Origin of the sequence: Mesorhizobium sp. B2-2-4, from assembly GCF_006442375.1 — a bacterium.
GTDB lineage: Bacteria > Pseudomonadota > Alphaproteobacteria > Rhizobiales > Rhizobiaceae > Mesorhizobium.
This window is the reverse complement of record NZ_VFWB01000005.1, coordinates 227,345-282,186: the sequence shown is the minus strand read 5'-3', so window position 1 is coordinate 282,186 and position 54,842 is coordinate 227,345. Positions and strand designations below refer to the sequence as shown.

Annotated in this window: 58 protein-coding genes (2 of these 58 running past the window's edge); 29 read left to right on the top strand and 29 right to left on the bottom strand. The window is 65.2% G+C overall.

Going from position 1 to position 54,842, the window contains the following annotated elements; genetic code table 11:
- Positions 1–112 carry the 3' end of an NAD(P)/FAD-dependent oxidoreductase gene (locus FJ959_RS14845; RefSeq protein WP_140516145.1) on the top strand. Its footprint begins 1,154 nt before the window's first position, so the window shows 112 of its 1,266 coding nt (coding positions 1,155–1,266); its start codon lies off the left edge, out of view; it ends in the stop codon at positions 110–112.
- 107 nt (positions 113–219) lie between these two features.
- Positions 220–1,407 (top strand): ATP-grasp domain-containing protein, encoded by a 1,188-nt coding sequence (locus FJ959_RS14840; protein WP_140516147.1) that lies wholly within the window; start codon positions 220–222, stop codon positions 1,405–1,407.
- Positions 1,408–1,419: 12 nt separating this feature from the next.
- Here FJ959_RS14840 and FJ959_RS14835 read toward each other — a convergent pair whose 3' ends face one another.
- The 4 genes from FJ959_RS14835 to FJ959_RS14820 all read right to left on the bottom strand — a co-directional run bounded on the left by FJ959_RS14835 (position 1,420) and on the right by FJ959_RS14820 (position 6,420).
- A complete protein-coding gene (locus FJ959_RS14835; protein ID WP_140630571.1) occupies positions 1,420–2,238 on the bottom strand; it encodes a class I SAM-dependent methyltransferase in 819 nt (272 codons plus the stop codon).
- A 22-nt stretch (positions 2,239–2,260) separates the two neighbouring features.
- Positions 2,261–3,472 (bottom strand): GNAT family N-acetyltransferase, encoded by a 1,212-nt coding sequence (locus FJ959_RS14830; RefSeq protein ID WP_140630568.1) that lies wholly within the window; start codon positions 3,470–3,472, stop codon positions 2,261–2,263.
- A 480-nt stretch (positions 3,473–3,952) separates the two neighbouring features.
- Complete coding sequence (locus FJ959_RS14825; RefSeq protein ID WP_181168374.1) at positions 3,953–5,254, bottom strand: hypothetical protein; 1,302 nt, start codon at positions 5,252–5,254, stop codon at positions 3,953–3,955.
- Positions 5,251–6,420 carry a glycosyltransferase gene (locus tag FJ959_RS14820; RefSeq protein WP_140516153.1) on the bottom strand — a complete coding sequence of 390 codons (1,170 nt, stop codon included), beginning with the start codon at positions 6,418–6,420 and terminating at the stop codon, positions 5,251–5,253. The genes FJ959_RS14825 and FJ959_RS14820 overlap by 4 nt, the downstream gene beginning before the upstream one ends.
- A 293-nt stretch (positions 6,421–6,713) precedes the next feature.
- On the opposite strand from FJ959_RS14820, the gene FJ959_RS14815 reads away from it, so the two are divergent.
- Both FJ959_RS14815 and FJ959_RS14810 read left to right on the top strand, forming a co-directional pair.
- Complete coding sequence (locus FJ959_RS14815; protein ID WP_140516155.1) at positions 6,714–7,874, top strand: DUF1972 domain-containing protein; 1,161 nt, start codon at positions 6,714–6,716, stop codon at positions 7,872–7,874.
- Complete coding sequence (locus FJ959_RS14810) at positions 7,871–9,130, top strand: cellulase family glycosylhydrolase (RefSeq protein ID WP_140516157.1); 1,260 nt, start codon at positions 7,871–7,873, stop codon at positions 9,128–9,130. Before FJ959_RS14815 ends, FJ959_RS14810 begins: the two co-directional genes overlap by 4 nt.
- 33 nt (positions 9,131–9,163) lie before the next feature.
- Here the strand turns inward: FJ959_RS14810 and FJ959_RS14805 are convergent, their stop codons facing one another.
- Positions 9,164–10,033, bottom strand: coding sequence for an NmrA/HSCARG family protein (locus FJ959_RS14805; protein WP_140499077.1), 870 nt, complete (start codon positions 10,031–10,033; stop codon positions 9,164–9,166).
- Between the two features lie 103 nt (positions 10,034–10,136).
- On the opposite strand from FJ959_RS14805, the gene FJ959_RS14800 reads away from it, so the two are divergent.
- The gene (locus tag FJ959_RS14800) at positions 10,137–11,027 is read left to right on the top strand and encodes a LysR family transcriptional regulator (protein ID WP_140630565.1); all 891 of its coding nucleotides are present in this window, start codon (positions 10,137–10,139) and stop codon (positions 11,025–11,027) included.
- A gap of 111 nt (positions 11,028–11,138) precedes the next feature.
- Here the strand turns inward: FJ959_RS14800 and FJ959_RS14795 are convergent, their stop codons facing one another.
- Together FJ959_RS14795 and FJ959_RS14790 are read right to left on the bottom strand one after the other, a co-directional pair.
- Positions 11,139–12,509: a VpsF family polysaccharide biosynthesis protein gene (locus tag FJ959_RS14795; RefSeq protein WP_210239461.1), complete on the bottom strand. Its 1,371-nt coding sequence runs from the start codon at positions 12,507–12,509 to the stop codon at positions 11,139–11,141.
- A gap of 1 nt (position 12,510) precedes the next feature.
- Positions 12,511–14,643 (bottom strand): exopolysaccharide transport family protein, encoded by a 2,133-nt coding sequence (locus FJ959_RS14790; RefSeq protein WP_140630562.1) that lies wholly within the window; start codon positions 14,641–14,643, stop codon positions 12,511–12,513.
- A 259-nt stretch (positions 14,644–14,902) separates the two neighbouring features.
- Here FJ959_RS14790 and FJ959_RS14785 point away from each other — a divergent pair, with 259 nt between their 5' ends.
- From FJ959_RS14785 to FJ959_RS14775, 3 genes are all read left to right on the top strand, one after another.
- The gene (locus tag FJ959_RS14785) at positions 14,903–16,408 is read left to right on the top strand and encodes a formyl transferase (RefSeq protein ID WP_140630560.1); all 1,506 of its coding nucleotides are present in this window, start codon (positions 14,903–14,905) and stop codon (positions 16,406–16,408) included.
- A 320-nt stretch (positions 16,409–16,728) separates the two neighbouring features.
- Positions 16,729–17,760 carry a hydroxyacid dehydrogenase gene (locus tag FJ959_RS14780; protein WP_140630557.1) on the top strand — a complete coding sequence of 344 codons (1,032 nt, stop codon included), beginning with the start codon at positions 16,729–16,731 and terminating at the stop codon, positions 17,758–17,760.
- 232 nt (positions 17,761–17,992) lie between these two features.
- On the top strand, positions 17,993–18,649 hold the full coding sequence (locus FJ959_RS14775) for a GntR family transcriptional regulator (RefSeq protein WP_140499090.1): 657 nt from the start codon (positions 17,993–17,995) through the stop codon (positions 18,647–18,649).
- Between the two features lie 57 nt (positions 18,650–18,706).
- Here the strand turns inward: FJ959_RS14775 and FJ959_RS14770 are convergent, their stop codons facing one another.
- On the bottom strand, positions 18,707–19,708 hold the full coding sequence (locus FJ959_RS14770; protein WP_140521587.1) for an NADP-dependent oxidoreductase: 1,002 nt from the start codon (positions 19,706–19,708) through the stop codon (positions 18,707–18,709).
- Between the two features lie 96 nt (positions 19,709–19,804).
- The gene (locus FJ959_RS14765) at positions 19,805–20,620 is read right to left on the bottom strand and encodes an oxidoreductase (RefSeq protein ID WP_140516171.1); all 816 of its coding nucleotides are present in this window, start codon (positions 20,618–20,620) and stop codon (positions 19,805–19,807) included.
- Between the two features lie 104 nt (positions 20,621–20,724).
- On the opposite strand from FJ959_RS14765, the gene FJ959_RS14760 reads away from it, so the two are divergent.
- Positions 20,725–21,294, top strand: coding sequence for a TetR/AcrR family transcriptional regulator (locus FJ959_RS14760; RefSeq protein ID WP_140559838.1), 570 nt, complete (start codon positions 20,725–20,727; stop codon positions 21,292–21,294).
- A 220-nt stretch (positions 21,295–21,514) separates the two neighbouring features.
- Complete coding sequence (locus FJ959_RS14755; protein ID WP_140499097.1) at positions 21,515–21,820, top strand: hypothetical protein; 306 nt, start codon at positions 21,515–21,517, stop codon at positions 21,818–21,820.
- Between the two features lie 64 nt (positions 21,821–21,884).
- On the opposite strand, the gene ugpC is transcribed toward FJ959_RS14755, so the two are convergent.
- From ugpC to FJ959_RS14725, 6 genes are all read right to left on the bottom strand, one after another.
- On the bottom strand, positions 21,885–22,949 hold the full coding sequence (gene ugpC, locus FJ959_RS14750) for a sn-glycerol-3-phosphate ABC transporter ATP-binding protein UgpC (protein ID WP_140630554.1): 1,065 nt from the start codon (positions 22,947–22,949) through the stop codon (positions 21,885–21,887).
- A gap of 34 nt (positions 22,950–22,983) precedes the next feature.
- Complete coding sequence (locus FJ959_RS14745; RefSeq protein ID WP_140499101.1) at positions 22,984–23,805, bottom strand: carbohydrate ABC transporter permease; 822 nt, start codon at positions 23,803–23,805, stop codon at positions 22,984–22,986.
- On the bottom strand, positions 23,806–24,807 hold the full coding sequence (locus FJ959_RS14740; protein ID WP_224519032.1) for a sugar ABC transporter permease: 1,002 nt from the start codon (positions 24,805–24,807) through the stop codon (positions 23,806–23,808).
- The gene (locus FJ959_RS14735; protein ID WP_140630552.1) at positions 24,807–26,144 is read right to left on the bottom strand and encodes a sugar ABC transporter substrate-binding protein; all 1,338 of its coding nucleotides are present in this window, start codon (positions 26,142–26,144) and stop codon (positions 24,807–24,809) included. Before FJ959_RS14735 ends, FJ959_RS14740 begins: the two co-directional genes overlap by 1 nt.
- A gap of 63 nt (positions 26,145–26,207) precedes the next feature.
- Complete coding sequence (locus FJ959_RS14730) at positions 26,208–26,867, bottom strand: GntR family transcriptional regulator (protein WP_140499104.1); 660 nt, start codon at positions 26,865–26,867, stop codon at positions 26,208–26,210.
- Positions 26,868–26,886: 19 nt separating this feature from the next.
- Positions 26,887–27,771, bottom strand: coding sequence for a dihydrodipicolinate synthase family protein (locus FJ959_RS14725; RefSeq protein WP_140630549.1), 885 nt, complete (start codon positions 27,769–27,771; stop codon positions 26,887–26,889).
- Between the two features lie 263 nt (positions 27,772–28,034).
- Here FJ959_RS14725 and FJ959_RS14720 point away from each other — a divergent pair, with 263 nt between their 5' ends.
- Together FJ959_RS14720 and FJ959_RS14715 are read left to right on the top strand one after the other, a co-directional pair.
- The gene (locus FJ959_RS14720; RefSeq protein ID WP_140630546.1) at positions 28,035–29,996 is read left to right on the top strand and encodes an acyltransferase family protein; all 1,962 of its coding nucleotides are present in this window, start codon (positions 28,035–28,037) and stop codon (positions 29,994–29,996) included.
- A 149-nt stretch (positions 29,997–30,145) separates the two neighbouring features.
- Positions 30,146–30,451: a hypothetical protein gene (locus FJ959_RS14715; protein WP_140499110.1), complete on the top strand. Its 306-nt coding sequence runs from the start codon at positions 30,146–30,148 to the stop codon at positions 30,449–30,451.
- A gap of 107 nt (positions 30,452–30,558) precedes the next feature.
- Here FJ959_RS14715 and FJ959_RS14710 read toward each other — a convergent pair whose 3' ends face one another.
- Complete coding sequence (locus FJ959_RS14710) at positions 30,559–31,155, bottom strand: DUF6456 domain-containing protein (RefSeq protein WP_140521422.1); 597 nt, start codon at positions 31,153–31,155, stop codon at positions 30,559–30,561.
- A 134-nt stretch (positions 31,156–31,289) separates the two neighbouring features.
- Here FJ959_RS14710 and FJ959_RS14705 point away from each other — a divergent pair, with 134 nt between their 5' ends.
- Both FJ959_RS14705 and FJ959_RS14700 read left to right on the top strand, forming a co-directional pair.
- Positions 31,290–31,571, top strand: coding sequence for a DUF982 domain-containing protein (locus tag FJ959_RS14705; protein ID WP_140499114.1), 282 nt, complete (start codon positions 31,290–31,292; stop codon positions 31,569–31,571).
- A gap of 99 nt (positions 31,572–31,670) precedes the next feature.
- Complete coding sequence (locus FJ959_RS14700; RefSeq protein WP_181165274.1) at positions 31,671–31,973, top strand: DUF982 domain-containing protein; 303 nt, start codon at positions 31,671–31,673, stop codon at positions 31,971–31,973.
- A gap of 241 nt (positions 31,974–32,214) precedes the next feature.
- Here FJ959_RS14700 and FJ959_RS14695 read toward each other — a convergent pair whose 3' ends face one another.
- Positions 32,215–32,799 carry a GcrA cell cycle regulator gene (locus FJ959_RS14695; RefSeq protein ID WP_140499116.1) on the bottom strand — a complete coding sequence of 195 codons (585 nt, stop codon included), beginning with the start codon at positions 32,797–32,799 and terminating at the stop codon, positions 32,215–32,217.
- Between the two features lie 128 nt (positions 32,800–32,927).
- Complete coding sequence (locus tag FJ959_RS32300; RefSeq protein ID WP_224618688.1) at positions 32,928–33,074, bottom strand: hypothetical protein; 147 nt, start codon at positions 33,072–33,074, stop codon at positions 32,928–32,930.
- A 299-nt stretch (positions 33,075–33,373) separates the two neighbouring features.
- Between FJ959_RS32300 and FJ959_RS14685 the strand changes: the two genes are divergently transcribed.
- The gene (locus FJ959_RS14685; RefSeq protein ID WP_140499435.1) at positions 33,374–34,078 is read left to right on the top strand and encodes a helix-turn-helix transcriptional regulator; all 705 of its coding nucleotides are present in this window, start codon (positions 33,374–33,376) and stop codon (positions 34,076–34,078) included.
- A 63-nt stretch (positions 34,079–34,141) separates the two neighbouring features.
- Here the strand turns inward: FJ959_RS14685 and FJ959_RS14680 are convergent, their stop codons facing one another.
- Positions 34,142–34,444 (bottom strand): hypothetical protein, encoded by a 303-nt coding sequence (locus FJ959_RS14680; RefSeq protein WP_140499120.1) that lies wholly within the window; start codon positions 34,442–34,444, stop codon positions 34,142–34,144.
- A 444-nt stretch (positions 34,445–34,888) separates the two neighbouring features.
- On the opposite strand from FJ959_RS14680, the gene FJ959_RS14675 reads away from it, so the two are divergent.
- The 3 genes from FJ959_RS14675 to FJ959_RS14665 are packed head-to-tail and all read left to right on the top strand — an operon-like array spanning position 34,889 to position 36,638.
- Positions 34,889–35,449: a hypothetical protein gene (locus FJ959_RS14675; RefSeq protein ID WP_224519033.1), complete on the top strand. Its 561-nt coding sequence runs from the start codon at positions 34,889–34,891 to the stop codon at positions 35,447–35,449.
- Positions 35,446–36,066 (top strand): hypothetical protein, encoded by a 621-nt coding sequence (locus tag FJ959_RS14670; RefSeq protein ID WP_140556356.1) that lies wholly within the window; start codon positions 35,446–35,448, stop codon positions 36,064–36,066. Before FJ959_RS14675 ends, FJ959_RS14670 begins: the two co-directional genes overlap by 4 nt.
- Positions 36,063–36,638 (top strand): hypothetical protein, encoded by a 576-nt coding sequence (locus FJ959_RS14665; protein ID WP_140516193.1) that lies wholly within the window; start codon positions 36,063–36,065, stop codon positions 36,636–36,638. The genes FJ959_RS14670 and FJ959_RS14665 overlap by 4 nt, the downstream gene beginning before the upstream one ends.
- Positions 36,639–36,660: 22 nt before the next feature.
- On the opposite strand, the gene FJ959_RS14660 is transcribed toward FJ959_RS14665, so the two are convergent.
- From FJ959_RS14660 to FJ959_RS14640, 5 genes are all read right to left on the bottom strand, one after another.
- Positions 36,661–37,743 carry an ionic transporter gene (locus tag FJ959_RS14660; protein WP_246680802.1) on the bottom strand — a complete coding sequence of 361 codons (1,083 nt, stop codon included), beginning with the start codon at positions 37,741–37,743 and terminating at the stop codon, positions 36,661–36,663.
- 160 nt (positions 37,744–37,903) lie between these two features.
- Positions 37,904–39,199: a hypothetical protein gene (locus FJ959_RS14655; protein ID WP_140565418.1), complete on the bottom strand. Its 1,296-nt coding sequence runs from the start codon at positions 39,197–39,199 to the stop codon at positions 37,904–37,906.
- 132 nt (positions 39,200–39,331) lie between these two features.
- Positions 39,332–40,348, bottom strand: coding sequence for an ABC transporter permease (locus FJ959_RS14650; RefSeq protein ID WP_140516199.1), 1,017 nt, complete (start codon positions 40,346–40,348; stop codon positions 39,332–39,334).
- Positions 40,345–41,910, bottom strand: coding sequence for a sugar ABC transporter ATP-binding protein (locus tag FJ959_RS14645; protein ID WP_140630543.1), 1,566 nt, complete (start codon positions 41,908–41,910; stop codon positions 40,345–40,347). Before FJ959_RS14645 ends, FJ959_RS14650 begins: the two co-directional genes overlap by 4 nt.
- 233 nt (positions 41,911–42,143) lie before the next feature.
- Entirely contained in the window at positions 42,144–43,091 is a 948-nt protein-coding gene (locus FJ959_RS14640; RefSeq protein WP_140499137.1) for a substrate-binding domain-containing protein, read from the bottom strand.
- A gap of 318 nt (positions 43,092–43,409) precedes the next feature.
- Between FJ959_RS14640 and FJ959_RS14635 the strand changes: the two genes are divergently transcribed.
- On the top strand, positions 43,410–44,102 hold the full coding sequence (locus FJ959_RS14635; protein WP_140630540.1) for a RibD family protein: 693 nt from the start codon (positions 43,410–43,412) through the stop codon (positions 44,100–44,102).
- Between the two features lie 18 nt (positions 44,103–44,120).
- Here FJ959_RS14635 and FJ959_RS14630 read toward each other — a convergent pair whose 3' ends face one another.
- Positions 44,121–45,011, bottom strand: a complete 891-nt coding sequence (locus tag FJ959_RS14630; RefSeq protein ID WP_140630537.1) for an SDR family oxidoreductase — start codon at positions 45,009–45,011, stop codon at positions 44,121–44,123.
- 90 nt (positions 45,012–45,101) lie between these two features.
- On the opposite strand from FJ959_RS14630, the gene FJ959_RS14625 reads away from it, so the two are divergent.
- A complete protein-coding gene (locus FJ959_RS14625) occupies positions 45,102–45,953 on the top strand; it encodes a helix-turn-helix transcriptional regulator (RefSeq protein WP_181171913.1) in 852 nt (283 codons plus the stop codon).
- An 84-nt stretch (positions 45,954–46,037) separates the two neighbouring features.
- Here FJ959_RS14625 and FJ959_RS14620 read toward each other — a convergent pair whose 3' ends face one another.
- Complete coding sequence (locus FJ959_RS14620) at positions 46,038–46,937, bottom strand: LysR family transcriptional regulator (RefSeq protein ID WP_140630532.1); 900 nt, start codon at positions 46,935–46,937, stop codon at positions 46,038–46,040.
- Positions 46,938–47,032: 95 nt separating this feature from the next.
- Between FJ959_RS14620 and FJ959_RS14615 the strand changes: the two genes are divergently transcribed.
- The 3 genes from FJ959_RS14615 (at position 47,033) to FJ959_RS14605 (ending at position 49,319) form a co-directional block, all read left to right on the top strand.
- Positions 47,033–47,917, top strand: a complete 885-nt coding sequence (locus tag FJ959_RS14615) for an aldo/keto reductase family oxidoreductase (protein WP_140516213.1) — start codon at positions 47,033–47,035, stop codon at positions 47,915–47,917.
- Positions 47,918–48,042: 125 nt separating this feature from the next.
- Positions 48,043–48,774 (top strand): pseudouridine synthase, encoded by a 732-nt coding sequence (locus FJ959_RS14610; RefSeq protein WP_140516215.1) that lies wholly within the window; start codon positions 48,043–48,045, stop codon positions 48,772–48,774.
- Positions 48,775–48,917: 143 nt separating this feature from the next.
- On the top strand, positions 48,918–49,319 hold the full coding sequence (locus FJ959_RS14605; RefSeq protein WP_140516217.1) for a VOC family protein: 402 nt from the start codon (positions 48,918–48,920) through the stop codon (positions 49,317–49,319).
- Positions 49,320–49,325: 6 nt separating this feature from the next.
- On the opposite strand, the gene FJ959_RS14600 is transcribed toward FJ959_RS14605, so the two are convergent.
- Entirely contained in the window at positions 49,326–49,907 is a 582-nt protein-coding gene (locus tag FJ959_RS14600) for a histidine phosphatase family protein (protein WP_140516219.1), read from the bottom strand.
- A 207-nt stretch (positions 49,908–50,114) separates the two neighbouring features.
- On the opposite strand from FJ959_RS14600, the gene FJ959_RS14595 reads away from it, so the two are divergent.
- Complete coding sequence (locus FJ959_RS14595) at positions 50,115–50,564, top strand: universal stress protein (protein WP_140556341.1); 450 nt, start codon at positions 50,115–50,117, stop codon at positions 50,562–50,564.
- Positions 50,565–50,600: 36 nt separating this feature from the next.
- Here FJ959_RS14595 and FJ959_RS14590 read toward each other — a convergent pair whose 3' ends face one another.
- Positions 50,601–51,359 (bottom strand): sulfite exporter TauE/SafE family protein, encoded by a 759-nt coding sequence (locus FJ959_RS14590; RefSeq protein WP_140630529.1) that lies wholly within the window; start codon positions 51,357–51,359, stop codon positions 50,601–50,603.
- Positions 51,352–51,561 carry a hypothetical protein gene (locus FJ959_RS14585; protein WP_140499156.1) on the bottom strand — a complete coding sequence of 70 codons (210 nt, stop codon included), beginning with the start codon at positions 51,559–51,561 and terminating at the stop codon, positions 51,352–51,354. Before FJ959_RS14585 ends, FJ959_RS14590 begins: the two co-directional genes overlap by 8 nt.
- Before the next feature lie 171 nt (positions 51,562–51,732).
- On the opposite strand from FJ959_RS14585, the gene FJ959_RS14580 reads away from it, so the two are divergent.
- The 5 genes from FJ959_RS14580 to FJ959_RS14565 all read left to right on the top strand — a co-directional run.
- Entirely contained in the window at positions 51,733–52,605 is an 873-nt protein-coding gene (locus FJ959_RS14580) for a LysR substrate-binding domain-containing protein (protein ID WP_140630526.1), read from the top strand.
- A 125-nt stretch (positions 52,606–52,730) separates the two neighbouring features.
- Positions 52,731–53,237, top strand: a complete 507-nt coding sequence (locus FJ959_RS14575) for an Lrp/AsnC family transcriptional regulator (protein WP_140499160.1) — start codon at positions 52,731–52,733, stop codon at positions 53,235–53,237.
- On the top strand, positions 53,234–53,359 hold the full coding sequence (locus FJ959_RS32505) for a hypothetical protein (RefSeq protein WP_263486469.1): 126 nt from the start codon (positions 53,234–53,236) through the stop codon (positions 53,357–53,359). Before FJ959_RS14575 ends, FJ959_RS32505 begins: the two co-directional genes overlap by 4 nt.
- 110 nt (positions 53,360–53,469) lie before the next feature.
- Positions 53,470–54,258, top strand: a complete 789-nt coding sequence (locus FJ959_RS14570; RefSeq protein WP_140516312.1) for an ABC transporter substrate-binding protein — start codon at positions 53,470–53,472, stop codon at positions 54,256–54,258.
- 121 nt (positions 54,259–54,379) lie between these two features.
- A protein-coding gene (locus FJ959_RS14565) for an amino acid ABC transporter permease (RefSeq protein ID WP_140630523.1) crosses the window boundary here: on the top strand, positions 54,380–54,842 show its 5' portion. 209 nt of this gene lie beyond the right edge of the window; only the first 463 of its 672 coding nucleotides appear in the window; it begins with the start codon at positions 54,380–54,382; its stop codon lies beyond the right edge, outside the window.

Sequence of the window (54,842 nt, the reverse complement as noted above, 5' to 3'; positions counted from 1 at the left end):
GCAGGCCGTCACCCGTTTCATACGCACTGCCAGAAGCAAGGGGCAGAACGCACGGCGCTCCACCGTGAGACTGGGCGAAGCCTCGGTTCCCGCCGGCCCGAAGCCGCGTTGAGCATCGCGGGCCCCGCCATGTATCAGCGCGATCAGGCGGGGCTCTCGCCTGTCAAAGCGGAAGAGCTGGGCAACCGGCCGTGCCGGACAGCATGTGAGGATGTAGGCTTGGCGACGTCAGGCGCAGTGTTTCTTGGGGGCGCGCACGGCACGCTTGCCCTGGCGCGCAGCCTCGGCGCGCAAAAAGTGCCCCTCACCTACATCACCAATGATTCGCCGCTGCCGGGCTGGTCGCGATTTGTCGGAGCCACCATCCGCTGGCCCGGCCCAAACGATGAGCGGGCACTGCCGTTTCTGCTGGAAGCGGCGCCTAAACACCGGCTGGAGGGATGCCTCCTGATCCCGGCCGCCGATCCAGAGGTTCGCCTGGTCTCGGAAAACCTCGCCGCCCTGTCGGCGATCTATAAGATCTTGCTGCCTTCCTGGGATGCGTTGCAGTGGGTCTGCGACAAGCCGTTCCTCTACAGGCGGGCAACCGAGTTGCGGCTGTCCATTCCAAGGACCTATGACATCGCGTCCATGGCGCAGGCCTCATCCCTGGACATGGTTTTTCCGGTCGTTCTCAAGCCTCACATGGGCGGCGGCAACACCCGCATCGCCAGGGCCAAGGTCGTCCAGGCCGACGACAGGGCCTCATTTCTTGCCGCCTATCGCGACGCGGCCGAACAGATCGGCGGCCAAAACGTCGTCGTGCAGGAGCGCGTGCCGGGCGGGGGAGAAAGCCAATTCTCTTACGCCGCGCTCTGGAACGAGGGCAAGCCGATCGCGGAGTTCACCGCGCGCCGCTCGCGGCAGTATCCGGTCGACTTCGGCTATACCAGCACCTTCGTCGAGATCGTCGACGAGCCCCGCGCCGTCGCTGCCGCGCGCACATTGCTGTCGTCGATCGGCCATAGCGGCCTGGTCGAGGTCGAATTCAAGCACGATTGTCGCGACGGCACGCTCAGGCTTCTCGACGTCAATCCGCGCCCCTGGTCGTGGTTCGGACTTTGCGCGCCTGCCGGCGTCGACCTGGGGGCGATGCTGTGGGAGACAGTGAACGGCCGGGCCACCGCAGCCGCTACCGCTCGCCCGGGAACGGCATGGATGTATCTGGCCCGCGACGCTGTTTCATCCGTGACGCTGATGCTGGGCGGCAGGCTTGGCATCGCGGCCTATGTCAACTCCTTCGCGACGGTTCGATCCTGGGCGGCGTTCGCCTCAAACGATCTGCTGCCGGGGCTGATCGAGCTGCCGCTGACGGCATGGCGGGTGCTGACGAGACGGCTGCTGAACCCGGCCGGCCGCCGGCGCTGACAAAATCGCTCTTTATGACGGCCGGTAGTCGAAGATCGCGTAATCGATGGTCCGCACCGCGTCGAGGAAACGCGGCATGGGCGGCGTCACGCGTTGCTGGAAAGACCCAGCATCGTGGATGGCGGGCTTCGCCCATTCGATGGCCCTGTGGCTCGAACTGCCGTAAACGACGAGGCAGGGCCGCGGGTGCCGTTCCAGCGACGACATGAGATTGCCCAGCACGATTTCGAACACGTCCCTGGAAAAGGGATTGTAGAAATAGACCAGCAGCGGCGTCGGCGGGAACTCATACGTCGCGGCATCCGCTTCGATGACCGCAATCTGGCGGCATTTCTGGGCCGGGCTCTTATATCGCTCGATGTTGCGCCGGGCGATTGCGACGAGCTCCCGCGCGAACTCCACACCGACAATCGCGGCGAATGGATAGTGCGAGGCCAGCAGGAGCGTGCGCGACTTGCCCGAACCGATGTCGATGAAGGTGTAGTCTGCGAGATCGTCCGTCAGCCTGTCCATGATGAAGGCGAAGGATCTGGGCGACGTGCAGACGCATTCATTGCCCTGGTCCCGGTGCGGTCCGACGACATCGAGCGCGTCGAGCCGGATCGAACCCGCCGTATCGACGCCATTGTCGCGATCCCACCGGCGCGCCAGCCGGTCGGCAACGAGATGGCGGATGTTGCGTGCGACGAAGCGGCCGCTGTCACCGAGGCCATGCCGCCGCACGAGCCGGAACGGTTCGAGGAGTCCTTGCTGCCGGACGAACCGCAGCGCCCTTGCAATGCGTCCTCTCGACCGGTCCTGCAAATCGATGCTGTACGTTTTACGGTTCATTGCGGATCGGCTCGGTTGCCTGTCAGCGCAAGCGGCGCAGGCCGCGCACCAGGCCTTGGCCCGCCTTGAGCAGCCGCGGTTTGGAGCGAATGAAAAGCTCGATCCGGCAGCGCAGCGAAATATAGGCGGTGGCGCCCCATCCCCGCAGCGTCATCGACTGGCACAGTTCGGCCAGCACCGAACTGGCGGCGCCGATATGCTCCTTATAGCCCTGGCTGCCGACCGAAAGGTCGAAATAGTCGAACCCGTGCCCGCGCCCCCACATCATCAGCTTGCCAAATGTCGTCAGTCCCGGCGGGGCGACGGCATTCTGGTCGATCCCGAGCAACAGGGTATGGAGCGTGCCTTTCCTGACCAGTACATAGATGACGGCGAGCCAGGCTTCCCCTCCGCGCAATCCGAAGATGCGCACCGAGCCGTCGGAAAGGCCATGCAGCGCGGCAACTCGGTAGAAGTCGACGACGGGTTCCTGCGTCAAGAGGTCGAAACGGCCGAGCTCGCGAAACCGCTTCAGTCGCAGTTCAAGGAGCGTGTCAAAGAGCGTTTCCGTAAGCGCCGGCGTGTCGGCCTCGACCAGGCTCAGGCCACCGAGCTTTTCGAGGCGGCGGCAATGCTTGTGAAAGCTCTTGGCGAAGGAGGGCCTGCAGATGCGCTTGATGAGCGTTTCCGGTTCGCCGTGCAGGACAAGGCCGGAGGTGATCTGGAGAGAATCGTGCGCCGCCGAAAGCAGCGCCAGAGGATTGGCGACTCGTTGGATCTGTTGCGGGATTCCCAAGATATGGATGCGATCCGCCGGTGGCAGCACGGCGCGGACTGCCGCCCATGCGGCGTCGGCGCCTTGCCTGGTCCATGCCCTGTCATCCGCCAGCAGCGGTGCCGAATAATCGCAGACGCCGCAGCTCAACCATTCGATCACGGAGTGGCCCAGCGCCCGGCGCCGCATCAGCGGCAAAAGCATGACCGGCGCGCCCGTGGCGGCGTCGTTCACCTCGACGACAAGCAGTTCCGCGCCTTTGGGCATCAGCCGTTTGGCGATCCCCTCGACCCACGCATAATGCTGATGCGCGGTGCACACGCCATCGGCCTGAAATCGCAGCCAGAGCGGCTTTACAGTGTCGAGGCTGGTGTGCAGCCGGGCTTTGAAGCGCGCGGCTGTACCGGCGCTGGCGGCAGTCGGGGACAATAACCCGTCGGATAGATCCGTCTTGGGAGCCGTTCCCGTGGCTTGCCACATGCTTCTCCTGTCCTCCCGGCCGGCCATAAACATCGTCCACGCAAGCAGTGTAAACCCCGCCAACTCAGGACCGCCCCGGGCAGCCGTGCGTTGGAGCGCACGAAAGCCATGGTTGCGGACCAATGGCAGCGCTTGCGATACCCACGCATCCTAAACCACGGCAAAGTTCGGTCAGGACCAGACCTTTGGCGCCATTATGTTCGTTGCTTTCGCCTACCGGCCGATGGCCGAACTAGTCGAACCTTTGCCCGCGTGCCCAGCTCGTCGACCTGCCATGAGGCCCGGTGAGACGTTGGGCACTTGCGCTCAGGTCGATCGCTAGCATCAAAGCATGAACGGTGCGTTGATGGACACTCAGAAATTGCACCGATCGGTCGTGCCACGTCGGGGCCATTCGTGAGACGACGCCGACGACAAACGGGGCCTTCCCGCCGCGTGCGTCCGTTACACCCTCACTGCCTCGCCTGCCACCGGTCTCTGCTACCGTTTTACCGGGGCGAACGGGACCGACCGCCGCCACCCGCCCAACCAGCTGTCGCGCCGCTGGTCCGGGTGCTCGATGTTCCATATGCGGTGACGCGCGAAATACCATGATGCGGCAAGGACGAAGATTTCGGAGACCGCGGAACCCAACAGCGACCACGGCGGAGGCGCGATTGCCAGCAGGATTGCGATCAGCGTCAGCCCGATTATTGCGCCACCGGTCGTGATGAACGCGACGGTCCGGAAATCGCCGAGGATCTCAAGGATGATGCGAGGCATGACATAAAGCATGACCGGGATGAAATTCGCGATCACGAAAAGTCCGATGAATCCGACCGAGGCATCCTGGAGGGCCTGGGATTTTATCATCGGCAGGACGAATAGGATGGCACATCCATAGACGAGGCCACCGATCCCCATGACCAGCGACCAGATCTTCGCTTGCGCCCAGACACGGCTTGTTTCGTTATTGCGCATCAGCTTCGCCAGCTCCGGCTGCGTCATGTTGAAGAGAGCAAGGCTGATGATGCGCAGTGGGGCAAACAGCACGAGGACCGCCGCCAGCGGCGCGTAAGCGGCGGGTCCGGCAATGCCCGCGACCAGCAGGGCCAGGCATTGACCCTGGATGTTCGTGGTGGTCGCGCTGAACGCCGACCAGCGCAGCTGCGGCCAGAGCCTTGTATAGCGGCGGCGCGTCGGCATGCGGAAGCTGATGCGAGGTGTGCGGCGCGCCAGCCGAACCAGGACGACGATGCCGAGCAGATTTGCGGCCGCAAGCGCATAAAACACGGTTTGCAGCGCGTCCTTCGCCAACCACATGGTCAGTCCGGTCAGGATGATGCCGGTAATCGTGAAAGCGGCGTCGCTGATGGAGACGCTCACCTGCTGGCGCCGAGCGAACAATGCCGTGCGCATGTGGCTGCGCAGCGACCATGCGCCGACGAAGCAGCCCGCGGCGATGCCGCTCGGATCGCCCAGCAGATGCATCAGGATCGCCGTGCCGACCGCCATCAGCAGCGACACTACCAAAGCCGCTGTTCCGAAGGCCACGTCATGGGCATCGACGCCGGCACTGTTGGTGCTCTTGCCCATCCATATCGAGGCGGGGACGGCAGTGAGCGAGCGGATGTACGACAGGCCGACGCCGCCCATCACCATGCCGATGGCGAAGAGACCGTAACCTTGCGCCGACAGTATGTGCAGCAGCGCGATGTTGAGGGCAAAGTGAAAGCCGCTCTGCATCGCCTCGCCGCCGACCATCAGCACGAGGCGTCGCAGCAGATGGACCGGGAATTTCACGGCCGGGTCTCCGCCTGGCGGGCGGTTGCCGGCCTGCCCGGCCTCGCCATCGTCACTTTCAGCTTGTCGGCGGCGATCGCCGCGATCGCGGCCGCTGCGACCGGTTCGCTGAAGACTGTCTCGTAGCGCGCACGGCCGGCGGCAATAAAACCGCGCCAGGCCTCGGGCCGCAGGATGATCGCCTGCAATTTCGCGGCAAGGGCGGCGGCGTTGTTCGGCGGAACATGCCAGCCGGTCTCCCCGTCGCTGACCACCTCGACCAGCCCGCCGATCGCCGATACCAGTGGCGGCCGACCATAGGCCATCGCCTCGATGGCGACGCGGCCCAGCGATTCCGGGCGCCGCGACGGAACGGTGACGATGTCGGCCCAGCGGTAGTGTTGCGAGGGGTCCGATATGAACGGCAGCACGCTGACGCGATCGGCCAATCCCATGGTGTTCACCAGCTCGGCCAAGGCCAGTTCGCGCTCGGTGCTTTCGAAAGCGCCGCCCACCAGCCGCACTTCTATGCGCGAGCGCAATTCCGGCGGCATCGAGGCGACCGCCTCGAGCAGCACCTCCTGGCCCTTGATCCTGTTGATGCGGCCGAGCAGCAGCACCCGCAACGGCCGGCTGCCGTCATAGTGCATCGGCTCGACCGCAGGCGGGCCGGCAACGCCATTATAGACCACATGCGTGCGTGAACGTCCGGCAATGCCGAAAGCGGCGCGCGTGGCGCGTGAATTGAAGATCAGGTCGGCATGGCTCCAGCGCATCAAGGCGACCAGGATCGTGCGCATGAAACCTTCGGGGATCTCGTGGATATGCAGGACAGCCTTGTGAGGCAGCAGGCGGGCGGCCAGCGCATAGTCGGCCACGATCGAGGTGTTGACATAGACCAGATCGCATTGCCTCAAACGTCGCCATGCCCGCCATAAGGCCAGCGGCAGGCGCGCCATCTCGACGGTCGCGAGGCGCAGGATGGCTTGGCGCCGCAACACCCAGAGCGGCTCGAAGACGATCCGGCTGGCATGCGGTTCGAGGATCTGCACGATCGGCCCGCTGCGCGGCAGCACGACTTCGATGTCGGCGGACGGAAACGCGGCGCGCAGGGCTGCGACGCTTTCCGCGAAGCTTCGGTCGGAGCCATAGAGTTCGTAGCCCTGATGAACGCAGGCAATCCGCATCTTAATATCCCGCCAGGTTCATACCCCATCCAGCATCGCGCGAGGCGGATGGCTGCCGAAGTCCAGGAGCAAGGATCATGCCCGGTCCGCTTCCCAGGCGGTTAGGCCGAGGAACCCCGGCAACGCCTCGTTTCGATACAGATACGCCCGGAAAGTTGACCGATAATGAAACAACTCCGGCGTTTGGTAAGAATTTTTTACGACGTTCTGCGACAGTTGCTCCCACTCTTGCCCGGCTGGAAGTCGCAGGGTGGGTTCTGGTGCAATGAACATTCCGGAAAGTCCCGTCGGCCATGACATCAAAGCCTTCCATCCTGATCCTGGGAACGCGCGGCATACCCGCGGCCCACGGCGGTTTTGAAACCTTCGCCGAGAAGCTGGCGCTTTTCCTCGCCGGACGCGGCTGGAAGGTCGGCGTTTACTGCCAGGACGAGGTCGATCAAGTCGAGCACAGGGTGCGCAGCGAAACCTGGCGCGGCATCGAACTCATCCACATCCAGGTCGCCTCGAAAGGTCCGCGCGCGACGCTGGAATTCGACTGGCAATGCGTGCGCGATGCCGTGCGGCGGCCCGGCGTGTGCCTCGTGCTGGGTTACAATGGCGCGCTTTTCCTGACCTGGCTCAGGCTGATGCGGCGCAAGATCATGACCAACATGGACGGCATCGAATGGCGCCGCCCCAAATGGGGCCTGTCGGCGCGAAGCTGGTTCTGGCTCAACGAATGGATCGGCGCCTGGACCTCGCATCGCCTCGTCGCCGATCATCCTGTCATCGCCGATCATCTGGCGACACGCCGGCCGCGCAGCGCGATCGTCACCATCCCCTATGGCGGCGATCCGGTGACGACGGCGCCGGAGGCACCGGTCAGGGCGCTCGGGCTCGAACCTGGAAAGTACCTGATCTCGATCGCGCGCATCGAGCCCGACAACAACATCCTGCCGATCGTCGAAGCCTTTTGCAGCAAAAAGCGCGACATGAAGCTGGTGGTGCTTGGAACGCTCTCAGATGAAATCCCCTATCACGCCGCCATCCGCAAGGCCGCGAACGGCTCGGTGGTTCTGCCCGGGGCCATCTATGACCAGGCGACCGTGAAGGCGCTGCGGTACCACGCGCGCGCCTATATGCATGGCCACACGGTCGGCGGCACCAACCCGTCATTGGTCGAGGCGCTGGCGGCCGGCAACATGGTGATCGCCCACGACAATCCCTACAACAGGTGGACCGCGGGCGCCGCCGCCCTCTATTTCACCGATACCGGCACTTGCGCCGGCCGGATCGATCGGGCCATCGAAGACGACGCCCTGGTCGAGAGTTGCGGTGAGGCCGCCAGGGCGCGCGCCCGCGAAGCCTTCCGCTGGGAAGACGTGCTGCTGGCCTACGAGAATGAAGCCTTCCGGCTGCTCGGCGTCGTCGCCGGCGAGGCCATCCCGGTCGACCATCCCTCGCACGCATGACGACGTGGTCGCGCCGGCGGGTTCTCGGAGCGGCGCTGTCCACGGCGGCGTTGTTCGCGCCGCTTTCTCCCGTGTCGTCCAGCCTGGCCGCCACCGGCGAATGGCGCTTCCGGCGCGGCGTCAACGCCTTCCCCTGGTTTTCGCTGACGCGCGAATTCCCCGCACCCCGTACCGACTACGACTGGCCTCCATTCCAGCAGCGGCCGGTCCCGACGGCGGCCGATCTGCGCAGGCTGCGCGCGACGGGTCTCGATTTCATCCGCCTGCCGGTCGATCCTGGCCCGTTCCTGGCCGGCGATGCCGGCACGCGCGGCCGTTTGCTGGCGATGCTCGATCGGGCGGTCACCGCCGCTCTCGACGCCGACCTCGGCATCATCGTCAACGTGCAGGCCAATAGCGCGACCCACTATTGGAATCCGGACCGCATGGTCTCCAGCACTGCCGCGCCCGCCTTCGATCTCTATCGGACGCTGATCGGCGAGCTTGCCGGCCGGCTGGCGCGGTTTCCATCGGGCAAGGTCGCGCTGGAGCCGGTCAACGAGCCGCAGCAATCCTGCGAGTCCAACGTCTGGTCGCAGGTCCAGTTCGCGCTCCTGACCGAAGCCAGGGCATCGTCCGTTACCCTGCCGCTGGTCGTGACCGGTGGCTGCGGCTCCATGGTGAGCGGGCTGACCGCGCTCGATCCGGCGCCGCTCTCGCGCTTCGAACCGATCCTGTTCACCTTCCACTTCTATGAGCCCTACCTGTTCAGCCACCAGGGCGCGCCGTGGATGAGCGAACCCGTCTACCGTTCGCTCAACAACGTGCCGTGGCCCGCCTCGGCCGGTTCGCTCGAGGCGACGCTAGCTTCGGTGCGGGCGCGCATGGCCGAGGACGCCGAAACCTCCGAAGCGGACAAGAAAGCCGCCTACGCGGAAACCGAGCGCGTGCTGAAGGTCTATTTTGACGCCCAGCCCGGCCGCTGGTTCATCGACAGATACCTTAGCCAGGCGCGCGATTGGGCGGATAGCCATGACATCGCGCCCGAACGCATCATCATGGGCGAGTTCGGCGCGCTGCGCACCGACGCCCGCTACGTCGCCGCGCCCGATCCCGACCGCGCCCGCTACATCGCCGACGTCAGGCAAAGCGCAGAGTCGTTCGGCTTTGCCTGGGCCTTCTGGGCCCTCTTCGACGGCATGGGCATGATGGACGACACCACGCGCGCCCTGGACCCGGCGATGATCGAGGCGCTTGGGCTGGAGATGCCGGGCTAGACGGCCTATCCCCGTTGCTTGTCCTTGCTTCCGTCAAGCGGAGGCAGCGATCGCCGAGGCGAAGTCGCGATATGGGCGCAGTGGGCGTCCGAGCAAGGCGGTCAGGCGCTCGACGTCGCCGGCCTCAGGCAGCATCCCGTTGGTCAAGAACCGCTCGCCCATCAGGCGCATGTCGTAGGCCATCCAGGCGGGCAAGAGTTGCTTGAGATTTTGCTCGAAGCCTTCGGTATTGTCGCCGCCGTAGTTGATCGGGCGGCCAAGCACCTCTGACCAGATTGCGGCGATATCCGTCCCGGTCAGTGTCTCCGGGCCGACGAGGTTGATCCGGTCGAGCACAAGCGGCTCCGCAGACTGTTCGCGGCGCAGCAGCTCGAGGGCGGCGATCTCGGCGATATCACGCACGTCGATCATGGCGAGCCCTTTGGCGCCGATCGGCATTGGGTAGGTGCCGTAGCCGGTGATGACGTCTTCGATCATCAGATCGTTCTGGATGAAGTAGGCCGGGCGCAAGATCGTAGCCTTGAAGTCCATCTCCTCGATCATGCGCTCGACGCCGAACTTGCCCGCGAAATGGGGTACGTTCACATAGACGTCAGCGTGGACCACCGACAGATAGACGATCCGCTCGATGCCGGCAGATCGGGCGACGTTGAGCGCGACCAAAGCTTGGGTGAATTCGTCCGGTACCACGGCGTTCAAGAGGAACAGAGTAGAGACTCCGGACATGGCTTTCCGCAGCGAATCGACATCGAGAAAGTCGCCTTGCACGACGGAGACGCCTGCCGGGAAGTTGGCTTTCGACGGATCGCGGACGAGAGCACGCACATCTGCGTCGCGCTTGACGAGATGTTCGACGACTTGGCGGCCAATGTTGCCCGTGGCGCCGGTAACGAGAATGGTCATGAAATTTCTCCTGTTGGATTGCTTGACAGCTCCAATATGTGTGTCTCACTAACAGCCCAACAGGCGGAAATTTTAGACACGTCGTCTCACTGGTGGAACACACATGGACCTCCTTGCCCTCGCCGATTTCAATCTCGTTGCCCGTCATGGCGGCTTCGGCAAAGCGGCAAGGGCGACCGGCCGGCCCAAGGCAACCCTGTCCCGGCGCGTTGGCGAACTGGAAAGCAGTCTTGATCTGCGCCTGTTTGAACGGGGTGCGCGTAACCTCAAGCTCACCGAAGAAGGACGGGCGCTCTTCGAGCGGACGGGAGCGTTGCTCGCCGAACTCGACGAGACCGCTTCGGCAATTGCCTCGGGCGGTCAGAGACCGAAGGGGAAGCTACGGATCAGCGCGCCTTTGCATTTTTCTCAGACCGCAATGGGAAGGATCGCTGCGGGGTTTGCCCTCAAATATCCGGAGGTGAGGCTGGAGGTCACGACCGAGGACCGGGCCGTGGACATGATCGAGGAAGGCTACGACCTGGTGATCCGGGTCAATCCGGATCCCGACGAAAGCCTGGTCGGACGGGCGTTTCTGCGCGATCGCCTGGTCCTGGTGGCTCGCCCCGACCTTCCTCGCCCGACCGGTGGACTCGCCGCTCCTGGCGTTGCGCGCGGGGCAGGCGATCTGCAGACATTGCACGTGAAGACACAAGGCGGCCGGTCAACGATCACGATCGAGCCGGTCGTCGCCTTGTCGACGCTCATCATGGTCCGGGACGCGGTGCGGGCCGGCGTCGGTGCGGCACGTCTTCCCATTTCGTTGGTGAGCCACGACCTGGCTGACGGCACACTGGTAAGTTGGGGGGAGATCGACGGCCCCGAGATCGCTCTATGGACGCTCTACCCCTCTCGACGGCTGCTCAGCGCGCGAGTGTCGGCGTTCATGGACTTTCTAAAACAGGCCTTCCCAAACGGGACGCCCGACGAACTGGCTGCCTATATTGGCAGGTGACGACCGTGCCCGCTTTCGGGCGTGGAAAGTCCTAAGAAGCGCTTTCCCGGCGTCATGGCTGAGCCCCATGTCACATGCGATCCGTCTTTGCGAAACACAGGGGATCAGCCGCTAACGGCGGAGAGGCTGCGCTCTTCGCCGGTCGTCTCCAATTGCGCGCACTGCTTGCGCCTCTTGCCGCGCCACGGCCCGCGCCGGCCGGTACAGCACCAGCGCCAGCACCACGAATTTGGTCAACAGCGTCGTCTTGGAGGCGAGGGTCTCGGAGGTGTTGAGCAGGATCAGCCAGCCCAGCATGGGCAGCCAGATGCCGGGATGGCAGCGGCGTGCCACCTCGTGCATGAACAGCACGAAGCCGAACAGCATCAGCAGGGTAAAGAAGGCGCCCTGATAGAGCACCATGCGTATGATCGGGTTCTCGATGCCTTGTTCCAGGCCGTTGATGCGGCGCATGCTTTCGATCAGATCGATATCAGGCCCCACGATCAGGTCGCCCAGCCCCAGATTCTTGAAGAGGTCGAACATTTCGACGCGGGCATTGGCGCTGCCGCTGTCGGAAACGAAGCGCTCCAGCAGCGCGTCGAAGAAGCCGTAGGAAAAGAGAAGGGCGACCGCCACCGGCAGCAGCGTGGCGAGCAGGACCGCAAGGGCCGCGCCCAGCAGGCTGACGCGTCCATGCCGCAGATAGGCCACGCCCCTGAAAAGCAGATAGATGCCGCCGAGCGCGAGCGTGATCACCATCGCCGAACGTCCGCCGAAGGCGACCAGCGCCGCGGTTTGCAGGCCGATCAGCGAAAGCCGCAGCGGCATCGACAGCGACCGTGAGCCGGAGAGCAGCGCCAGCACATAGACCGCGGTGATCGTGGCATTGGCCAGCGGATGGCCCTGAAGCGCGGTCGAGCGCAGGTCCGTGAACACCTCGCCGTCGAGCCGGTAGGGAAACACCAGCGTCTTGGTCGCGAACTCGAACAGCGCCAGCACCGCATTCGCCGACATCACCGCGTGAACGACCGTCTGCAGCCGCGCGAAGGTCCGGTCGTCGTCCTCGGCCAGCATCAGCACCAGCAGCGCCGCCGTCACGAACGTATCGACCATGCCCGCCATGCCCGGGCGATGCCTGACGACGACCACCACCAGGAGCACGACCGAGATGACCGCCATCAGCGCGCTGGCCGGCCGCCGGTCGGCAACGGCAGCCATATAGCCGACCGGATTGCCGAACGTGCATGAACGCCAGGCAAACACCAGCACCAGGAGATAGGTCGACGGATGGATCTTGGTGGCCGGACTGCCGAGCAGGCCGTCGTAATTGTAGCCCACCAGCCATAGCATGCCGCCGGAAACGGCGAACAGCACCGCCACCGTGACGACCAGGCCGAAGCGGGTCACCCAGTCGACGGAACTGCCGGCGCGGGATGCGGCGGCGGCTTGACCCGGCGCGGCCCAGCCGGCTGCCGGGCTGGCGGGCCGGACGGCGGCCATGTCAGGCCGCCTCGTCGACCAGCAAGGCGCCGGTCGGCAACCGCCCCATGACGGAAATGGCCTGCGAGGCCGCCGCGACATCGCGCATCGGCGTCGAGTTCAGCGTGGCGACGAGCAGGATTTCGTCGGCCATCGCTACCAGCGGCGAGGCATTGAGATTGTCGGCCAGCGCACCGCCATCGATGACGACGAGTTCGAAGTGGCGGCCCGCCTGGACCAACATCTGCTGGGCAAAATAGACGCCCTGCGCCTCCTGGAAGACGGCCTTTGACCGGCCCCTCCCCAAAAGCGCGACATTGCTGCCGGGCGTATACTGGCTCAACGCCTCGATACCGTACTCACCGCGAAGCACGTCGAGCACGCCCGGCTGCTGATCTTTCTGGCCGCCGCCGGCATTGGTATCGATGAACAGGATACGGCCGCCTCGGGCGGCCGCGGCATTGGCCAGCAAGCGCGCCACCCTGCCGCGATGCGCGGCGTCCTCGGGCGGCGACGTCACCAGTATGGACGGCACCAGCGGCCAGTCCGGCGGACGCCGGCCCGACGAGAACATGCGCCTCAGCGCCAGCCCGACGACCGCGTCCGTCTTCTGGCTGGCCGCGGCGGCCGCGCCGCCAAAAGGCCACCAGCGGCGGGTGTTGCCCGATTTTGCCGGCACCACGCCAAGCACCGGCGCGTCGATGGCCGATTGCATCTGCGCGCTGGAAAGCACTGTCGGCGAGGAATATTCCGCGATCAGCGCCAGGCCGGTGCCGAGCCCCAGGCCGCCGAAGAGCGCGCCCAGGACAAGCAGCGACAGCGGCGGCCAGCTCTTCTTCAGGGCCGGCATGGCACTGGAGATGATCCGCGCATTGGTGCTGTCGACGTTGATCTGCTCGCGCGTCTCCTGCACACGCTGCAGATAGTTGGCATAGACGGAGCGAACGGCCTCGAGATCGCGCTGCAACTCGCGCAGCTTGACCGAAGCCTGGTCCGTATCGAGCGACTTGGTTTTCATGCCGGCGACCTTGGCCTCCAGCGCCTGCTGGTTGGCCAGCGCTCGCTCGTAGTCGGTCTCGGCAGCCGCTCCGATGCGGCCGAGCTCTCGCCCGATCAGCGCACGCGTGTCGCGCAGCTGCTGCTGCGCCGCGATCATCGAGGGATGGCGTGGCCCAAGTTCCGTGCCGAACTGCGATACCTTGTCGACAAGCGTCGCCTCCTGCGCCCTGAGGCTCGAAATCACCGAGGAGCGCATCGCTTCCGAGGTCGCGTCCGGCGCCCCGCCCGACCTGCGCAACTGGTCGACCTGCGCCTTCAGCGCCGCGGTGCGGCTTTGCGCCGCCGAAAGCTGCGTATTCAGCTCGGTCAGTTCCTGGTCGCTGACCAGATTGCCCGCCGCCATCACCATGTTGTTGGCGGACCTGTAGGCCTCGACGGCATTCTCGGCCTGCTGGACGCGCTTGCGTTGCTCATCCAGCCGCGCGGCGATGGCGTCCGAAGCGTCCTTGGCCATCCGTGCGCGTGAGCTCGCCTGATCTGCCAGATAGGCCTGCGCGATCGCATTGGCCAGCATCGCCGACTTCTCGGCATTCTTCGTGGTGATGATCACCTCGATGACCAGCACCTTGTCCGCTCGCCGCACCGCCAGGCGTGCGCGCAACGCATCGAGCGTCTTGGCCGTTTTGTCGGCTTCGCCCGATCCCGAACCCAGCAATCCGCCGAGTAAACGTCCCAGCATGCCCTGCCCGTTGAATTCAGGATCCTCGGTCAGGTTGGTCGCCTTGATGGCCCTGAGCAGCACTCCCGTCGATTGGACGACGCTGACCTGGCTTTCCACACGGGTTATGCCGCCGTCGGGCGGCACCTGGCTCGGATTGACGTCGTTGCTGACCACCTGCAGGTCCTGCGGATCGATGATGATTTCCGCCGCCGAGCTGTAGAGCGCCGGCGTCAAAAGCCCATAGAGCAGGGCGCCGAGGGTCAGCAGCGCGGTGATGGCAAAGATGAGGAAACGGCGGCGCACCAGTATGCGCTTCACGTCGCCCAGCTCGACGGTCGAGGCCGGGTAGGACGGCGCCGACGGCACCGCTTCGGGCGCGTATTGCATCGCCTCCGGAGCGTATTGTTGCGGCAACGAGAGCAGGGATGATTGCAAGGGTCGCTCCGACAACACTCCATGCGCCTGCAAAGATAAGATTGCGGCTTTGTCTTAGCTATGCTTCCAACTGTTAAAACACTGTTAATTATATTGAGAGCTCTTGTGATTTCTGGCACGGAGTTTGCCTAGAAGAGGCACGAGTGTTGGAACGGCGCGGGCAACGGGGAGACGACATGGAATGGGGCAACGCTTCATCCGTCCGGCCGTTTCCCGCGTCCAAACACTGGCCCAATATCGAACACAACGAGGATGCGACATGCAGGTGAGCCTGCGCCTGGACAGCGAATGCCCGCGTGCCTTTCACCTGACGCTGCTGGAGCGCCTGGCGGCGCTGGCGCATGTCGAGGTCTCCGTCGATCTCAGGCCGGCCGAGGGCGGCATACCACCCAGCGCCGCGGCGCTGTTTCAGCTGGAAACGGCCATCCATGGCCTGTCCGCGAACGGACTGGCGAAAAGCCTGCCGCTTTCGGCGCTGGCGCCCTATCAAGCGCGGCCGCCGGCAGCGCCCGATCTGGTGATCGACCTCTGCGGCGACGTGCAGCGCGAAGGAACCCGCGTCTGGCGCGTGACCTATGATGGCGCCGCGGGCGAAGCAGCCCTGCTGGCGCTGATCCTCGATGGGCGAACGCCGATTGGCCGTATAGAGGAAAACGGTACGTACCTCGCCGAAGGCCGCTTGGGCACCGAATATGGCGGCATCGCGCTTGCCTCGTTCCAGGATATGCTGGCGCGCACCGCGAGCCTGATCCTGGCGGCGATGACCGGCGCCGCGCGGCACGCTCTCCCCGTCCTGCCGGAGCCGGCGCACGGCAATGCCGCGCTCGCCATGCCGTCCGCCGCCAAGCTTGGCGTCAGGGCCGGCAAGGCGCTGGCGCGGCGCGTCGTCCAGAAGATCTACCATCTCTGCTACAACGCCCCGCACTGGAAGGTCGGCTGGCGGCAAACGCAGGGGCAGGACCTGCTCGACCTGCGGGCGCATCCGGCAACGGGCTGGCAGGTGCTTCCCGACGACGGCAGCCGCTTCTACGCCGACCCGTTCCCGATCCTGCATCAGGGCAAGGTGACCCTGTTCGTCGAGGACTATATCCACCGTTTGGGCCGGGCCATCATCTCCGCCGTGCCGTTCGGCCCGTCGGGGCCGATCGGCCGCCCGGAACCGGTGCTCGACCTGCCCTATCACCTGTCCTATCCGTTCGTCTTCGAGCGCGACGGCGAAGTCTGGATGGTGCCGGAGAGCTGCGCCAACCGCACGGTCGACCTCTACCGCGCCACCGCCTTCCCTGGCGGCTGGGTCAAGGAAGCGACGCTGCTGTCAGACATCGTCGCCAGCGACGCCACCCTGGTCGAGCATGGCGGACGATGGTGGCTGTTCGCCACCGTCAGGGACGGCGGCGGCGCCTTTTCCGACGCGCTGCATCTGTGGTCGGCGCCGGACTTTCGCGGACCGTGGACGCCGCACCCCAAAAACCCCGTCCTGATCGACATCGCCTCGGCGCGACCGGCGGGCCGCATGGTAGAACGGGAGGGCCAATTGCTGCGCCCCGTGCAGGACTGCCGCAGGAGCTATGGCGCGGCGCTCGGCATCGCACGCATTGTTCACCTCGACTTGGACGGCATGAGCCAGGTTGTCGAGACCATCTTGACGCCTGGCGCGCTATGGAGCGGGCGCAAGCTGCACACGCTAAACGAGGCGGGCGGCCTTGAATTCATCGACGGTTCCGCGATCGCGCCGCGCTGGAAGCAAAGGAGCGGCAGGCGCTGACGACGGCCTGCGCATAAGGTCGATCCGGCCCTCCGGCAAAAAGCCCCCGCCAGTCATGGCCGGCGGGGTGAGGCTCTGGAGTAAGCCGGAATCGGTCCGGCATGGATCAACGTATGGAGCGGTGGTTGGTTGCGGCGCCAGAAGCGCATTCCCTTTCCCTTTTTTGGGCCCTTGTTGAAGAACGGCCCCTCGCCCCAGCCGCAATCCCGCCTTTCTTGTCGCGAAATTTTCCTCCTCCGTATGCATGTTGTAAGTCGTTTAATCCGGGATAGATTGGATCCAGAAGGGCGCCAAAACGATCGCGCCGGGAGGAATTCGCCATGTCCGACAGCGCCCTGCCGCTGGTCATCAGCGCGCCCGAACCGCGCACGCTCGACCTCATCTTCACGCCGCCGCAGCTGGCGCGCTTCAAGGAGAAATATCGCATCGTCGAGACGACGCCGGACGGCGTGGCGAAACTGCCGGCCGATGTGCTGGCCGAGGCCCGCTACATCGTCGGCCAGCCGCCGATCGCGGCCGAGACGCTGGAGAAGATGAAGGCGCTGCGCTGCGTCTTCAATGTCGAGAGCAACCTCATCGACAACATGCCCTATGAAACGCTGTTCGCGCGCGGCATCCATGTCGTCACAACGGGCCTGGTCTTCGCCGAGCCGGTGGCCGAGCTCGGCCTTGCCATGGCGCTCAACCTCGCCCGCGGCATCGTCGATGCCGACCTTGCCTTCCGCAAGGGCGAGGAATTGTGGGGCGGCGACGGCAACCGGACGGCGCGGCTGTTGTCAGGCGCCGATGTCGGCATCATCGGCTTCGGCGATCTCGGCCGCGCGCTGAACCGGCTGCTGTCGGGTTTCCGCACCAGGACAAAAGTCTTCGATCCCTGGCTGCCGCCGTCGATCCTGATCGACAATGGCGTCGAGCCGGCCTCGATGGACGAGGTGCTGTCCGCCAGCGACTTCGTCTTCGTCGTCGCCTCGGTGACCAGCGAGAACCAGGGCTTCCTCGGCGCCGACGCCTTCGCCAGGATGCGCAAAGGCGCGGCCTTCATCCTGCTCAGCCGCGCCGGCGTGGTCGACTTCCCCGCTTTGATGGCGGCGGTGAAGGGCGGCCACATCCTCGCCGCCAGCGACGTCTTCCCCGAGGAGCCGCTGGCGTGGGACCACCCGGTGCGCGCCTTGCCTGGCTTCCTGCGCTCGGCCCACCGCGCCGGCGCGCTCGACATCGCCTTCAAGCGCATGGGCGACATGGTGCTGGAGGACATGGACCTGATCGACCGCGGCCTGCCGCCGCTGCGCTCCAAGCGCGCCGAGCGCGAAACGGTCTCGCGCATGCGCTCAAAGCCGGTGGACAGGAACTGACAGGGCGGCGACGTCCCTCGCGTCGCTTGACAAAAGCATGGCCAGCGACGACCCTCGCCCGGCCCATCTGGGGGCTCGGCAAGCGGCAGGGACCGTCGGCGGTAATGGCGCAGCTGGCGGGCTCAAGGCCAATCGGTCCGGCCGGCCAAGCGGTCCGGTTCTCTTTTTTCGCCATGGCAAGGCGGCAAGAGCGGCCCTCGCCATGAGGCTGTCGAAAACGCGACGGAGCGCGATGCTCAACACGATCGATTATGGCGGCAAGGAAGCCGATATCGTCCACGCGCTGGAGGAAGACATCATCTTCGGCAGGCTGGCGCCCGGCGCGCGCCTGGTCGAGGACGTGCTGCTCGCCCGCTTCCCGGTGTCGCGCCATACCATTCGACAGGCGCTCTATCAGCTCGAAAGGCTAGGCGTCGTCACGCGCGAGCGCAACAAGGGCGCCATGGTGCGGCGGCTGTCGCCCGACGAGGTACGGCAGATCTACGAGGTGCGCGAGATGCTGCAGCGCCAGGCGGCGCTGATGATCCGCCTGCCGGCGAGCGATGCGCTGATCGAAGAGCTGACGCAGATCCTCCGCATCTATAACGACCATGTCGAGAGCGGCTACCTGCGCGGCATCCACGAGGCCAATGATCGTTTCCATCTCACCATGTTCTCGGCCTGCGGCAATGCCTATCTGGTGGCCTCGATCGAGCATTACATGCGCCTCAGCCTGCCGGTGCGGGCCAACTCGCTGGCCGACAGGGAAAAGCTCGACATCTCGCGCCAGCACCACGCGATGATGATCGAGGCGCTGAAGCGCCGGGACAATTGGGTGCTGGCGCAGCTCTGCGTCGACCATTTGCAGCCTAGCAAGGCGTTCTATCTCCAGGAGATCGAGAGCGGCTGAGACCGCCCTGGCTAAAAGGCGCAAGACTGATAACAGGCCGAGCGGCGCCGGCGCCTTCTATCTCACCTTCACGACCACCTTGCCCTTGGCGCGCCCCGTCTCGACATAGGCCAGCGCCTCGTTGGTCTTTTCGAATGGGAATACCTGATCCATGACAGGGTGTATGACGCCGGATTGGATAAGTGACGTGATCCTGTTCAGCTGATCGCCCTGCGCCCACATGAACAGGAACGAATATCCGACCCCGGCGCGTCTGGCCCTGCCGCGTATGCCGCGGCTCAGCAGGCGCAGGACCAGTTTCAGGACAATGTTGAGGCCTTTGTCCCTAGCGAATTCGGGATCCGGTGGACCGGAGATGGAGATGAGCTTTCCACCCGGCTTCAGCACATGCAGGGATTTCTCGAGCGTCTTGGCGTCCTGGCTGTTCAGGACGACGTCGTAGCCGTGCAGGACCTTCTCGAAGTCCTCCTTCTTGTAGTCGATGACGACATCGGCTCCGAGACGTCTCACCAGATCGGCGCTCGCGGCACTGGCCGTCGTCGCCACGGTGGCGCCGAGATGTTTTGCCAGTTGGATGGCGAATGTCCCCACACCGCCCGAGCCGGCCTGGATGAACACCCTCTGCCCTTTCTTCAGCCCTGCCCTGTCGACGAGCACTTGCCAGGCCGTCAGGCCGACCAGCGGAATGGAGGCCGCCTCCTCCATGCTGAGACTGTCGGGCTTCACGGCCACGTCGGCTTCTTCGACGGCGATGAACTCGGCGAAAGTCCCGATCCGGCCGTCGCGCGCCCGCGCATAGACTTCGTCGCCGATCTTGAATTTGCGTACTTTCGACCCGACGCTAACGACGATGCCGGCCACGTCGTGGCCAAGGATGAAGGGCGGGCGGTAAGGCAATATGAGTTTGAACTCGCCGTCCCGGAGTTTGGAATCGAGAAGGTTTACGCCAGCGGCGTGGACCTCGATCAAGACGTCGTTGTCGCGCGGTTCCGGCTCAGGCATCTCTGCAAGCCGCAGGGCGCCCTTCTTCTGATATTTGTCGACGACAAAGGCTTTCATCATATTCGCTTTCTTGAAATGAATCCCGATATCGGACAGGCCGGGCTTTCGGGGCAGCGAAACTGCTTGTGCGGGCACCGACTTGGCACGTTCCGTTCAGGCAGGCAGGCGGAACTGCTTGCGCAAGGTCTTGTCGAACGTCGCGGCGGGCGCGAACCGCCGCAGCGTGCTGACCAGGCGGGCTGTCTTGCCGGCGGTGTAGCGTCGGCGCTGACGCTTCTCGGTGGCGGCCCTGAGTACCACATTCGCCACCGCTTCCGGAGGGTCTGCTTTCGGCATCACGTCGCGAAGCAATGCGTCGATACCGGCGCGGGCCTGATCGTATTCCTTCATGACGGAATCGGGCTCGAGCCCGTTCTGGTCGAACACGGTGCGCACGAAGGCAGGTTCGATGACCGAAACCCGGATGTTGAAAGCGCGAACCTCGTGGTCGAGCGATTCCGAATAGCCTTCGAGCGCGTGCTTGACGGCGGAATAGTGGGCCGAGTACGGCGCGGGGACCAATCCCAGGATCGAGCCGATATTGACGATGCGCCCCTCGCCGCGCCGCCGCATCGACGGCAGCACCGCGTTGATCATCCGCATGACGCCGAACAGATTGACATCGAACAGGGCCTTGGACTGGGAAACCGAGGATTCCTCCGCGCCTCCCAGCAGCCCGACGCCGGCATTGTTGACCAGAAGGTCTATCCGGCCGGTCCTGGCGAGGACATCTGAAACCAGAGCTGCGACCGACGCGTCATCGGTCACGTCACAAACCAGCATCGATATCCCGTCCGAGCCCTGGCCTGATATTTTGCGGCTGGTGCCGAAGACGGTGAAACCCGCCCGCGCCAAAGCCTCCGCGCTGGCGCGGCCGATGCCGGAGGAGGCGCCGGTCACGATCGCCGTCTTTCCTGAATTCCGGTTCATCTGGTGACTCCGAACTCGAGAGGTCTTGCCTCTCGGCGATGATTGAATTATGATCGTAATATCACATTACGGGTGTAATGCAATAGGGAAGCGGAAGGAGCGCCATGCGCTACGAAAAAGGCCGGAAGGACGCATCACGCAGCCGGATCATGGAGGTCGCCGCCGAACGGTTTCGCGGTGACGGCATCGCCGCGTCCGGACTGGCAAGCATCATGAGCGACGCCGGCATGACGAACGGCGCCTTCTATCCACACTTTCAATCCAAGGCCGAACTCGTCCGCGAGAGCATGGTCGCGGCACTGGAGGCTCAGTCGCAGCAATTGCAGGAGGCGTTGGCCTCGGGAGGGCTGGATCTGGCCCTCGCCATGTATTTGTCGCCCGAGCACCGGGATCATCCGGAGACCGGCTGTGCTTCGGCGGCGCTGTTGCCCGAAATCGCGCGTCAGCCATCCGAGACCCGCGCGCTCTACACCGAACGATTAATGACTCTGGTGCGCCAGCTATCGGCGCAGTTGCCGCCTGGAATCCCTGATCCGGAGGGCGTTGCATTGGGCGTTTTCGCGGCGCTCATCGGCGCCCTTCAACTGTCCCGCGCGGTGGAGGGAACCGAATTGTCCGATCGCATGCTGACGGCGGGAGCGGAGGCGGCGCGGACTCTGGTCCAGCCGCGCTAGGGTGAAGAGGAAGGCGCTATCCCGTGCGATGTGCCCCCGCTGCAAATCTAACGATGCAGCCAAACGAAGAAAAAAGCGGAAAGTTTCGCCGCCGTTGAACAATATATTTGTTCAGACCGGGCCTCAGCTGGCATGGCGAACCGGAACTTTCCTCCAAACCTTCCGTTTCTTTGAAGATCGTTGCTTCGACGGTCGAAGAGCAACAGGGAAGGATCCTATCATGAACATCAAGATGATCTGCGTCGGCGCGATGACGCTTTCGATGCTCGCGGGCTCGGCCCTCGCCGCCGCTAACAAGGGCACGTCGGCACTCGACGACCCGGCCAAGATGCAGCCCTTCTACACCGACTCCAGCATGAAGAAGATGCGCAGCAGCGACGAGTTCACGAAGGCATGGAAAGCGCTCACTCCGGAAGACCAGAAGATGATGATGACGGCCTGCGACGACGAGGCCAAGGACGCCAACGCCGCCAACAGCCATCCGGAGTTCTGCAGCAGCGTCAAGGCGAATGGTGGCAGCAAATAGACCGGCAAAGAGCAGGCTTTTATAGCCCGCACCCTGAAGACAGCCCCGTCCCGCGGGGCTGTTGTCATGCGCCGACGCGCCGGCCGGTTTCGGCGTCGAACAGATGCGCGCAGGCGTGGTCGACTTCGATGCGCACCAGCTGGCCCTGCTTGAGCGCCAGCCGCTCGCGGAAAAGGCAGTCTATCTCCTCGCCGCCGCAGTCGACCTTGGCGAAGATCTCCGAACCGGTGGCTTCCAGCAGCGTGACGCCGCCGGGTATGCCTTGGCTGCTGGCGCGGATGTGTTCGGGGCGGATGCCGTAGACCAGCTCTCCGCCCGGGACCTGTGCCGGATGAAGCGGCGCCGGCAGCGGCAAGGTCAGCCCGCCTGCGCTGCGGAAGACGCCTTCCTCGATGCGGCCGCGAATGAAATTCATGGCGGGCGAACCGATGAAGCCGGCGACGAAGAGATTGGCCGGCTGGTCGTAGAGGTCGAGCGGCGCGCCGACCTGCTCGACCAGGCCGTCATGCAGCACCACGATCTTGTCGGCCATGGTCATGGCCTCGATCTGGTCATGCGTGACATAGATGGTGGTGGTGCCCAGCCGCTGGTGCAGCGCCTTGATCTCGCCTCGCATCTGCACGCGCAGCTTGGCGTCCAGGTTGGAGAGCGGTTCGTCGAACAGGAAGACTTGCGGGTCGCGCACGATGGCGCGCCCCATGGCGACACGCTGGCGCTGGCCGCCCGAAAGCTGGCGCGGGAAGCGGTCGAGCAGCTTTTCCAGGCCGAGGATACTCGCCGCCCTGTTGACGCGGCCGGCGGTATCGGCCGGATCGGCTTTCTTGATCTTGAGCGCGAAACCCATATTGTCGGCCACCGTCATATGCGGGTAGAGCGCGTAGTTCTGGAACACCATGGCGATGTTGCGGTCTCGCGCCCTGAGATCGTTGACGACCCGCTCGCCGATGGCGATCCTGCCGCCCGAGATCGTCTCCAGCCCCGCGATCATGCGCAGCAGCGTCGACTTTCCGCAGCCCGAAGGTCCGACCAGGATCACGAACTCGCCATCGGCGATGTCGACGCTGACGTCGTGAATGATCCTGGTCGCTCCGAATGCCTTCTGCACATTGTTGATGGTCACCGCTGCCATTTCATGTCCTCACCTGGAAAGAGTGTCGTCGGCTTCAGCCGCCCTTGACCGCGCCGGCGGTCAGCCCGGCGACGATCTGCCTTTGCGCGAACATGGTCAGCACCAGCACCGGCAGCGTCACCACCAGTGCGGCGGCGGCCAGCGGCCCCCAGCTCACCTGCTCGTAGGAGAGCATGTTGTAGACCGCGACCGGCAAGGTCCGCGTCTCGCGGCTGGCCAGCACCACGCCAAAGACGAAATTGTTCCAGGAGAAGATGATGGACAGGATGAAGGCCACCACGATGCCTGGCCTGGCGATGGGCAACGCGACCAGCCGGAACACCTGCCATGAGGAGGCGCCGTCCATGCTGGCGGCCTCCTCCAGCTCCATCGGCGTGGTTTCGAAATAGCCGATCATTACCCAGACCACGATCGGCACCGTGACCACGAGATGGATGATGATCTGCGGCCACAGCGTGCCCAATATGCCGGCCCACTGGAACAGCAGGAACAGCGGGATGAGGTAGGACAGCCCCGGCGTCATACGCGCGATCATGATGACGACCGCCGACCGTTCGGCCTTGAGCCGCGCTATGCCGTAGCCGGCAGGCACGCCGATCAGCAGCGCCAAGAGCGTCGCCGTGCCGGTCACCAGCACCGAGTTCCAGAAGTAGAGCAGGAAATTGTTCTCCTCGAACACCTTGGCATAGTTCGACCAGGCCACGTGCTCGGGGATGAAGACCGGCGGGGAGGCGCCGTTGTCGATCTCGAATTTCAGGGACAGCGAGATCATCCAGAGGAAGAACAGGATCGCCGGCGAGACGAAGACCAGGGCGGCGAAGAACAGGCCGATCCGGTTGAGCAGTCGCGAACGCATCTATTTGCCCTCCGCGTCGGTCCAGCGGCTGCGCTGGCGCAGCATCAGCAGGACGAAGGACAGCGCTACGATAAGAACGAAGAACACCACCGCCATGGCGGAGCCGTAGCCGACGTCGTAATAGGAGAAGGCGATGTTGTAGAGATAGATGTTGATGGTCTCGGAGGCCGTGCCCGGTCCACCCTGGGTCATCGCATAGATGATGTCGAAGCTCTTCAGCGCGTCGATCGTGCGGATGATCACCGCGATCATCAGGAACGGCGCGATCATCGGCAAGGTCAGGTACCGGAACTGCTGCCAAGCATTGGCGCCGTCGATCTCGGCGCTCTCGAAGGGTTCGCGCGGCACCGAGGCCAGCCCGCCCAGCACGATCAGCATCACCAGCGGCGTCCACTGCCAGGTCTCGACAGCGACCAGCGAGGGGATGACCGTCCTGGCGTTGAATATCCATTCCTGCGCCGGAATGCCGACCAGCGACAGAAGGTAGTTGAGCACGCCGAGTTGCGGATGGAACATCATCGTCCAGACCAGCGCCACGGCGACGGGCGTGGCCATCATCGGCATCACGAAAATACCGCGCAGCACGCCGCGCAGCGGGAACCGGGCATCGAAGATCAGCGCCGCGACCGTGCCGAGCAGCATCGGCGCGGCCACCGAAAGGAAAGTGTAGGACAAAGTGTGCGCGAGCGATTCCCAGAACCGCCCATCGCCGACCAGTCGCAGATAGTTCTCCATCCCCGCGAAGCTTCGCGACTGGCCAAGCGTCCAGCGGTTGACGCTCATCCACAGCGTGAAGGCCCAGGGAAAGACGATGACGGCGCCGACGACGACCAGCGCGGGGACGACGAAGGGCCAGTAGCTGGGAGCCAGCTTGACGGGCCGGCCCCCCTCGCTTGCCTGTTTCGTCACCCCGGTACGATCGGTCGTCGCCCCGGCGCGATCCGTCGTCGCCCCGGCGCGACTCGTCGTCGCCTCGGCGCGCTCTGGGGCAGTTGCGGACATCAGCCTTGCTCGCTCCTGTCGAGGACCGGCTGGAACTGTTCCGTCGCCTTTTTCAGTTCCTCCGCCGGGTCGGCCCCGGCGAGCAGGTCGCTGAGCGCCACGCCATAGATATCGCGGAACTCGGTGACCGGGATGATGACCGGCAGCGCCAGCCGGCTGACATTGCCGGAGCCGACCACGGCGTCGAGCCAGCTCGCCGGCATGGTCACGCCTTCGCGCACCTTGGGGTCTTCCAGCACCGATTTGCGGAACGGCACGCCGGCACCTGCCTGCAGCAGCCGCGCGCCCATGCCGGCCGACACCGCCCATTGGCAGAAGAGGTAGGCGGCTTCCTTCTTCTCGCTGGCCGTGGTCACGCCGAGCCCGTCGCCGAACGTACCCGAGGCATGCGCCTTGGGGCCCTTGGGCATCACGCCGTAGCCGACCTTGCCGACCACCCTCGACTTCTCCGGATTTTCCATCGGCGGCGCGAAACCGACGCCGTCGAACCACATGCCTATCTTGCCTTGCAGGAAGGCGGATTGCGCTTCGGCCCAGTTGAAGCCGGTGACGCCGGGCGGCGCGGATTTGGTCATCAGCCGCTGGTAGAGGGCGGCGGCCTCTACCGCCTCGGGCGCGGTGGTGCGCAGCTTGCCCTTGTCGTCGAGCGGCGTCATGTCGTAGCCGAGCATCAGCGAGGTCCAGACCGGCGTGTTGGCATTCTTGAGGCCGCGCGCGACGAAACCGTAGGTGTTGGTCGACGGGTCGGTCAGCGCCTCCGCGGCCGCAACGAGCTGATCGAAGGTTTCGGGGTATTTGAGGCCCTTGGCCTCGAACGCCTCCTTGTTCCAGTAGATTATCCAATAGTCGACCGAGAACGGCAGCGAGCGCAGCACGCCCTGGCCATCCTTGGCGAACAGCATGCCGGCATCGGCAAAGTCCTTTTCGACCAGGCTCGGATCGGTCAGCGTCGGGTCGGCAAGGTAGCCCGATATGTCGGCAAGCCAGCCCCCCTTCTCGAACTGCCGCTTCTGCACATGGTAGCTCAGATGCACGACGTCGAAGCTGGGTTTGCCGGAGCTGAGCTCGATCACCGTCTTCTGGCGCTGCTGCTGCTCGGGCGTCGCCTCGGCATTGACCTTGATGCCCGTCAGATCCTCGAACTCGGCGAGATATTTGATCAGCGTGTCGCTGCGCGGGCTTTTCACCAGATTGACATCGAGCGTCGTGCCCGCGAAGCGCTTCCAGTCGACGCCGGCGGCAAGGCTCGGGCGGATACCGGCAAAGCCGGCGCCGGCGAGCATGGCGGCGCCCGCAAGGAGCTGTCTTCTGGTTGGGTTGAATGGATTGGACGGCATTTCTTCCTCCCGGTTGCTGTCGTTGTCGATTGCGCCGCGACAGGCACGGCGCGGCCTGCTTCCTCAGATATGGAGCGCCAGCCGGCGCGCATTGTCGATATGCTGGCTGATCGCCTCGACCGCCTTTTGTGGATTGCGGCTTTCGAGGGCTTCGATCACGCTCAGATGCTCGCGCATCACCGGCACCACGCGCCCGTCGATGCGGAACCGTTCCTGGTGGATCAGGCGGATCTTCACCGAATTGACCAGATAGGCCTTGGCAATGATCTCGTTGCCGAGCGCATCGATGAAAGTATCGTGCATGGCCCAGTCGATGGTCTGAGCCCTGGCCTCCATCTCCGGCGTCGGGGTCTGCGCCAGCGCCTGCGCCAGCATGTCCTCATGCTCGCGGCGCAAGCGCGCGAGTTCGTCGTCGGAGGCGCTGACGGTGAACAGCGCCACCGCCTCGCGCTCCATGAACAGGCGGAACTGGAAGGCCTCGCGGATCAGGCTGATGTCGATGTGCGCAATCTGCATGCCGCGCTGCGGAATCGTCGTCAGCAGCCCCTCGGCTTCCAGGCGCGGCACGATCTCGCGGATGGCACCGAGCGGCAGGCCAGTGAAGGCGACGAGTTCGCGCTGCGACACGAACTGGCCCGGCTTGAGGTCGCGTGCCAGCAAATGCCGCGTGAAGCTGGCATAGGCCTGCTCCCGCAGATTTGTCTGGTCGCCGCCATTGGCCATTTCAGCGCTTCCCTTCCCGTCAGGCCGCCGCGGCCGCGAAAAGAGTGTCGTAGGCAGCGCCAAGCTGCTGGCGCCCCGGCGCCGCGATCGGCTCGAGCGGCGGCCGCACCGCCAGCCAGCGCTCGTCGCCGGTTTTGCGCGCCACCATCACCTTGACCGCAGGAATGACCGGGTGCTTGAGCAGCTCGAGCACGAAACGCTCGACCCGCGCATCGTCCTGCCCCGTCTGCGCCATGGCGAGGACCTCGCCGGCGGCGAAATTGGCCATGCCCGAAATCGCGCCCTGGCCACCGATCCTGACCGCCCGCGCCAGATGCCGCTCGTCACCGATCAGGATCACCAGATCGCCATGGGCGCCGAGCAGCGCCTCGCTATAGGTCCAGTCGCCGCCGGAATCCTTGACGCCGGCGACCACGTCCGGAAACGCCTGGCGCAGCCGGCCGATCAGCCCCAGCGAAAGCTGCACCGTGGTGACCGAGGGAATGTTGTAGAGCAGCACGCCGCGGGCCAGCGGACCGAGAGCGGCAAAGACAGCGGAAAACCAGCCGAAAAGCCCATCGTCGCCGATATTCTTGAAATAGCTGGGAGGGGCAAGGAGGATGTTGCGGGCGCCGCGCTGCAAGGCATGCCGAGCCTGCTCGGCTGCATCCTCGGCCGCATCGACCAGCACGCCTGCGACAAGCTGATCCGGCGCGATGCCGGCCGCCAGCATCGCCTCGGTGACAGCCCGCCGCTCCTCGGTGCCGACCGAAGCGCCCTCCCCGGTGGTGCCGAAAAGCGTCACACTGGTGCAGCCCTGCGCCAGGCAGCTTCGGGCCCACGTCACCATGGGTGGAATGAGGATTTGCCCCGACGCATCGAAAGGCGTGGCCAGAGCAACCGAAAGACCAAAACGCGATGTCACCAGCGAGCCTCCAAAAGAGCAGTTCGCAGGCAGTGCTATCACGCTAACATGTTAGTCGTAAATAGGGCGGGCACCATTTACCGGAAACATAAGATGTGAGGCGTCCGGCGGCAGGCGTCATCCATGCCTCGCGTCACCGTCATCTCCGTTTCTGCCGCTGTCCTTTTTCCTGCCATGTTGCGTTGCGAAAGATTTGTTGCATTGCGATACGGTCCGCCCCGACTAACAATGGTCGCGGGTTGGGCTTGCACGAAGGATTTGTCGTGGCAGCATCGTTCCGACCCGATATCGAGGGAATGCGCGCACTGGCGGTAGCAGGCGTCGTCGCCTATCATTTCGGCCTCGCCGCCCTGCCCGGCGGTTTTGCCGGCGTCGACATCTTTTTCGTTATCTCCGGTTATCTCATCACAAGACATCTTTTGCAGGAGATCGGCGAGAGCGGCCGGCTGAACCTGTGGCGCTTCTATGCCCGCCGCGCCCGGCGGCTGCTGCCGGCCTCGCTGTTCGTCATCCTCGCCACGCTGCTGGCCGGCGCCTTCATCCTGTCGCCGGAGGAACAGGCGCTCTATTCGAAGGGCGCGATGTTTGCCTCGGCCTATATGATCAATCTGTGGCTGATCCGCTGGTCGTTCGACTATTTCGCCTCCGATGCCGCCAACAACCCCTTCATCCATTTCTGGTCGCTGTCGGTGGAGGAGCAGTTCTACCTCGCATGGCCGGCGCTGCTTGTTCTCGCCGCATGGCTGCGGCCGGGACGGCGCGCCGCTATCGTGGTCATCGGCGTCACCGGCCTGGTTTCGTTCGTGGCCTGCGCCTGGCTGACCAGCGTTTCGCCGCCCTGGGCTTTCTATTTCTCGCCGCTGAGGGCCTGGGAGTTCGCCGCCGGCGGGCTTGCTACGATGGTGCCGGCAAATTTCCTCCAGTACCACCCGCGGCTGCGCGCCGCGCAAGGCTGGCTCGGCCTGGCGCTGATCGTGCCCGCCTATCTGCTGCTGGACGAGGCGCTGCCCTTCCCCGGCCTGCTGGCGCTGCTGCCGGTCGTCGGCACGGTGCTGCTGCTGGTCAGCGGGGCAGGCGAGCGCCAAGCGGATGGCAAGCTGGCCGGCGGCCCCGCGGCTCTCCTGTCGCTGCCGCCCATGCAATGGATCGGCAAGCTCTCCTACTCGCTCTATCTCTGGCACTGGCCGGTCATCGTCTATGCGGGAATGGTCACCGCGGAGCTTTCCGGGCTGGACAGGTTTGCCTGCCTGGCACTGACGCTGATGCTCTCCATCTTCACCTATCACGTCATCGAAAACCCCGTGCGCCGCAACGGCTGGCTGATGGCAAGCGCCGCCCGCGCGCTCGTGCCCGCGGCGCTGCTGACCGGCGCCGGCGTGGTCGCGGCCTACGCCAATGCCAAGTTTGCCGTTCACGAACTCGATCCGGAGCAGCGCGTCATCGCCCAAAGTGCGGCGCGTCCATCCACCGCGCGCGCCAGGGGCGGCTGCGTGCTCGACTACGAGACCATCACCCCGAAGCCCTGCGTGTTTGGCGCCAAGAATGTGAAAGGCACGATCGCCTTGTTTGGCGATTCACATGCCGACCACTGGTCGACGCCGCTGATCCAGGCGGCCGAAAAGCGCGATTACCGGGTGGTTACCTGGCTCAAATCCTCGTGCCGGGCGTCCCGGCTGTCGACATGGTCGAGCAAGCTGAAGCGCGACTACGCCGAATGCGACCAGTGGCGCGAGCAGTCGATCAAGGAGATCCTGGCGCTGAGGCCGGCCCTGGTGGTGATCTCGGAAATCGCCCTGACCAGTTCGCGCAAGATGGCCGCCGGCAAGGATGAGCCCGACAGTCAGGACGCGGAGTGGAAGGCTGGCCTGCGTTCGACGCTGGAGACGTTCAGCAAGGCCGGGCTGAAAGTCGCCTTCATCCGCGACGTGCCCTTCAACGACGAGCAGGTCGACACCTGCGTGGCGCGTGCGCTGTGGCGCGGCGACACGCCCTCGCTCTGTGATCAGACGCGCGCCTATGCCGCCAACGACGCCATGGCCGCGGTGGAGCGCGACGTCGTGCGCAGCATTCCGAACGCCCGCTATGTCGATATGACCGACCAGTTCTGCAACCAGACCACCTGCCATGTCTTCATCGGCGGCAAGATCGCCTTCCGCGACCGCCACCATCTGGCGACCGCTTTCGCCGAGACGCTGGAGAAGCCGCTGGAGAAGGCGCTGTTTTAGAAGGGGTTAACGTCCCTTCTTCAAAGGCGCGCTGCCAAGGCGCCGCCCCCTCACAGCGCGCGCGGGCACGAAACATTGGTTTACCGGCTTTATGGGAACAGGGCCGCGAGGGCAGCGTTTATTAGATGAGCCTTAAAGAGGAGGTTGCCATGAAGAAACTCTTGCTCGCATCCGTGATTGCCGTCGCTTCGGCGGTGGCCGTGATCGCCCCGGCAAATGCCGCCAGCATCACGCTTGGCATCGGCAACGGCTATGACGACGATTATTATGTTCCCAGATATCGTCACCACTATCGCGATTATTCCGACGATGACGGCTACTATCGCCGCTACAGCATGTATGACGAGAGCTACCGTCCGCGTTACTACGGTCATCGTCGCTGCCACACCGAGGTGATCAAGCACTGGCGTCATCACCATCGGGTCATCGAGAGAGTCCGCGTCTGCAGGCGTTGACCTGACAACCAATCCGGCCGGCATCGCGCCGGCCGGATGTCATGCATAGCGCCATGCCCTGGAGCGGAGCACTTGTCGTGCGCGCCGCAACTCCTCGGGGCCCAACCCTATCGTCGCATCATCATCCCGTAGTGCATCGCCAGCAGATCGAGCCCGATTCTCAACAGCTTTGCCGCCACGTCCCTGCCCTCGCTCATCTCTCCCGCCACGCCTCTGACCGACTGCTCCAGGCACACGATCTTCCGGACCACGTCGACCACCTCCCAATGGCCGAGCGCGCGGGTCGCGGCGGCGTGCGACCGTCCGGCATTGAGCACGCTGTCGGTGATGCCGCCGCTTGTCCTGTCGCCGTCGACGCGTTCGCTCCAGCGCATCGGCTTGATATCAGCCTGCTGGCTGGCGCGGAAATCCTCGCGGTAGCGCAGACCGGCTTCGCGCTGCTGGCGCGACAGCGAGGTGATGCCCAGCAGCGGATCGATGCTGCGCACCCGCACGATACCACCGGTGGAGGTATGGCCGTCATTGGACACCTCATAGACGCGCCGCGCCTCCGATGTCCCGGTTGCGAGCCGCTTGCGGCCGAACTCATCGTCCCGCAACGCGAAATCATGGCCGACCTCGCGGCGGATGCGCACCTGCTCGGCCTCGCCCTTCGGCAGCTTCGGCGTCTGCGGTTTGGCTGATCTGGCGGCTTTCTTGCTCATGGCTGCGTCCTTGTGGGGAGTGGATTGAGGTGCTGGCTGGCGCGGCAGCGATCCCTGGCGAAATTGGCTGCGTGCGCCGGAACCAGCGGCGAGGCTGGGCGTTGTGCCGCACCAAACCAACAGGAGGTATGCCCATGACCGCCTTCATGCCGGTGACCTTGCGCTTCTGCGACAACAAGACCATGCTGGTGGGCTCCATCGCCCAGGCGGCGACCGCGCTTCGCCGGCAATGGCCTGACAAGACGGCCACCGCCTATCTGGATGCGGCAAGGCTGGTCAGGCTCGCCATCGACGGCAGCTGCCGCCAGCGCGTCGCCTTCGAGGCTTTCACCAAGGCGGCCGGGCAGCAGGGGCTGCTGGTGGCTAAGCCGCGTAGCCGCGCCCATGAATGGCTCGACGCCGCCGCGGGCCCGTGAGGTGGCTGAAAACGTGATGCAACCGCGCCGCCGCCTTGCACGTTGATAGGGGCTGGCTTCCGAGCCGCGCGCAACGCCAAGGTAACCGCCGTGGGTACCATGAAAACAGGATCTCCGCTCAAAGTATGCCTGGACGGGCATGTCGAGGTGATCGACGGCGTCGCTGAGGCAGCCGACTTCCTGCAGCGCTGGCCGATTGAACGGCGTGGTCATGTCTACCGCAGTGCGCTCAACGCGTGCAGCGCAGCCATCGCGGCGCAGATTTCGCACGCCGACGCGATGAAAGCGTTCACCGGCTTCGCCCGGGTTACCCGTATATTGGCCGGCGACGACGGCCGGCCAGCGATGCCTGATGCAATGAGCGTGCGAATGCCAAAGCAGGGCCACGATCTGCCAAAATAAAGGCGTTGCGTGGCCGCCGTTCCCGCCAGATCGCCACCATTGCAGAAGAAAAGCCAGCGTTGCAGCTAGTCTCTTTCTCCCCGTTTTACGGGGAGAAATGCCCGGCAGGGCAATGAGGGGCGGCGCCACCGTTTCGATACCTTGCATCTAACTCAATCTCCCTCCCGAATTCATGCCGTTCCCAATCCTGCACCCGGCGCCGCCCGCCTGCCGTTAGCTTCTCTCCAGAACGGGAGGAAGCTCACCCCGCCTCGCAGACACGCCGGCGGAAGCGCGCCTGGTGATAGGTGCAGTAGCTTTTCATCGCCCTTGTGCGCATGCCGCAGCACAGCATGTGGACGCCCGGCCGGCCGCCGGGCGCGTCGTTTTCCGGATTTTGCTCCAGCGCCAGGTCGAGCGGAGCGCGGCAGCGGCCGAACAGGCAGTCGACGAAGCGCATTGCCACGCCATGCGGCTGGCGGCCGATCGGGCTTCGGTGCGGCACCGGTACCTCGAGGCGGTAGGCTTGCCCGTCCGCGATCAGCACGCCGGCCTCGCGCGCTGCGAGGCGTTCCGCACCTTCACCCTTCGGCACGCGCTTGTGTCCGGCCTTGGCGGCGCGGTCCGCGGCTTTGTCATTCGCCCTCTCGGCTGCCGCGATCCGCTTGCTGTTGGCAAAGCCGATAGAACTCAGCATGGCGTTGCGGTGAACGATGCCAATGATGGCGTCGCGCGACACCGGGCTGCCTCGCGACGCGCTGAACCGAGCCGCGATGCGCGAGGCGGAAAGTCCGTCCGTCAGCCAGCCGGCGATCGCCTGCAATTCCTTGTCGCCGTAAAGTGCCATATCTGGTCTCCGTCCATTGCGCGGCCGCGGCAGCGCGCGACGCCGCCGGCGAGTATCGGTGTCGGCCCGCCGCAGGCGGTGGGCATTGTTGGGTTGGATCCGGCCTGTCGGCCGTTGGATTGGCGGCCTCAGCCCGGCCGGCCGCCCAGCGCGGCGAGGCGCGCCAGCCGCGCCTCTGCCGTCACCCGGTCGGGTGCGAAAACCGCCCTGCCCGTCAGCCTGTCGAGCAGGATCACGGTGCCGTCCTCGGTGCGGATCAGGGAGCGGATCCGCACCGCGCTGAATTGGGGGCCGGAGCCGCGGGGAGCGGCGGCTCCGGCCGTTCCGGCCGCCGGTGACGGGCGGACCGGACGTGCGGCTGATGCATCGGGGCAATCAGCCTCACGCTTCGCCCTGGCCGGGGAGGAGGACAGCCGGGGCGAAAGGGAATGAGCGCTGGCCGGCTCGCGTGAAGCTGGCCTGAGGGCGCTTTCGACTCGGAAGGGGTTGAGCTTTTGCATGAACGGATATAAGCATAACTCAAAAACTTATGCAAGCCATTCTTTCATGGACGAAAGCAGCGCTTGTTGGTCACATGGGCGCCATGGTGAAAACGCAACTGTCGATCAAGGTCGGGGCGGCAATCCGCCAGGCGCGCAAGCAGCGCGGCCTGGTCATGCGCCACATCGCCGAGCACAACGACACCGACGTCGCCGCCGTCGGCAATTGGGAAACCGGTCGCAACCTGCCCAAGACGGAAAACCTCCTGAAGACTGCCGCCTTTCTGCGTGTCGACCCGGTCGCGCTCGGCAAGGGCGAGGTGGTTTTCCTCGACGATGCCGGACCGGTCAACGACGCCGAGATCGTCACCGACGCCGGGCCGCCCCCCGCCGGGCCGATGGACATCCAGGTGCTGGGCGCCGCCGTTGGCGGCGACGACGGCGATTTCACCTTCAACGGCGAGCCCGCCGGCTACGTCCAGCGCCCACCCGGCATCCGCAACCTGGCCAAGGTGTTCGCGCTGCATGTGCTCTCGGATTCCATGGTACCCCGTTACGAGCCCGGAGACCTGATCTATTGCGGCGGCCGCGATGCCGTCCCGGGCGATCACGTGGTGATCGAAACCTTCCCGGAAGAGAACGAACGCAACGGCAAGGCCTTCATCAAGAAATTGGTCAAGCGCACCGCCGCCGAACTGGTGGTCGAACAGTACAATCCGCCGAAGACGTTGACCTTCAACCGCTACGCCATCAAGCAGGTCTGGCGGGTCATTCCGTTGAAGGAATTGCTGGGCTATTGAGGGCGACGGGGCAATTCTTCCTCCCACAAGGAGAGCAGGCAAAACCCAGCGTCGATGCCACCCTCACGCCCGCCCCGATCCCTCCAACGGCATCTCGCGCTCGCTCAGCATTAGCGCCTCGCTGCGCACGCGCTGGCGCTCGTCGATAAACGCTGCCCGGATCTGGATCGCCGTGCCCGGCAGCCCGTCGGCGCGGCAAGCCGAGCAGACCAGCCGGCCCGAAAGCGCTGCCAGCGGGGTATTGCCAGTCACGCCGAAGCGCCGCAGCTGATCGGGCTTCCACCACCTGTTGCGGCCGCAATCGGCGCATTCGACCGATATCGAAACGACATCCGCAATCACTGATCCCCTGCCCGTCAATGCCATCGCGGCTCGCCTCTTTTGTTCCTTGTTTGTTCACATATTCCTGCGTTTTGAAACGAGAGTCGAGTCGCATCTTTCAGGGCTCCGCAAAAGTTTCTCTTTCGCTAATTTTTGAGTTATGCTTCTATATAGCTTGCAAAGCCGAGTCGGCGCGCGTGCAGCACCGCCGGGCCGATCGCCGCCAGGAAAAGCGCGCCTGCTGGCGCGCTTCTTCCGCCGCTACGGCCACCGCATTTGGGCCTTGCAGGCGGCATAGGCGGGCTCGCCAAGCCGTCGGCGACCACACTGCGCCACGAGAGAGACGCAGCCACGAGAAGAGCTGGGCAATGCCGCCATTTGCGGGTTCCCATCCGCGCGTTTTCTTCCTAGATTGCCTGCGGGTGGCTGATCGTTCGACGTGCATATCAGGGAATGTTCAAGACTGCCCGTTCAAGAGTCCAGGCCTGGATGACGGCAGGCGCGGGAACCATCGCCGCGCTGTTGGCGGCCGGCCTCATGGGCGCCTTTGGCGCCCTGCCCGCTCACCCTCCGCCGCAACTGCCGTCCGATGCCGCCATCGATGCCGGCCGCTGGCGCATCAAACCGGTGCGTGCCTACGTCAGCCATGCCGACATCCATGGCGTGCCGCTGAAACCGGGCCAGAAGGCACTGGTGCTGGAGGCCGACATGACCAACCGCACGGCCGAATCCAACAAGGCCTACTTCGCTGTCTTCAAGCCGGAGGGAATCACCCTGCCGGACTCGATGCCGATGATCGCCCTGATACGCGATTCGACCCTGGCGCCGGAACTGCACCCCGGCATGACCGAGCGCCTGGCCTATGTCTGGCCGCTGGCCGGCGACGCCGCCGTGCCGCCGACGCTCGCCTTCGGCGTCACCGCGGAGATCTTCAAGCCGCGCGACAATCTCTACGGCACGCCCGGCTGGTACAATCCCTACCGTCTCGGCACCGTGACCTTGCCGCTCGCCGATATGCCGGCAACGGACACGCCGGGAGCCGGCTCATGAAGATGCGGGTCCTCGGCAATCTCGCGATTCTCGCCGCCACCGTGGCGCTGAGCTACGGTATGCAGCTTTCCAAGCCGCATTATGCCGACCTCACCGCGCCCATCCCGGTCGACGGCGCCATGCACGACACGGTGCGGGCACGCAGCTTTGACGTCCGGCTTGACGAGGTTGTCTTTGCCCGCGCGCTGAAGACCAACCAGTTCGGGCAGCAAAAGCTTTTGACGACGAGCGGCGTGTGGGCGGTGGTGACGACCAGCCTCACCGCGACCGACGCCTCCATCACGGTCGCGGACGGCACCTGGCAAGGTCCGACCGGTCTGCGCTACCGCCAGACGGAGCGGCTGGGCTATCGCCAGGACATGCCGCCGCACGGCGTCGATCCCGGCTTGCAAAAACGCGGCCTGTTCGTCTTCGAAGTACCGCCCGACCAGATCGGCGGCGCCAGGCTGCTGGTCTCGGAACGCCAATTCGGCGCGCTCGACGCGCAGGCCCGCATCAGCTTCGACGGGTTGTCTGCCGGCGCCGATGGACAACCGGCCGGCATCCTGCCGCAATACGATCTGGATGCACCACCGGGCCAGACTTCTCCGGGCCAGACACCGCAGGGCAAGCCATGAGCGCCGTCGCGACCGACATGGGGCCGGCCGCCGAGCGGCAGGTCGAGAAAAAATGGCGCAGGCGCAGCCTGGCGGCGCTTGTCATCCTGCTGCCGCTGGCGCTGGCAGAAACCAGCCATGACAGCTTGCGCGAATGGCTGGGCGGCGAAGACCTCATCGCCAGGGATGTCGAGTTTGGCCAGTCCGCGCACTTCGGCGGCAGCGACTGGAAGCTGGCGGACCTGCGCGGCGGCAAGGCCGGCCGCTTGCCCGATCAGGCCTTCGCCGTCATCGCCACCTTCTCCGTCACCGTCGGCGATCCCGACTTGCAGAAGCAATGGCTGGGCTGCAGGCTGATGCTGACCGATGCCGCCGGCCGCCGCTGGCTCCCCGACATGATTTCGGGCGTCAGACTGCCGGACGGCGTGATGAACTGCACCTCGGCGATCTTCTCCGGCGCCAAGACAGGCGACGTCATCACCATCGGCGACACCTTCATCGTGCCGGAGGATGCCATCAAGACCATCCGTCCCGCCATTGGGCTGGGAAGCGGGCGGCCGTGGTACCTGCGGTTTCAACGGCCGCCGAAGTAGCGACAGCGCCGGCAGTCCGGAGTCACGGCACGGCGATCAACAGGACGTAGGCAACAAAGACGACGAGGTGAGCAAGTCCGGTGAGAACCGTCGTGCGTCCGGTACTGAAACTTACGACACTCACCGCAAGGGCCAGAACCAGCAAAATCACGTCGCTCGGACCGAGACCGAGGTTGAGCGACTTTCCGGTGATGAGGCTGGCCGCCGCCACTGCCGGGATCGTCAGTCCGATGGTCGCGCACGCCGAGCCCAAAGCGACGTTCAATGCGCGCTGGAGCTCATTCCCCCACGATGCCTTGATGGCGGAGATCGCCTCGGGGAGCAGCACGACAAACGCAATCATCGCGCCGACGATCGCATCCGATTGCGGGATCTGCAGGTAGGTAAGGCCATCTTCAACGCCAGCCGCGACCCGTTCCGTCAGCAGGACGATCCCGACCAGTCCCAGAAGCAGGAAGACGAAATGCGTTGGCACGCCGTGGACCTGCGGAGAATGGCTTTCCGGAGCGCTTTCACGCAGCTGCACCTCCAGGAAGTCCTCTTTCTGGCTGTAGCTCTGGGCGAAAACGAAACTGCCGTAGAGCAAGAGCGACAGCAGCGCGACGAAAGCCAGTTGCGTGGGAGAAAATGTCCCGGGGCTGGTGGCAAGCGTATAGTTCGGGAGCACCATCGTCAGCACCGTGATCGCGGTCAGCACCGAAAGAAAGGAACTTGTGCCTTGCCTTCGGATGTCCTGGTGGCGGTGCCGCCACCCGCCAAGTGTCAGGCACAGCCCCACGATGCCGGTGCAAACGATCATGACCGTGGAGAACACGGATTCTCGCGCCAGGGTCGGATTGTTGGCGCCATGTCGCATCATCGAGACGATGATCGACACTTCGATCGTCGTTACGGCCAAGGTAAGGACCAGGGTGCCGTACGGCTGTCCAACACGTCGGGCTATCGCCTCCGCATGTCGCACCACGGCAAAGACGGTTGCCAAGGTAAGGATGATCGATATGCCGGCAACGATCACCACAATCGCCGTCCGATCTTCGATCGGCTCTATGTTCGATTGCAATATCAACGCCAGCGCGCAGCAGACCACAGGCAGGCCGAAGGTCATTGCCTCACTTCGACGGCGGAAGAAGTAAGTCATGCCATTCTCTTCGATCTTGCGAGTGCAAACAGGCGGTCTGTTTACGAGACCAGGAAAGATCGCACTTTCGCCCCATCGCACGTACATGGCAAGGCGCGGCAAGGATACGCTACGGCCGTTCCCGTCGCTACCGGGAACGACCGCCCGTCTCACCCGTCCCCTTGGAAAGCGAGAACGCCGTCTCCAGGACGGCGGCGAGGAAGCAGATGCGCAGCGGCTCGATGAGGATGCCGGTGGAGGAATCCTGGAACGGGCTGCCGAACAACAGCGTCACGCCATGCGACAGGATCTGCCAGACGTCGAGCTCGTGCGGGCCGATCAGCCGCGTCGCGCCGAGCCACAGCCAGGCCGCGCCCCAGTCGAGCAGGCGATAGCCGACGATCAGCGTACACAGCAATACGAGGCTGGAACTCACCGTCAGCCGCACGCCATTGGCGATCGGCAGATAGCGCGAGCGGTAGCCGGCGACGAAATGCTCGACGAAATCGCGCAGGAATTTCGGCAGGCCGGCATAGCGCTTGCCGACGCGTTCCAGCCGGCCGTGCACGCGCATCAGTGCCGTATCGTCGCGCACATCATAGCCATAGATCAGCGCCGCCATCACCAGCCAGATCAGCGGCAAGAGCATGTAGAAGAACAGGTTGACGGCGATCGTCGAGGGCGCGATCGAGGTGATCTCGACCGGCACCATCGGCGCGGCCGTCGCCGTCGGCACCGGGCTCGCCAGCCCGTCGGCCGACGCCTGCAGAACCGACCAGAAATTGCGGCTCATCAGCCATTGCAGCGCGCTGTCCTTCCAGCGGCTGATGACGTAGAGGCCGACGAAGATCCAGTTGGTCTCGCAGATCACCACCACGATCTGCCAGAACGAGGCGGCGCCCGTTTTCGCCTGCATGAACTTGGCCAGCCGGCGCACCAGCCAGGACACCGCCACCGAGACCAGCAGCCAGCGCGAATCCAGCACGTCCAGAACATTGGCGCTCTGGCCGAAGCCGGCCTGGTCGAGCGTTTCGCGCGAATATTGCCGCACGATGTCGCCGAGGAACCCCCAGGCCGCGTAGTAGGCGAAGAAGGGTAACAGCGCGATGGTGATCATGCGCACCAGCCGCGAACCGCGCCGGTCCGCGGTTCCCTGCCCCTCGGCGACCGTGGCCTTTTCCGCGCCACGCTGCGCGGCCAGCACATGGGGCAAGCCGGGACGCAGCACATGGAACATCGCCACCGTCACCACCAGTTGCGCCAGTGCCACCAGCGTCAGCATGGCGAGCCCGGCGAAATGATTTGCGAGCGCCACCTTGGCCGCCAGTTGCAGCAAGAGATCGCCGGCCAGAACACCGGCCAGCACCAGCACGACGAGCTGCGGCCAGAACCGCCGCAGCAGCGAAAAACTCAAGCTGATCGGTCTGATGATATCGGCAAACATGAGGTTCTCTCAGAATGCCACCCGCCCGAAATCCTTCTAGCAAAGGGGGGTTGTTTTGCAAGAAAGGTAGCGAGCTCTCCTGCCTATGGCAGAGCGGCGATTTCCCCTTCTCCGACGACAAGGGAGAAAGAATTAGCGCCTCACCCGCGACTTCAGCCAGCGATCGAACGCCACCGCCAGGATCAGGATTAGGCCGATGACGATGCTTTGCGTGTAGGACGAGACGTTGTTGAACTGGAGCCCGTTCTGTAGCACGCCGATCAGGGCGGCGCCCACCACGGTGCCGCCCACCGAGCCGATGCCGCCGAACAGCGAGGTACCGCCGATGACGACGGCCGAAATGACCGTCAGCTCGTAGCCGATGCCGGCCACCGCTTCGGACGAATTCAGCCTGGCCGACAGCACGAAGGCGGCGAGCCCGGCGAAGAAGCCGACGATGACATAGACCGAGACCAGGATGCGGTCGACGCGCAAGCCCGACAGCCGTGCGGCCTCGGCATTGCCGCCGACGGCGTAGACGGCGCGTCCATAGCGCGTGTAGCGTAGCACGATGTGGCACAGGATGGCGGCCGCCGCGAAGATGATCGCCGGCACCGGCACGGGGCCGATCAGCCCGGTGCCGAACCAGCGCATAGAAGCGTCGAAGCCCGAGATCGGGCCGCCATTGGAGATGGTCAGCGTCAGGCCGCGAAACACGGTGAGCCCGCCAAGCGTGACGACGAAGGGCGGCACTTTCAGCCTGGTGATGGCAAAGCCCTGAACACCGCCGGCCACCGCCCCCACCACCACGGCGGCGAGCAGCGCCGCGAACCAGCCATAGCCCTGCGTTCCCGACGTCGACAGCGACAGCGTGTTGGCAGTACCGCCCTTGGCGACCACGGCCGCCACCATGCCGCAGAAGGCGAGCAGCGAGCCGACCGAAAGATCGATGCCGGCGGTGAGGATGACGAAGGTCATGCCGAGCGCGATCAGCCCGGTGATCGATATCTGGCGGGTGATGTTGAACAGATTGATCGGATCGATGAAGCTCGGCTTCAGCACGGTGAAGACGACCACCAGCGCCGCCAGGAATAGCAGCGGCCCGAAATTCATCAAGAGCCGCGCAATGCTGATGCCGCCACGCCGGCTCTGTTCCTCGGCCACACTCATCGTGCCTCCTCCTCAACCGCTCCCGGCTGGTCGAGCGCCATCAGTTCCATCAGTTTTTCCTCGCTTGCCTCGATGCCTGGCATCTGCCCGGTGATGCGTCCCTTGCGCATGGTCACGATCCGGTCGGACACAGCCAGCACTTCGGGCAGCTCGGACGAAATCATCATCACCGCTATGCCGCGCGCTGCCAATTGCACCAGGATCTGGTGCACCTCGGCCTTGGCGCCGACATCGACGCCGCGCGTCGGCTCGTCGACGATCAGCACCTTGGGGTCGCGCGCCAGCCAGCGCGCCAGGATCACCTTCTGCTGGTTGCCGCCCGACAGGCCCTCGATCGCCTGCTCGGCCGACGCCATGCGGATCGACAGCATTTTCCGGAACCCCGCCAGCGCATCGCGCTCGCGCCGCTCGGCCATGAAGCCGAAGCCATTGCTGAATCGCCCGAGCGAGGCGACGGAGAAATTCGGCAGGATGCCGAGCGCGGCGAAGATCGCCTGATGCTTGCGATCCTCAGGCACAAGGCCGATGCCGAGCGCTATGGCATCCGCCGGCGAGGCCGGCGCGATGGGCCTGCCGTCGAGCGTGATCGTGCCGCCCGCGATCCGGTCGGCGCCGAAGATGGCGCGCGCCAGCTCCGTGCGACCCGAGCCGACGAGGCCGGCGACACCCAGGATCTCGCCGGCCTTCAGGTCGATATCGACGCCGTCGAGCACGATGGCGTGCGGCGCTTCGGGATCGCGCACCGTGCGCAACCCGCGCACCGACAGCACGACGTCGCCGGCCACCGTGCGCTGCGCCGGCCGCGCATAGAGCTCGGACGCCGCGCGGCCGACCATTTTCTCGATGATGCGCGGCAATCGGATCGGCCCGCCTTCGCGGTCGAGATTGCCGGCCAACCTGCCGTCCCGGAGCACCGTCATGCGGTCGCAGATGGCGGCGGCCTCCTCCAGCCGATGGGTGACGAACATGATGGCGACATGGTCCTTGCGCAGCCTGTCCATGATCGACAGCAGCCGCTGCACCTCTGTCTCGGTCAGCGCTGATGTCGGCTCGTCCATGATGATCAGCCGGCTCTTCAGCGACAGCGCCCGTGCAATCTCGACGAGCTGCTGCTCGGCCACCGAAAGCGCCGAGACCGGCGTCATCGGATCGATCGTGAGGCCGACGCGGGCGATGATGGTGCGGGAGTCCTGCTCCATCTTGCGCCAGGAGACGAGGCCGAGCGGACCGGTCGGGGCGCGGCCGATGAAGATGTTCTCCGCCACCGTCAGCGTCGGGATCAGGCTGAGCTCCTGGTAGATGGTGACGATACCGAGCCGCTTGGCATCCTGCGGGCTCGACGGCCGGTAGTCGGCGCCGTCGAAAATGATATGGCCGCTGGAAGGCGGTATGACGCCCGACAGGATTTTCAGCAGCGTCGATTTGCCGGCGCCGTTTTCGCCGAGCAGGCCGAGGATTTCGCCGGGCCTGACGTCGAGCGAGACATCGTTCAGCGCGGTGACGCCGGCGAAACGCTTGGTGACGCCCTCGACGGCGAGCAGGACGGGTGCGGCTTCAGCCATGGAATGGGTGCTTCCCTCGATGCAGTTTCCGGACCCGTCGGCGCGTGAACACCCCCCTCTGTCCTGCCGGACATCTCCCCCGCAAGGGGGGAGATTGGCTGTCTGTTCCGCATTCGCCAATTTTCAACGCCGCAATGAGAATGCGGACATCGACACTGCCGATCTCCCCCTTTGCGGGGGAGATGGCCGGCAGGCCAGAGGGGGTGCTGCCCCGCCGACCTCTCCATGCAAGCTCACTTCGTCTCGTTCAACCTCTCGGCCTTGTCGAGATTGTCCTTGCCGATGACGATCGGCGTCAACAGCACCAGCTTCTCCTTCGGCTCCGTCTTGTCCCTGGCGTAGGCGACGGCGATCTGCACGGCGGTGCGCGACTGCTGGCCGGGGAACTGTTCGACCGTGCCGGCGAGCTTGCCGTCGCGGACCGCGACCAGCGCTTCCGGCAGCGCATCGAAGCCGTAGATCTTGACGTCGGTGAAGTTGCGCGCCGCGCAGGCTTCGAGCGCGCCCAGCGCCATGTCGTCATTGGCACAGACGATCGCGTCCGGCTTGCCGTTGGCGGCAAGGCCGGCTTCCGTCACCGACAGCGCCTCGGCGCGGGCGAAATTGGCGGTCTGCTCGAAGACGATCTGGTACTTGTCCTTCAAGGGATCGAGCACATTGTGCACGCCCTTGTTGCGGTCGATCGCCGGCCCGGCGCCGGGTTGGCCCTGGAGGTGGAACAGTTTCGCGCCGTTGGGGAACGCCGCCACCACGGCCTGCGCTTCCGCCTCGCCGCCCTTGACGTTGTCGGCGCCGACATGGGCGAGGATGCCCTCGACGCCGTCGACGCGGCGGTCGATCGTCACCACGGGAACGCCGGCCTTGACCGCTTCCTCGATGGCCGGCGCCAGCGCATTGACGTCGAGCGGCGAGATGACGATGGCGTTGACCTTCTGCACCAGGGCGGCCTCGATGTCGGCGGTCTGCTTGGTGGCCGAGTTCTGGCCATCGCTCTCGGTCAGGTTGACGCCTTGCGTGGCGGCTTCCGCCTTGATCTCGTTCAGCATGTGCACGAAGAACGGAAAGCCGAGACTGGGCACCGAGCCGAGAATGGTGAGCTTGTCCTGCGCAAATACCGAGGGCGCGGCAAGCACCATGGCGCCCGCGGCCACGGACGTCATCAGGAATTCACGTCTGTTCATGGGATCCTCCTCCACAAGAACGCACGGCCCCGGAAACCGAGACGGTTTCAGGAAGGATCATGCGTCGGTTCAAAGTGTTGGAGCATCCTCCTTGCGTTTGCTAACGCATGCCGCTCCAGCTGATCGCCGTTGCAAAAACTGCCTCCCGTCGGCACCAGCAAACGGATGCTAGCCCAGGCTCAACCATTTGTGCAACATCGATATAACAGGGCCAGACGGCAATGGTCGGAATTTGGATGAGCCGGGTGCCCAGCTTCCATTCTCCGGCGCTGGCCCTAGTTTGAACCGCGCCTGAGCCCATTCCCTGGAGACACCCGCATGAAACCGCACATCATCTGCCATATGATCGCGTCGCTGGACGGCAGTCTCCACCCGAGCCGCTACACGGCCAGCCCGGACGGAACCCGGGCCGAATGGTCGAGCCTCTACGAGCATATCCATAATGATTTTGCGGGCGACGGCTGGATCGTCGGCCGCGTCACCATGGCCGAGATGAGCAAGGCCGGCGCGCACCCGCCGGCCGATGCGGGCAAGGTCGACCGACCCTATCATGTCGCGCAAACCGGTATGGGAAGCTACGCGGTGGCGCTCGATCCATCGGGCAAGCTCCACTTTTCCAAACCCGACATTGGCGGCGACCATGTCGTGGTGCTGCTTGGGCACGATGTCGCCGACAGCCACCTGGCCGAGCTCGCTGCCGACGGCGTGTCCTATATCGTGGCGGAAACGGCTGACATGGATCTCGGCCGGATGCTCGAAGTTCTCAACCGCGAATTCGCCATTCGCCGGCTGCTGCTCGAGGGCGGCGCCGGCATCAACGGCTCCTTCTTCGCGGACGGCCTTGTCGATGAGCTCAGCCTTCTCGTCGCTCCCGCTCTTGATGGACGGGCGGCGAACCAGGGTTTCGTCGAATTCGGCGAAACCGGCCTCGCGGGCAAGATGCAACTGTCGCTCAAAAGCTGCGAAGCCCTCGCCCACGGGCTCGTCCATTTGCGCTACGCCGTCGGCTGACGACGCTTTATCGGCGCATCATACGTCGTACCGCATGGCCTCGAGATCGGCGATCAGCGTCGGGCCGGTCGGATGCCAGCCGAGCCGCGCCTGGGTCAGCGCGCTGGAGGCCGGTAGATCCATCGGGGCGAACATTGCCATCCAGCCGAAATGCTCTGCCGCCTGTTCCGGAGCGATCGAAACGACCGGCACGTTGAGGCCCCGCCCGATCACCTCGGCGATCGCGCGCACTTCGACGCCTTCCTCGCCGACCGCGTTATAGCGCGCGGCGGGCTGCCGCTTTTCCACCGCCAGCCGGTAGAGGCGCGCCGCGTCCAGGAGATGGCCCGCCGCATAGCGGTTGCGGCCCTCGCCGACATAGGCCGAAACGCCTTTCTGGCGCACGATTTCGATGAGCGGCGTGATGAGCCCTTGCTTGACCGGGTTGTGAACCTGCGGCAGCCGCACCACCGAGACGTTGACGCCGGCTTCCAGCAAGGCATTGCCGGCGAGCTCCGAGGCGATGCGCGGATTGGGATGGCTGGCGTTGAAGACGTCCTCGCTGGCAAGCTCGCCATGTCCGGGGCTGCCCACGCCGACGCCGGAAGTGATCACCAGCGGCCGGTCGGATCCGGCCAATGCCTGGCCGAGTGCCGCGATGACACGGCTATCCTTCTCGCAATTCTCGGCAAACCGCGAAAAATCATGGTCGAACGCCGTGTGGATCACCGCTTCCGCCTTTGCCGCGCCGTCGCGCAGGCCCTCGGGATCCTCGAGCGTTCCCCGATGCACTTCGGCGCCCGCCGCCGTCAGCGCTTCGGCCCCCGCTTCGGAGCGGGTGACGCCGACCACCTGATGGCCCGCCTTGATGAGCTCAGCCACGAGCGCCGAGCCGATGAAACCGGTCGCGCCGGTCAAAAAGATACGCATGCGAATTCTCCTGCACGATTGCCTGCGCAGTATCGCCGGTCTATTATTCCATTAAAGTAGTGATCTTATCGTGGTATAATGGCTAACAGGATGCCCACCAATTCCGCCGGTTCGCTCGCGGCGTTTCTGAGAGACCGGCGCACCCGGCTCGATCCGGCCTCGTTCGGATTTTCAGGGCGCCGGCGCACGCCGGGGCTGCGCCGGGAGGAAGTGGCCCAGCGCGCCAACATCAGCCCGACCTGGTACACATGGCTGGAGCAGGGTCGTGGCGGCGCGCCTTCGGCCGATGTGCTGAACCGCATCGCCAAGGGGCTGATGCTGACCGAGGCCGAGCGCGAGCACCTTTTCATGCTCGGGCTCGGACGCCCGCCCGAGGTTCGCTATATCGGCGCGGAAGGCATCAGCCCCCGGCTGCAGCGCCTCCTCGACACGCTTGAAGCGAGCCCCGCCTTGGTCAGGACCGCTACCTGGGATGTCGTTGCCTGGAACCGCGCCGCCCAGGTCGTGCTGACCGATTACAGCGCCCTGCCCGCAGACCAGCGCAACATTTTGCGCTTCATGTTCCGCAGCCCGGCCATCCGCGAAAAGCAGCACGACTGGGAAAACCTCGCACGTTTCGTGGTGGGCGCCTTCCGCGCCGACGCGGCGCGTGCCGGCGCGGTGTCCGAGGTACGCGAACTCGTCGACGAACTGTGCAGCGCCAGCCCCGAATTCGCCGCCCTGTGGCGCGAGAACGACGTGCTCAGCCATGGCGACGGAACCAAGCGACTGAAGCACCCGGTGCTCGGCGACATCGAGCTGGAATATTCGGGATTCGCGGTCGACGGCCGCCCGGATCTGAGCCTGACCGTCTACAATCCGGTCGACAGCGCGGTCGCGGAGCGGATTCGCGAACTGGCCCGGCACTCCAAAGCGCAGGTGTCATCGGAGCCGGTGCGATGATCCCTGCTCCTTCCTGGAACATTCCAGAAATGCGCAGCCGGTTGCGTCCGACGATGCGTCCCATGAAACCGTTATCGCGGCGCCTCACCACCGCATCCCGCCGACAAAGTCGATGAATGCCCGTAGCGGCGCCGGGATGAGGCGGCGGCCGGGATAATAGAGGAACGGGCCGGAAAACTCCTGCCACCAGGGCTCCAGTACCGGCTCGAGCCGGCCATCGTCGAAATAGGGGCGCAGCCAGTCCTCGAACAGCGAGACGATGCCGCCGCCGGCGACCGCCACATCGAGCGCAAGCGCCATAGCCGTGTCGGTGCTGACCAGCAGCGGCCCGGTCGGCTCGACGCTCACTATCTCGCCGTCGCGCTCGAACTCCCAGGGCGGCGTCAGGCCGCTGGCGAAGCGGCCGCGCAGGCATGCGTGATCGAGGAGGTCGCGCGGATGGTCGGGCCGGCCACGCCGGTCGAGATAGACCGTTGCGGCAGCGGTGGCGAAGCGCTGCCGGCGCGGGCCGATCGGTACGGCGATCATGTCCTGCTCCAGCCGCTCGTCATAGCGGATGCCGGCATCGCAGCCGCTCGCCAGTATGTCGACGAAACTGTCCTCGGCGGTCACCTCCAGTCTTATGTCGGGATAGGCGGCAAGGAAGGGCGGCAGAAGGCGCGGCAGAACCAGTTTCGCCGCCACGACAGGCACGTTGAGCCGCAGCGTGCCGGCCGGGCGGCCGCGAAAGCCGTTGACGACATCGAGTGCTGCCTCGACCTCGCCGAGCGCGGGGCCCAGCCGCTCCAGCAGGCGTGCGCCGGCCTCGGTCGGTGCGACGCTGCGCGTGGTGCGGTTGAGGAGCCGCACGCCGAGCCCCGCCTCCAGCCGCCGCACCGTTTCGCTGAGGCTGGAGGCGCTGACGCCGCTGACCCTGGCCGCCTCGCGAAAGCCGCCGGCGCGCGCCACCGCCATGAATGCCTGGAGGTCGCCCAGATCCGCCATTGTTCGCCTTTCCGCACAGCCTGTGCCGATTGCGCCATATTATCGCGCAAGCGGGCATTGTCTATATCTGGGCCGATCCACAGGAGATTGAGACCATGACTGACATCAGCAAGGCCGGAACATTCAAGCTTGGCGACCGCATCGTGAAGCGCATGGGCTACGGCGCCATGCAATTGGCCGGACCCGGCGTGTTCGGCCCGCCGAAAGACCATGACGGTGCACTCGCCGTGCTGCGCGAGGCGGTGGCGAGCGGTATCGACCATATCGACACCAGCGATTTCTACGGTCCGCACGTCACCAACCTGATCATCCGCGAGGCGCTGCACCCCTATCCCGCCAATCTCACCATCGTCACCAAGGTCAGTGCCCGGCGCGGCGCCGATGCATCGTGGATCCCCGCAATGTCGCCGCAGGAACTGACGCAGGCCGTGCACGACAATCTCCGCAATCTGGGACTGGACACGATGGAGGTCGTCAACCTGCGCTCCATGCACGGCATACACGGCCCGGCCGAAGGCTCGCTCGAACCCCAACTGAATACGCTCGCCGAACTGCAGCGTCAGGGTCTGGTGCGCCATATCGGCTTGAGCAATGTCACATCAACCCAGATCGCGCAGGGGCGCGGCATCGTCGACATCGTTTGCGTGCAGAACCAGTACAACATCGCGCATCGCGAGGATGACGCACTGATCGACGAGCTTGCCGCGGCCGGCATCGCCTATGTGCCGTTCTTCCCGCTCGGCGGCTTCACGCCGCTGCAATCCAGCACGCTGGCCGATGTCGCGCAAAAACTCGGCGCCACGCCCATGCAGGTGGCGCTCGCTTGGCTCCTGCGTCGCGCGCCCAACATCCTGCTCATCCCCGGCACCTCGTCCATTGCGCATCTCAGGCAAAACATGGCGGCGGCGGAGCTGGAGCTGCCAGCCGACGCGCTTTCCGTGCTGAACGGGATCGCGGACGAGACCGAGCAAGCAGCCTAAGCCGGCGCGACTAGCGCTTGCCGGGCGGCACCGCTGTCCGGCAAGATCCCGACCTCGGCGGCGGCTTGCGCAGCCGTCGCCGGCCATGGCATCTGGTCCGGTACAACGGATCGATCCGAAGCAGCATGGCTCCACGACCACCACGACCCGGCGTCAGCCTCAACCGCGCGCTGTCGAAGCTCGGCCTGTGCTCGCGCACCCAGGCCGAGCGGCTGATCGCCGAGGGCCGCGTGCGCGTCGGTGGCAAGGTCGCGCGCGATGCTTCCCTGCGCGTCGATATGAATCGCGACCGCATCGCCGTCGACGGCGAAAAAATCGTTGCCGAGCGCAAGGTCTATCTCATGCTCAACAAGCCGCGCGGGCTGGTCACGACCCGCGACGACCCGCTCGAGCGCGACACCGTCTATGCCTGTCTCGAAGGGCTTGACCTGCCTTTCGTCTCGCCGGTCGGCCGGCTGGACAAGGCGAGCGAAGGCCTGCTGCTGATGACCAACGACACGCGCTTCGCCAACCGGCTGATGGACCCGGCCTCGCACCTGCCCAAGACCTATCATGTTCAGATCGCCACGGTGCCCGACGCGGCGGTGCTGGAAGCGTTGCGCGCCGGCGCGCGTATCGACGGCGAGACCTTGAGCGCCAACTCGATCGAGCTGCTGCGCAGCGGCGGCCGCACCGCCTGGCTGGAGATCGTGCTCGACGAGGGCCGTAATCGCCACATCCGGCGCCTGCTCGCCGCCCACGGCATCGAGGTCAAGCGCCTGATCCGCGTGGCCATTGGCCGCTTGCCGCTCGGCGATCTCGCCAAGGGTACTGCGAGGCATTTGACGCCCGATGAATTGGCGCTGCTGGCGGGGTGAATAGGCGCAGGGTTGGCACTGTCGTTCGACATATCTGAAAATCGCGCCGGCACTTCCGTCTCCTGACGGAAAGCTGTCAGGAGCCCCGGCCTATAGAAGGCCGGGAGCCCAGCCGCGGCTTCGACGATCAGGGAGCCAATGCGATGAATTTCGTCTCTGTCCGCATCATCACGTCCGATGTCCAGCGCCTCGTGCGCTTCTATGGCGAGATCACCGGCATGCCGGTGACGATGTACACGGAGGATTTCGCCGAACTGGCGACGCCGGCCTGCACGCTGGCGATCGGCAGCACGCGCACCCTGATGCTGTTCGGCAGCGACATCGCCCGCCCAGCCGACAACCGCACGGCCATCATCGAATTCCGAGTCGGCGACGTCGATGCCGAATTTGCCAAGTTGGCGGAAACAATCAAGGGCGCAATTGTCCAGGAGCCTACCACCATGCCCTGGGGCAACCGCTCGCTGCTGTTCCGCGACCCCGACTGCAATCTGGTGAATTTCTTCACGCCGGTAACCGCCGAGGCGATCCGGAAGTTCGACAGCTAGGCCGCCCTACTTCCCGTTCCACTTGCGCACCACCGGCTCGCCGAGGTCATGCTCGTAGCCGAGCACGCTGATGCTGGCCGTGTCGAGCACGAACAGCGCGCCGTCCTGCGGCGGCAAGTCGAGCCAGCGGGCGGTGAGCACGCGCAGGAAGTGCGCGCTGGAAAAGATCAGCGTGTCGGCGTTGGCCTCGCGCAGGCGATCGATGATCCTGTCGGCGCGGGCGCCCACATCGGCCGCCGTTTCGCCTTGCGGGCAGCCATCGCGAAAGACGTTCCAGCCCGGCCGTTCGGCCAGGATTTCCCTGGTGGTACGCCCCTCATAGGCGCCGTAGTCCCATTCCTGCAGGTCGTCCATCTTGACGCTTTGCGCCCCGAAGCCGGCAAGCACGCTGGTGTTGTAGGCGCGTTGCGAGGGGCTCGACCACACGGCCGAAAACGGCAGGCCTTTCAGCCGATCCGCCACACCCCGCGCGGCCGCCTCGCCGGCTGCCGTCAGCGGCATGTCGGTGCGGCCGGTGTGCTGGCCCGACAGGCTCCACGCCGTCTCGCCATGTCGGACCAGATGGATTTGAGGAAACGCACTGCTCATGACGGGCCTTTCGAAGTTGCCGCACCTTAGAGGACGATGCGGCGAAGGGGAATCCAGTCCGGGGTGGAACGCCCGTTTGGGCGCGGTCCATGCAATGCCCACCACATTCCCTGGCCCTGATCCCTGCCGCATTGGCACAATGACTGGGCGCCGGGCATGACTATGTGTGGTCCATAGGTTCATCAGGCACGATAGGTCACGATCATCATGTACAAACATCTGCTCATCGCCACCGACGGGTCGGAACTGGCCGACAAGGGCGTTGCCCACGGCCTCGGGCTGGCAAAGGGCCTCGGCGCCACCGTGACCTTCGTCACCGTCTCGGAACAATTCCCGATCTTCGCCTGGGGCGGCGCCATGGCGGGCTACGCCGCGGGCGATGGGCTGGCCGCCTATCAGGAAGAAGCCCGCAAATACGGCAAGGAGGTGCTCGACAAATGCAAGGCTTCCGCCGAGGGGCTGGGCGTGTCGGCCAAGGTCGTGCACATCGAGGACAGAAGGCCCGCCGAGGCGATCCTGGAACTGTCGCAGACCGAACGCTGCGACCTGATCGTCATGGCCTCGCACGGCCGCCGCGGATTGGGCAGGCTGCTTCTGGGAAGCCAGACGGCGGAAGTCGTATCCTACAGCGAAATCCCGGTCCTGGTGGTGCGGTAGGCCGGGTCCGGCCAGTCGGCGCTCTGCAAGCGGCACTCAGAACGCCGCCTCGGCCACCAGATAAAATCCCAGCGCCAAGAGCCCGGCGAAGAACACTTTGCGAAAAGTCTCGACGCTCATGCGCCGGCGCAGCGCCTGGCCGACAGCCATGCCGGCGAGCGCAGGCGCCAGCACCGCGACCGAACCCGCCAGCCCGGCCGTCGGCGAGGCCAGGGCGCCGGCCCTGAACAGCCCGATGGCCAGCGCCGCCGTCGACACGGTGAAGGACAGGCCGAGCGCCTGGATCAGCTCTTCCCTGCCCAGCCGCAGCGATTGCAGGTAGGGCACCGCCGGAATGACGAAGACGCCGGTGGCGCCCGTGACCAGACCGGTCGCCACCCCGACCAGCGGCGATAGCAAGGCCTCCTGGCGTGGCGGCGTTGAGAAGCCGGCCTTTGCGAGGCCGAGAACGGCATAGAGCACCAGTGCCACGCCGAGCGCGCCGGACGCGGCCGCCGTATGCGCGCCGGTGAGCAGGCCGGCGCCGGCAACGGTGCCGATCACCACGCCGGCCATCATCGTCCATAGCCGCCTGACGAGCCCGCCGAACGAAGGACCGGTGGACAATTGCCACAGGTTGGTAACCAGCGACGGGATCAGCAGAAGCGTGGCCGCTTCGGCCGGCGCCATGGTCACCGCCAGCAGGCCCATTGCCACTGTCGGCAGGCCCATCCCGACCACGCCCTTGACGAAGCCGGCGGCAAGGAAGACGGCGCAGACCCAGGCGACGGCGGCGGCGCTCAGCGGCTCAATCATGGAGCAGCATGTCGGCGGCGTCGATCCCCGCTGCCGGCCCCGCCGGTCCGGCGGCACTGCTGACAGGGGCGGATGTCATGGCGCATCCTGGCATGCCGGAATCCGAGCGCGCCACGGCCAGAAGGGCGACGGCAACCGCCAGCAGCATCGCCGCGCTTTCAGCGATGCCGAGCCCTTGCCGGTTCGATGCTGGTTTTCTCATCCTGGACCTCCACCGAAACTGTTTGACGAAATTCGCCGTCACCCACAATGTGGAAATCGCGGTACCAGCCTTCGGCTGAGGCGAAGGCTGGTACCGCAAGCCGGTCGGCCCGCTGCGCCATCGATCGCGTGATAGCGGCCATCGCCCGGGCCGTCTTGCGGGAGGAAAAAGATGCGCTTCGACCTCGTCGATCTCCGGCTGTTCCTGCTGGTCGCCGAGCGCGGCAGCATCACCCATGGCGCCGAGCTCGCGGGCCTCGCGCTGGCCTCGGCCAGCGCCCGCATCAAGGGCATGGAGGACAGGCTCGGCGCGCCGCTTCTGGAGCGCCGCCGGCGCGGCGTGGTGCCGACCGCCGCCGGCCAGGCGCTGCTGCATCACGCGCGCGCGGTGCAGAACCAGATCGAGGCGATGGCCGGCGAGCTCGGCGCCTATGCCACGGGCCTGCGCGCGCGGGTCCGCCTGCTCGCCAACACGGCCGCCACCAGCGAGCTTCTGCGCGACAGGCTGCCGGCCTTTCTGGTCGCGCATCCCGGCGTCGACATAGACCTCGATGAGCGCCCCAGCCACGAGATCGCCGAGGCGGTGGCGAGCGGCGCCGCCGATCTTGGCATTGCCGCGACCTGGGCCGGCCTTTCCCATCTCGAGCAGAAACCGTTCTTCGTTGACCGGCTGGTGGTGATCGCCTCGCGGACCCGGTCCGGCCTCGAAGGCCGCGCGACCGGCCTCGCCGACATTCTCGGTGAAACCTTTGTCGGCCTGAGCGCCGGCCATCCCTTGCAGGAGCACATCACCCGCCAGGCCGCGCGCCTGGGCGGTCATCTGCATTTTCGCATCCGCGTGCCCGGCCTCGACAATGTCTGCAGGCTGGTGGCGCAGGGCGCGGGCGTCGCCATCGTGCCGGAAAGCACGGTGCGCCGCTCGGCGCCCAGCCTGCGCAGCCTGCGGCTGACGGACGACTGGGGAACCCGCCAGCTCAATCTCTGCGCCCGCCGCTTCGACACGTTGACGCCGCAAGCCAAGCTGCTGGTGGCCGCGCTGGTGTGAAGCCGCCGCCACATGCTGAATTCGCGTGGAATCATGCCTTGCCTTTAAGGAATCCATGAAATAGCTTGTTTGCACATAGGCAAAAAAATCGCCTAGCTTTTTTCGTTTTATGAAAGACGGGGGACTTGCGGGAACATCTCGATCTGACCGATCGGCGGCTGGTCAAACAGCTGTCGCAGGACGCACAGCCGGGCATCAACCGCCTCGCCGAGATTCTGGCGATCTCGGTGCCGACGGTGCGCACGCGGCTGCGCAACCTGCTCGACCGCAACCTGCTCAAGATCGTGGGGCTCTTGAACCTGACGGAGCGGCCCGAACTGATCTCGGCCATCGTCGGCATCAACGCGCAAGGGCGCGGCCGCGCCCGCGAGCTGGCGCAGCGCATTTCCGAACTGCCCTTCGTCAACTCGGCCTCGGTCGTCACCGGGCGCTTCGACATCATCGTCGACGTGACGGTGGCCGGCGACGTCGCCGATCTCTACCGCGTCACCAGCGAGTTGATCCCGGGCGCCGGCGAGCCGGGCGAGGTCGTGCGCAGCGAGACCTTCGTCGTCATGGCGTCCTGCAACAAATGGGTCAGCTTGCCGGAAGGCTGCTGGTCCGACGACAGCATTCGCAAGGAGCCGGCATGAGGATAGCGGTTCTCGGGGGCCTCGGCCTGCTCAACCCGCTGCTGCATGTGCCGGACGCGCCTTTCTTCGACGCGTTGGCCAGCCGCGGCATCGCGGTCGCCGAAACGGCGGCCCGGCACTAAGGAGACGGATTTTCGAACGGTGGCCGCCGCCGGCAACGGCGCCGCCGCTCAAAAAGCACCCTGTAGGGTGGACAACAAGACGACAAAAGGAGGAATGCCCAATGAAACCAATGAACATTGCCAAGCTTTTCATCGCCGGCCTCGCACTGGCCGGCCTCACCGCCGCCGCCAGCGCCGGATCGCTCGACGACATCACCAAGCGCGGCGAACTGCGTGTCGCCGTGCAGACACAGGGACCGCCCTTCTCGCTGGTCGGCGCCAATGGCGAACGCACCGGCAGCTCGGTGGAACTGGCCGAACTGATGGCCAAGGAAATGGGCGTCAAGATCACCTTCCTCGACTTCGACTGGGACGGCCTGATCCCGGCGCTGCTTTCGGGCAAGGCCGACCTTCTGGTCGCCGACATGACGCCGACGCTGGCACGCGGCATGAAGGTCGCCTTCACCACGCCTTACATGTATACGGGCAGCACCGTCTTCACCAAGGCCGACGGCAAGTTCAAGACCGCCGACGACTGCAAGGCCAAGGGCACCAAGATCGCCGTGCTGCTCGGCGCCACCGGCGAGAAGGAAGCCAAGGCAGCCTTCCCCGATGCCGACATCAAGAGCTACAAGGGCGGCGGTCCGCTGCTGCTCGACGCCGTCAACAACGGCCAGGCCGATTGCGGCGTCAACGACGTCTCGGCGGTCAAGGGCCAGTCGACGGCTTATCCGGCCGGGACCTTCACAATCATGCCGGACCTCCTCTCGAAGGAGCCGCTTGCCTTCGCCACCCGCTATGACGAGCCGGATCTCCTGATCTGGATGAACCTGTTCCTCAACCAGGTCACCATCGACGGCCGCCTGCAGAAGAACCTCGACTACTGGGTCAATTCGGAAGACTGGAAGAAAGATCACTGATTAGGGATTAGGGATTAGGGATTAGTGAGTAGCGAATTAGTGAGTAGTGGATAGGGAATTCCGGATCCGCCTGCCTACTCACTACTCACTACTCACTATTCCCTACCCACCATTCACGGCCATGCTCGAGAATTTCAGCTTCCGCACCATCGTCGAATACCTGCCCCTGTTCGGGCAGGGCCTGGTCACGACCGTGTGGCTGTCGGCGCTGTCCTTTTTCGGCGCGCTCGCGGTCGGCATCCTGTTGTGCGCGATGAACCTGCAGCGCGGCTGGCTGTTTCGGGTGCCGGCCAAGGCCTATATCGACGCCGTACGCGCCACGCCCTTGCTGGCGCAGCTCTATTTTCTCTATTTCGGCCTGCCGCGCCTCGGTTTCGTGCTGCCCGAACTCATCGTCGGCATCCTCGCGTTGTCACTGAACAGCGGCGCCTATGTCGCTGAAATCATTCGCGCCGGCATCCTGTCGATCCCGCGCGGCCAGGTTGAGGCCAGTGTTGCTTCGGGCATGACCTATGTCCAGCGCATGCGCCTGGTGGTCTTGCCGCAGGCGTTCAAGGTGACGATCCCGCCGCTGCTGGGACAAG

Excerpts from the sequence above, each read along its gene's own strand:
- FJ959_RS14830 (WP_140630568.1), bottom strand. The coding sequence starts at position 3,472 with ATGTGGCAAGCCACGGGAACGGCTCCCAAGACGGATCTATCCGACGGG.
- FJ959_RS14670 (WP_140556356.1), top strand. The coding sequence starts at position 35,446 with ATGAAGATGCGGGTCCTCGGCAATCTCGCGATTCTCGCCGCCACCGTG.
- FJ959_RS14765 (WP_140516171.1), bottom strand. The coding sequence starts at position 20,620 with ATGAACCGGAATTCAGGAAAGACGGCGATCGTGACCGGCGCCTCCTCC.
- FJ959_RS14605 (WP_140516217.1), top strand. The coding sequence starts at position 48,918 with ATGAATTTCGTCTCTGTCCGCATCATCACGTCCGATGTCCAGCGCCTC.
- FJ959_RS14585 (WP_140499156.1), bottom strand. The coding sequence starts at position 51,561 with ATGAGAAAACCAGCATCGAACCGGCAAGGGCTCGGCATCGCTGAAAGC.
- FJ959_RS14695 (WP_140499116.1), bottom strand. The coding sequence starts at position 32,799 with ATGGCACTTTACGGCGACAAGGAATTGCAGGCGATCGCCGGCTGGCTG.
- FJ959_RS14685 (WP_140499435.1), top strand. The coding sequence starts at position 33,374 with ATGGGCGCCATGGTGAAAACGCAACTGTCGATCAAGGTCGGGGCGGCA.
- FJ959_RS14680 (WP_140499120.1), bottom strand. The coding sequence starts at position 34,444 with ATGGCATTGACGGGCAGGGGATCAGTGATTGCGGATGTCGTTTCGATA.
- FJ959_RS14635 (WP_140630540.1), top strand. The coding sequence starts at position 43,410 with ATGAAACCGCACATCATCTGCCATATGATCGCGTCGCTGGACGGCAGT.
- FJ959_RS14740 (WP_224519032.1), bottom strand. The coding sequence starts at position 24,807 with ATGTCCGCAACTGCCCCAGAGCGCGCCGAGGCGACGACGAGTCGCGCC.
- FJ959_RS14675 (WP_224519033.1), top strand. The coding sequence starts at position 34,889 with ATGACGGCAGGCGCGGGAACCATCGCCGCGCTGTTGGCGGCCGGCCTC.
- FJ959_RS14625 (WP_181171913.1), top strand. The coding sequence starts at position 45,102 with ATGCCCACCAATTCCGCCGGTTCGCTCGCGGCGTTTCTGAGAGACCGG.
- FJ959_RS14815 (WP_140516155.1), top strand. The coding sequence starts at position 6,714 with ATGACATCAAAGCCTTCCATCCTGATCCTGGGAACGCGCGGCATACCC.
- FJ959_RS14580 (WP_140630526.1), top strand. The coding sequence starts at position 51,733 with ATGCGCTTCGACCTCGTCGATCTCCGGCTGTTCCTGCTGGTCGCCGAG.
- FJ959_RS14775 (WP_140499090.1), top strand. The coding sequence starts at position 17,993 with ATGCTCAACACGATCGATTATGGCGGCAAGGAAGCCGATATCGTCCAC.
- FJ959_RS14795 (WP_210239461.1), bottom strand. The coding sequence starts at position 12,509 with ATGGCCGCCGTCCGGCCCGCCAGCCCGGCAGCCGGCTGGGCCGCGCCG.
- FJ959_RS14650 (WP_140516199.1), bottom strand. The coding sequence starts at position 40,348 with ATGAGTGTGGCCGAGGAACAGAGCCGGCGTGGCGGCATCAGCATTGCG.
- FJ959_RS14600 (WP_140516219.1), bottom strand. The coding sequence starts at position 49,907 with ATGAGCAGTGCGTTTCCTCAAATCCATCTGGTCCGACATGGCGAGACG.
- FJ959_RS14665 (WP_140516193.1), top strand. The coding sequence starts at position 36,063 with ATGAGCGCCGTCGCGACCGACATGGGGCCGGCCGCCGAGCGGCAGGTC.
- FJ959_RS14630 (WP_140630537.1), bottom strand. The coding sequence starts at position 45,011 with ATGCGTATCTTTTTGACCGGCGCGACCGGTTTCATCGGCTCGGCGCTC.
- FJ959_RS32505 (WP_263486469.1), top strand. The coding sequence starts at position 53,234 with ATGAGGATAGCGGTTCTCGGGGGCCTCGGCCTGCTCAACCCGCTGCTG.
- FJ959_RS14655 (WP_140565418.1), bottom strand. The coding sequence starts at position 39,199 with ATGTTTGCCGATATCATCAGACCGATCAGCTTGAGTTTTTCGCTGCTG.
- FJ959_RS14745 (WP_140499101.1), bottom strand. The coding sequence starts at position 23,805 with ATGCGTTCGCGACTGCTCAACCGGATCGGCCTGTTCTTCGCCGCCCTG.
- FJ959_RS14805 (WP_140499077.1), bottom strand. The coding sequence starts at position 10,033 with ATGACCATTCTCGTTACCGGCGCCACGGGCAACATTGGCCGCCAAGTC.
- FJ959_RS14735 (WP_140630552.1), bottom strand. The coding sequence starts at position 26,144 with ATGCCGTCCAATCCATTCAACCCAACCAGAAGACAGCTCCTTGCGGGC.
- FJ959_RS14835 (WP_140630571.1), bottom strand. The coding sequence starts at position 2,238 with ATGAACCGTAAAACGTACAGCATCGATTTGCAGGACCGGTCGAGAGGA.
- FJ959_RS14810 (WP_140516157.1), top strand. The coding sequence starts at position 7,871 with ATGACGACGTGGTCGCGCCGGCGGGTTCTCGGAGCGGCGCTGTCCACG.
- FJ959_RS14730 (WP_140499104.1), bottom strand. The coding sequence starts at position 26,867 with ATGGCCAATGGCGGCGACCAGACAAATCTGCGGGAGCAGGCCTATGCC.
- FJ959_RS14615 (WP_140516213.1), top strand. The coding sequence starts at position 47,033 with ATGACTGACATCAGCAAGGCCGGAACATTCAAGCTTGGCGACCGCATC.
- FJ959_RS14820 (WP_140516153.1), bottom strand. The coding sequence starts at position 6,420 with ATGCGGATTGCCTGCGTTCATCAGGGCTACGAACTCTATGGCTCCGAC.
- FJ959_RS14800 (WP_140630565.1), top strand. The coding sequence starts at position 10,137 with ATGGACCTCCTTGCCCTCGCCGATTTCAATCTCGTTGCCCGTCATGGC.
- FJ959_RS14620 (WP_140630532.1), bottom strand. The coding sequence starts at position 46,937 with ATGGCGGATCTGGGCGACCTCCAGGCATTCATGGCGGTGGCGCGCGCC.
- FJ959_RS14645 (WP_140630543.1), bottom strand. The coding sequence starts at position 41,910 with ATGGCTGAAGCCGCACCCGTCCTGCTCGCCGTCGAGGGCGTCACCAAG.
- FJ959_RS14755 (WP_140499097.1), top strand. The coding sequence starts at position 21,515 with ATGAACATCAAGATGATCTGCGTCGGCGCGATGACGCTTTCGATGCTC.
- ugpC (WP_140630554.1), bottom strand. The coding sequence starts at position 22,949 with ATGGCAGCGGTGACCATCAACAATGTGCAGAAGGCATTCGGAGCGACC.
- FJ959_RS14610 (WP_140516215.1), top strand. The coding sequence starts at position 48,043 with ATGGCTCCACGACCACCACGACCCGGCGTCAGCCTCAACCGCGCGCTG.
- FJ959_RS14595 (WP_140556341.1), top strand. The coding sequence starts at position 50,115 with ATGTACAAACATCTGCTCATCGCCACCGACGGGTCGGAACTGGCCGAC.
- FJ959_RS14710 (WP_140521422.1), bottom strand. The coding sequence starts at position 31,155 with ATGAGCAAGAAAGCCGCCAGATCAGCCAAACCGCAGACGCCGAAGCTG.
- FJ959_RS14590 (WP_140630529.1), bottom strand. The coding sequence starts at position 51,359 with ATGATTGAGCCGCTGAGCGCCGCCGCCGTCGCCTGGGTCTGCGCCGTC.
- FJ959_RS14700 (WP_181165274.1), top strand. The coding sequence starts at position 31,671 with ATGAAAACAGGATCTCCGCTCAAAGTATGCCTGGACGGGCATGTCGAG.
- FJ959_RS14640 (WP_140499137.1), bottom strand. The coding sequence starts at position 43,091 with ATGAACAGACGTGAATTCCTGATGACGTCCGTGGCCGCGGGCGCCATG.
- FJ959_RS14785 (WP_140630560.1), top strand. The coding sequence starts at position 14,903 with ATGCAGGTGAGCCTGCGCCTGGACAGCGAATGCCCGCGTGCCTTTCAC.
- FJ959_RS14660 (WP_246680802.1), bottom strand. The coding sequence starts at position 37,743 with ATGACCTTCGGCCTGCCTGTGGTCTGCTGCGCGCTGGCGTTGATATTG.
- FJ959_RS14770 (WP_140521587.1), bottom strand. The coding sequence starts at position 19,708 with ATGAAAGCCTTTGTCGTCGACAAATATCAGAAGAAGGGCGCCCTGCGG.
- FJ959_RS14780 (WP_140630557.1), top strand. The coding sequence starts at position 16,729 with ATGTCCGACAGCGCCCTGCCGCTGGTCATCAGCGCGCCCGAACCGCGC.
- FJ959_RS14570 (WP_140516312.1), top strand. The coding sequence starts at position 53,470 with ATGAACATTGCCAAGCTTTTCATCGCCGGCCTCGCACTGGCCGGCCTC.
- FJ959_RS14715 (WP_140499110.1), top strand. The coding sequence starts at position 30,146 with ATGAAGAAACTCTTGCTCGCATCCGTGATTGCCGTCGCTTCGGCGGTG.
- FJ959_RS14705 (WP_140499114.1), top strand. The coding sequence starts at position 31,290 with ATGACCGCCTTCATGCCGGTGACCTTGCGCTTCTGCGACAACAAGACC.
- FJ959_RS14760 (WP_140559838.1), top strand. The coding sequence starts at position 20,725 with ATGCGCTACGAAAAAGGCCGGAAGGACGCATCACGCAGCCGGATCATG.